Below are 57671 nucleotides of genomic sequence, written 5' to 3'. Positions count from 1 at the left end.
ATCTAGATCCAGAAAAGTATGATATTGATATTCTTGAAATGGAGCACTTTGACAAGGGATATGAATCTGTTCCCAAGAATGTACGAATACTAAAATCCCTTCAGGATTACCGCCAAGCCAGATGGCTCCGAGCTTTTTTGTGGAGAATGAGAATTTATTTTCCAAGACTGACTCGGCGCTTGCTGGTGAAAGATGACTATGATGTTGAAGTTTCCTTTACCATTATGAATCCACCGCTTTTGTTCTCTAAAAGAAGAGAAGTCAAGAAGATATCTTGGATTCATGGAAGTATCGAAGAATTTCTTAAGGATAGCTCAAAAAGGAAATCACATAGACGCCAGTTGGATGCCGCGGATACTATTGTAGGGATTTCAAAAAAGACTAGTCATTCTATCAAGGAAGTCTATCCAGATTATGCTTCGAAATTACGGACGGTCTACAATGGATATGATTTTAAGACTATTTTAGAAAAATCTCAAGAGAAGATCGATATCGAGATTGCTCCTCAAAGTATCTGTACCATTGGACGGATTGAGGAAAATAAGGGTTCTGACCGTGTGGTGGAAGTGATACGACTATTACACCAAGAAGGAAAAAATTACCACCTTTACTTTATAGGTGCTGGTGATATGGAAGAGGAACTGAAAAAACGGGTCCAAGAGTATGGGCTTGAAGACTATGTGTATTTCCTTGGTTATCAAAAAAATCCTTATCAGTATTTGTCTCAGATGAAAGTTCTCTTGTCTATGTCTAAACAAGAAGGTTTTCCTGGGGTGTATGTGGAGGCCTTGAGTCTGGGTCTTCCTTTTGTCTCTACGGATGTTGGAGGGGCTGAGGAATTATCCCAAGAAGGACGATTTGGACAAATCATTGAGAGCAACCAAGAGGCAGCTCAGGCAATTACGAACTACATGACTTTTGCATCAAACTTCGATGTCAATGAGGCTAGTCAATTCATTCAGCAATTTACAATTGCCAAACAAATCGAACAAGTAGAAAAACTATTAGAGGAGTAGCATGGAAACTGCATTAATTAGTGTCATTGTGCCAGTCTATAATGTGGCGCAGTACCTAGAAAAATCGATAGCTTCCATTCAGAAGCAGACTTATCAAAATCTGGAAATCATTCTTGTTGATGATGGTGCAACAGATGAGAGTGGTCGCTTGTGTGATTCAATCGCTGAACAAGATGACAGGGTGTCAGTACTTCATAAAAAGAACGAAGGATTGTCGCAAGCGCGAAATGATGGAATGAAGCAGGCTCACGGGGATTATCTGATTTTTATTGACTCAGATGATTATATCCATCCAGAAATGATTCAGAGCTTATATGAGCAATTAGTTCAAGAAGATGCGGATGTTTCAAGCTGTGGTGTCATGAATGTCTATGCTAATGATGAAAGCCCACAGTCAGCTAATCAGGATGACTATTTTGTTTGTGATTCTCAAACATTTCTAAAGGAATACCTCATAGGTGAAAAAATACCTGGAACGATCTGCAATAAGCTAATCAAGAGAGAGATTGCAACTGCCCTATCCTTTCCTAAGGGGTTGATTTACGAAGATGCCTATTACCATTTTGATTTGATTAAGTTGGCTAAGAAGTACGTGGTTAATACCAAACCCTATTATTACTATTTCCATAGAGGGGATAGTATTACAACTAAACCCTATGCAAAGAAGGATTTAGCCTATATTGATATCTATCAAAAGTTTTATAATGAAGTTGTGAAAAACTATCCTGACTTGAAAGAGGTTGCTTTTTTCAGATTGGCCTATGCCCATTTCTTTATTCTGGATAAGATGTTGCTAGATGATCAGTATAAACAGTTTGAAGCCTATTCTCAGATTCATCGTTTTTTAAAAGTCCATGCCTTTGCTATTGCTAGGAATCCAATTTTCCGTAAGGGGAGAAGAATTAGTGCTTTGGCCCTATTCATAAATATTTCCTTATACCGATTCTTATTACTGAAAAATATTGAAAAATCTAAAAAATTACATTAGAACGGGGGTGAGCAAGTGATTGATGGAAAACGATTATTATTTAGTTTGACCATAGTCAGCTATGCTTTGACACTAGTAAGTGGAATTGTGTATCTGTTTAATAATAACAATGTTAGCTTGCTTTCTACTTTATTGTTCTTACTGGTTAGTAGCTTAATTGCTTGTTGGAATGATATCAAGTATTACTTAATCCATTTTATTTTCTTTTTAACTATTTTTGTATTTCTGGTATCAAGGCCGACCATTGATTATTTTAGAGATGGCGCTTTGGATACCTATCATCCCATAGCCTATCGCTTTGCCTTTATAGTCGTCATGGTTTCTATTCTGGGCTTGACCACAGGAGGCGTCCTGGCTCGTTACTTCATAGCTAGGAAGAAAATAAAAGTAGCAAATATAGGAAATTCTCTAAAAGAGGTTTATACCAAGCGGTTACGCTTTGTTTCGCTAGGAGTTTTTCTTCTCACCTATCCTTTCTATTTCATTCGGTTATTCGAACGGCTCCTGTATCGCTTGCAGACTTCCTACTATGCCTACTATGCAAATTTTGAAAGTAAACTGCCTTATTTTACCTACATTTTGTCTACCTTTACGGTCTACGCAATGTGTATGTATCTGGCAACCAAGCCAAAGAAATTGCAGGCCACAGCAGTGCTTGTCTCCTTTATTGCAGCCAATACCATTCATTTGGCAATCGGGACACGAAATCCCTTTATTTTAAGTATTTTATTTGCTTTTGTTTATTACTTTATGCGGGAGCAAACTGAAAAAGGAAAATGGATTGGGTTTAAAGAAAAGTTAGCGATTTTTGTGGGTTCTCCTATTCTCATGTTAGCGATGGGAGTGCTCAATTATGTACGGGATAATGTCCAAGTTTCCCATACAGGTTTCTGGGATATCTTACTTGACTTTATCTATAAACAAGGAACTAGTTTTGGTGTTCTGGCTCGAGGTTTTCTATTTAACAGTAGCCTCCCTTACCGAGATTTCCGTAATTTTACTTTTGGTCCTGTTCTTGATTATTTTGCAAGGGGAAGCTTGGGGGCCATTTTCGGAGGAAAAGCCTTTGAACATACAACCAATAGTGTGGAGCTAGCTATCGATAGTAATAGTTATGCCCACAATTTGTCCTATCTTGTTTTGAACAAGGAATACTTGAAAGGACATGGTATCGGAAGTAGTTATATCATGGAGTTGTATACAGACTATGGTATGATAGGGGTCTTTCTACTTAGTCTCTTACTCGGTATGCTATTCATAGCCATGCTGCAAGTAGCCTATCGTTCAAGAACAATCCTATTTGCCTTGTCCCTACTCATCTTGAATAATCTATTCTTTATGCCAAGAAGTAGCTTTTCAGAAAGTTTCTTCAATCTATTTACAATGCAATTCTGGGGAATTGTTCTTGTGATTATATTTGTAGCAAAAATGCTTACAAAAGAGAACCAGTATCTACTCAACAAAGGAGAAAAAAATCATGTTTGAACATTATTCAGTAGCTGATTTGTTTGCAAATCTTTATAAAAAACGAAAAGCAAATATTTTAGCTCTCATCGCTTTATTTGCTCTTATTGCTGTACCATTTACAATTAAAGCAGTTAAGAATAAAAATACTGTCAAAGACACAACAAGTTATTCAACTTATATCAGCTATAAAATCACCCCTCCAGAAGATTCAGCTAAAACGATTTTGAATCATCAAATTGGTGGTTATAGTGATTTCTACGGGAAATTGATTGATGGGAATTTGAATGGAGCTTATCTTTTCAATGATGTAGAACCGAGTGAACTGAAAAAAATTGCCAGTGAATTAGACACGACAGAAACAACCTTGAAAAATTCAACGAATGACTATTGGTGGAAAAAATTGACCGTCTACTATATGATTGACGATGCAGGGGTCGGTGTGAAAATTTTGACACCAAGTAAAGATGTCAATGACTTGTTAGAGCGAAAAATTGATGGATTGATTGAGAAATTTAAACATGTCTATGCAAATGTAAAAATTGAAAAATTGGAAACCATCAACTCTAAAGAATTGAATGCAAATGGTGAAACAGCGCTTGGCTTAAATGTGAAAAACTTGATTCTCCGTTTAGCTATTATTGGAGTAGTCTGTGTGATTTTGGTTGTGATGGGAAATGTATTGGTTTATCTCTTTAATCCAACAATCAATAGAGCAGGTGATTTTTCTCAATATCAAATTGATTTTGTAACAGAGATCACAACAATTGCCAACCTAGCAGATGTTTTGTCATACAAAAATGCTGGACAGGAATTGACTATCGTTAGCTCAAACAAAGCTATCCTAGATAAATTGAAACAAAATCAAGAGTCTTTAAAAGGAATGCATTTTGTCGATTTACAAGATGTGCCATCGCTTTTAGAAAGAGATACAGTCCTTCTTGTTGAAGAGTATGGAGTGACTCGTTATAAGAAATTTGAGCAAAGTCTTCAAATTCTCAGAAACTTAAATCGTTCTATCCTCGGTGTAGCAACCTTTAAATTATAAGCATTCTGATGCATCAGGTCTTCAAAGTTGGCTAAGAGCCGATTTGGAAGGCTTTTTCTATTTGTCTGCAGAAATTTTCTTTTAGAGTCTTCTACAGAAGTTACCCTAGGGGAAATCTATCCGTATAGAGGAGCCTTCTTTTGATAAAATCGTAAAAATCTAGTATAATAGATAGAACTGAAAGTATGAGGTTACTAGCAATGAAAATGAAACAAATTAGTGATACAACTTTGAAAATCACGATGTCTTTAGAGGATTTGATGGATCGTGGCATGGAGATTGCTGACTTTCTCGTTCCTCAAGAAAAAACAGAAGAGTTCTTTTATGCTATCTTGGATGAGTTAGAGATGCCTGAGAGCTTTCTGGATACAGGCATGTTGAGCTTCCGTGTGACTCCAAAACCTGATAAGGTAGATGTCTTTGTAACTAAATCAAAGATTGACCAAAATCTAGATTTTGAAGACTTATCGGATTTGCCAGATATGGAAGAATTGGCTCAAATGTCTCCAGATGAATTTATCAAAACCCTGGAAAAAAGCATCGCAGACAAAACCAAGGATGATATCGAAGCCATTCAATCTCTTGAGCAAGTCGAAGCCAAGGAAGAAGAGCAGGAGCAGGAACAACAAGAAGTTGAAAGCAAGAAAGAGCCTTACATCTATTACATCCTTTCTTTTGCTAAGTTGGCTGACTTGGTGGCTTTTGCCCAGACAGTGACTTTTGAGATGGAAACTTCTGAACTCTACAAGATGAATGAGCGCTATTATTTGACCATTTTAGTGGATATTGAAAATCATCCAAGTCCATATCCAGCTTGGCTGTTGGCCCGTATGCGCGAGTTTGCGGATGATAGTGACATCAGTCGTTCAGTCTTGCAAGAGTATGGTCAAGTCTTGATGAATCACGATGCAGTACTTAATCTGCAAAAGATTGGTTCATAATTTTTAAAATCAATTTTCATCTATCAAGAAAGACGAATCATGGGATTCGTTTTTCTTTTTATACTGAAATAGTGATTTACTATAATAGGAATTTTCACAAAATTCTGTTATAATGGCTATATTAGAAAATTTCGAGGAGACAAACATGACAGTTAAAATTGCTTTACTAGGATTTGGTACCGTTGCAAGTGGCGTGCCTTTCCTCCTAAAGGAAAATGGAGAAAAAATCAATCAATCAGCACATTCAGAGATTGAAGTTGCTAAGGTATTGGTCAAGGATGAAGATGAAAAGAATCGCTTGCTTGCAGCAGGGAATGACTTTAACTTTGTAACCAATGTGGATGATATTTTGTCAGACCAAGACATTACCATCGTAGTGGAATTGATGGGGCGTATCGAACCAGCTAAAACTTTTATCACTCGTGCCTTGGAAGCTGGAAAACACGTTGTTACTGCTAACAAGGACCTTTTGGCTGTCCATGGCGCAGAATTGTTAGAAATCGCTAAAGAGCATAATGTAGCACTTTACTACGAAGCAGCAGTAGCTGGTGGGATTCCAATTCTTCGTACTTTAGCAAATTCCTTGGCTTCTGATAAAATCACGCGCGTGCTTGGAGTAGTCAACGGAACTTCCAACTTCATGATGACCAAGATGGTGGAAGAAGGCTGGTCTTACGATGATGCTCTAGCGGAAGCGCAAAGACTTGGTTTTGCAGAAAGCGACCCGACGAATGACGTAGATGGGATTGATGCAGCCTACAAGATGGTGATTTTGAGCCAATTTGCCTTTGGTATGAAGGTTTCCTTTGATGATGTAGCCCACAAGGGAATTCGAAACATCACACCAGAAGACGTAGCTGTAGCTCAAGACTTGGGTTATGTAGTGAAATTGGTTGGTTCAATCGAGGAAACTCCTTCAGGTATTGCTGCAGAAGTGACTCCAACCTTCCTTCCTGAAGCACACCCACTTGCTAGTGTGAATGGCGTCATGAACGCTGTCTTTGTAGAATCTATCGGTATTGGTGAGTCTATGTACTACGGACCAGGTGCTGGTCAAAAACCAACTGCAACAAGTGTTGTAGCTGATATTGTTCGTATCGTTCGTCGCCTGAATGATAGAACCATCGGTAAAGACTTCAACGAATATAGCCGTGATTTGGTCTTGGCAAATCCTGAGGATGTCAAAGCAAACTACTACTTCTCAATCTTGGCACCAGACTCAAAAGGTCAGGTCTTGAAGTTGGCTGAAATTTTTAATGCTCAAGACATTTCCTTCAAGCAAATCCTCCAAGACGGAAAAGAGGGTGACAAGGCGCGTGTTGTGATCATTACACACAAGATTGATAAAGCCCAGCTTGAAAATGTCTCAGCTGAATTGAAGAAGGTTTCAGAATTCGACCTATTGAATACCTTCAAGGTGCTAGGAGAATAAGATGAAGATTATTGTACCTGCAACCAGTGCCAATATCGGGCCGGGTTTTGACTCGGTCGGTGTAGCTGTAACCAAGTACCTTCAAATCGAGGTCTGCGAAGAAAGAGATGAGTGGTTGATCGAGCACCAGATTGGCAAATGGATTCCCCATGACGAGCGCAATCTTTTGCTCAAAATCGCTTTGCAAATTGTACCAGACTTGCAACCTAGACGTTTGAAAATGACTAGTAATGTTCCCTTGGCGCGTGGTTTGGGTTCTTCTAGCTCGGTTATTGTTGCTGGGATTGAACTAGCCAACCAACTGGGGAATCTCAACTTATCTGACCATGAAAAATTGCAGTTAGCGACCAAGATTGAAGGACATCCTGACAATGTAGCTCCGGCCATTTATGGTAATCTCGTTATTGCAAGCTCCGTTGATGGGCAAGTTTCTGCTATCGTAGCAGATTTCCCAGAGTGTGACTTCCTAGCCTACATTCCAAACTATGAATTGCGTACTCGAGACAGCCGTGGCGTCTTACCTAAGAAATTGTCTTACAAGGAAGCTGTTGCAGCTAGTTCTATCGCCAATGTTGCGGTTGCGGCCTTGTTGGCAGGAGACATGGTGACAGCTGGTCAAGCAATCGAGGGAGACCTCTTCCACGAACGCTATCGTCAGGACTTGGTGAGAGAATTTGCGACGATTAAGCAAGTAGCCAAAGAAAATGGTGCCTATGCAACCTACCTCTCTGGTGCTGGGCCTACAGTTATGATTTTGGCTTCTCATGACAAGATGCCAACGATTAAGGCAGAATTGGAAAAGCAACCCTTCAAAGGCAAACTGCATGACTTGAAGGTTGATACCCAAGGTGTCCGTGTAGAAGCAAAATAAAGAATAGAAGATAGGATGGGGAAACCACTTGACCAGAGGGCTTCCTATCCTTTTTTTGAAAAGAGGTTTATACTCAATGAAAATCAAAGAGCAAACTAGGAAGTTAGCCGCAGGCTGCTCAAAACAGTGTTTTGAGGTTGTGAATAGAACTGACGAAGTTAGCTCAAAATACTGTTTTGAGGTTGCAGATGTAAGCTGACGTGGTTTGAAGAGATTTTCGAAGAGTATTAGTTAAAAACTTGATAAAGGAGAAATAAAGATGGCAGAAATTTATCTAGCAGGTGGTTGTTTTTGGGGCCTAGAGGAATATTTTTCACGCATTTCTGGAGTGCTAGCAACCAGTGTTGGCTACGCTAATGGGCAAGTCGAAATAACCAATTACCAGCTGCTCAAGGAAACAGACCATGCAGAAACAGTTCAAGTGATTTACGATGAGAAGGCAGTGTCACTCAGAGAAATTTTGCTTTATTATTTCCGTGTCATCGACCCTTTATCCATCAATCAACAAGGGAATGACCGTGGTCGCCAATATCGAACTGGGATTTATTACCAGGATGAAGCTGATTTGCCAGCTATCTACACAGTGGTGCAGGAGCAGGAGCGCATGCTTGGGCGAAAGATTGCAGTAGAGGTGGAGAAACTACGTCATTACATTCTGGCTGAAGACTACCATCAAGACTATCTTAAGAAAAATCCTTCAGGTTACTGTCATATCGATGTGACCGATGCTGAGAAGCCATTGATTGACGCAGCAAATTATGAAAAACCTAGTCAAGAGGTGTTAAAAGAAAGCTTAACCGAAGAGTCCTATCGTGTTACCCAAGAAGCTGCTACAGAGGCTCCATTTACCAATGCCTATGACCAAACCTTTGAAGAAGGGATTTATGTTGACATCACGACGGGTGAGCCACTCTTTTTTGCCAAGGATAAGTTTGCCTCAGGATGTGGTTGGCCAAGTTTTAGCCGTCCGATTTCTAAGGAATTGATTCATTATTACAAGGATCTCAGTCATGGAATGGAGCGAATTGAAGTTCGTTCTCGGTCAGGCAATGCTCACTTGGGTCATGTTTTCACAGATGGCCCTCGGGAGTTAGGTGGCCTCCGTTACTGTATCAATTCTGCTTCCTTGCGCTTTGTGGCCAAGGATGAGATGGAAGAAGCAGGATATGGCTATCTACTACCTTACTTAAACAAATAAATCAGAGATGGTGGGTGCTTCCCACTTTCTTCATTTCTAGAAAACGAATAGAAGGGATTTATGAAACACTTACTATCTTACTTTAAACCCTACATCAGAGAATCGATTTTAGCACCTTTGTTCAAGCTACTTGAAGCTGTGTTTGAGCTCTTGGTTCCCATGGTGATTGCTGGGATTGTTGACCAATCCTTGCCCCAAAGAAATCAAGGTCATCTCTGGATGCAGATTGGCCTGCTCCTTATCTTTGCAGTAATTGGTGTTGTAGTGGCCTTAATAGCCCAGTTCTACTCAGCTAAGGCTGCGGTAGGTTTTGCCAAGGAATTGACAAACGATCTTTATCGTCATATTTTGTCTTTACCTAAGGACAGCAGAGACCGTTTGACAACTTCTAGCTTGGTGACTCGCTTGATTTCGGACACTTACCAGATTCAGATTGGTATCAATCAATTCCTACGTCTCTTTTTGCGAGCGCCCATTATCGTTTTTGGGGCCATTTTTATGGCCTATCGCATCTCGGCTGAGCTGACTCTCTGGTTCTTAGTCATGGTTGTCATTTTGACAGTCGTCATTGTAGGCCTTTCTCGGTTAGTCAATCCTCTCTACAGCAGTCTCAGAAAGAAAACGGACCAACTAGTTCAGGAAACACGCCAGCAATTACAAGGGATGCGAGTTATTCGTGCTTTTGGACAAGAAAAACGAGAGTTACAGATTTTTCAAACCCTTAACCAAGTCTATGCTAGATTACAAGAAAAGACAGGTTTCTGGTCCAGTTTATTAACACCCCTGACCTATCTGATTGTCAATGGAACTCTCCTTATTATTATCTGGCAGGGCTATATTTCTATTCAAGGAGGCTTGCTCAGTCAAGGTGCTCTCATTGCCCTCATCAACTATCTCTTACAGATCTTGGTGGAATTGGTCAAGCTAGCCATGCTGATAAATTCTCTCAACCAGTCCTACATCTCTGCGAAGCGAATCGAGGAAGTCTTTGCTGAGTCTCCAGAAGATATTCATTCAGAATTAGAGCAAAAGCAAGCTATCAGTAATCGGGTTTTACAAGTCCAAGAACTGACCTTTACCTATCCTGATGCGGCTCAGCCTTCTATGAGAAACATTTCCTTTGATATGACTCAAGGACAAATCCTTGGTATCATTGGAGGAACTGGTTCTGGTAAATCAAGCTTGGTGCAAGTCTTACTTGGTCTTTATCCAGCAGACAAGGGGAGCATAGACCTTTATCGAAATGGACGTAGTCCTCGTAATCTTGAGGAGTGGCGGTCTTGGATTGCCTATGTATCTCAAAAAGTCGAACTCTTTAAAGGGACTATTCGTTCCAACCTGACTCTAGGTTTACATCAAGAAGTAACTGACCAAGAAATTTGGCAGGCCTTAGAAATTGCGCAAGCTAAGGATTTTGTAAGTGAAAAGGAAGGACTCTTGGATGCCCTAGTTGAGGCAGGAGGACGAAATTTCTCAGGCGGACAAAAACAAAGGCTGTCGGTCGCTCGAGCAGTATTGCGCCAAGCTCCGTTTCTCATCCTAGATGATGCGACTTCGGCCCTCGACACCATTACCGAGTCCAAGCTCTTGAAATCTATTCGAAAAAATCTGCCAAATACGAGCTTAATTTTGATCTCTCAACGAACCTCGACTTTACAGATGGCTGACCAGATTCTACTCTTAGAAAAAGGAGAGCTCCTAGCTATCGGCAAGCACGAGGACTTGATGAAATCTAGTCAAGTTTATCGAGAAATCAATGCCTCCCAACATGGTAAGGAGGACTAGCATGAGACGACAAACTGCAAACCAGACGCTCAAACGTTTGGCAAAAGATTTAGCAAGCAATCCTTTCCTCCTTTTCCTAGCCTTTCTAGGAACTATTACCCAGGTTGGCTTATCAATCTACCTACCTATTCTGATTGGGCAGGTCATCGACCAAGTCTTAGTGGCTGGTTCTTCACCAGTTTTTTGGCAGATTTTCCTCCAGATGATCTTGGTGGTAATAGGAAATACTCTGGTGCAGTGGGGCAATCCTCTCCTCTATAATCACCTAATCTTCTCTTATACCAGAGACTTGCGAGAGCGAATCATCTATAAGCTCCATCGTTTACCGATTGCTTTTGTGGAGCGGCAAGGAAGTGGAGAGATGGTCAGTCGTGTAACCACAGACATAGAACAGTTGGCAGCTGGCTTTACCATGATTTTTAACCAATTTTTCATTGGTGTTTTGATGATTTTGGTTAGTATTCTAGCCATGCTCCAAATTCATCTCCTCATGACTCTCTTAGTCTTGCTGTTGACGCCACTGTCCATGGTGATTTCACGCTTTATTGCCAAGAAATCCTATCATCTCTTCCAGAAGCAAACAGAGACGAGGGGAATTCAGACTCAGTTGATTGAAGAATCGCTTAGCCAGCAGACTATAATCCAGTCCTTTAATGCTCAAACAGAGTTTATCCAAAGACTGCACGATGCCAATGACAACTACGCAGGCTATTCTCAGTCAGCCATCTTTTATTCATCAACGGTCAATCCTTCGACTCGCTTTGTAAATGCGCTCATTTACGCACTTTTAGCTGGAGTAGGAGCTTATCGTATTATGATAGGGTCCACCTTGACCATCGGGCGTTTAGTGACTTTTTTGAACTATGTCCAACAGTATACCAAGCCCTTTAACGATATTTCTTCAGTGCTAGCCGAGTTGCAAAGTGCTCTTGCTTGCGCAGAGCGTGTCTATTCTGTCTTAGAAAGTCCTGAGGTGGCTGAAAAAGGTAAGGAAGAGTTGACTAGTGACCAAGTTAAGGGAGCTATTTCCTTTAAACATGTCTCTTTTGGCTACAATCCTGAAAAGATTTTGATTAAGGACTTGTCTATCGCTATTCCAGCTGGTAGTAAGGTAGCCATCGTTGGTCCGACAGGTGCTGGAAAATCAACTCTTATCAATCTCCTCATGCGTTTTTATCCCATTAACTCAGGAGATATCTTGCTGGATGGGAAATCCATTTATGACTATAGTCGTGCCACTTTACGCCAGCAGTTTGGCATGGTTCTCCAAGAAACCTGGCTCAAGCAAGGGACTATTCATGACAATATTGCCTTTGGAAATCCTAAAGCCAGTAGGGAGCAGGTGATTACTGCTGCCAAAGCAGCCAATGCAGACTTTTTCATCCAACAGTTGCCGCAGGGTTACGATACCAAGTTGGAAAATGCTGGAGAATCTCTCTCTGTTGGTCAGGCCCAGCTCTTAACCATTGCCCGGGTCTTTCTGGCTATTTCCAAGATTCTTATCTTAGACGAAGCGACTTCTTCCATCGATACACGGACAGAAGTGCTAGTACAGGATGCCTTTGCCAAACTCATGAAGGGGCGCACAAGTTTTATCATCGCTCACCGCTTGTCTACCATTCAGGATGCGGATTTGATTCTTGTCTTGGTGGATGGCGACATTGTTGAGTATGGCAATCATCAAGAACTCATGGTTCGAAAGGGCAAGTATTACCAAATGCAGCAAGCTGCAGCTTTTAGCTCTGAATAAGCCTTTCTATTTTAAAATCTTATGAACGAAAAAAGTTGCCTTCGGGTGACTTTTTTGTTACAATAGCTAGAAAAATTGTTCACTGTAATACTTAATGAAAATCAAAGATTAAACTAGGAAGCTAGCCGCAGGTTGCTCAAAGCACTACCTTGAGGTTGTAGATAAGACTGACGAAGTCAGCTCAAAGCACTGTTTTGAGGTTGTAGATAAGACTGACGAAGTCAGCTCAAAGCACTGTTTTGAGGTTGTGGATAGAACTGACGAAGTCAGTAACATATATCTACTCCAAGGTGAAGCTGATGTGGTTTGAAGAGATTTTAGAAGAGTATAAATTGTCTTTTAGAAAAGGAGCCTATAATGAAAGTCTATCAGCATGTAAATATCGTGACTTGTGATCAGGATTTCCATGTGCATTTGGATGGTATCTTGGCTGTTAAGGATTCTCAAATCGTCTATGTCGGTCAAGATAAGTCAGAGATTTTAGAGCAAGCTGAGCAGATTATCGACTATCAGGGAGCCTGGATCATGCCTGGTTTGGTCAATTGCCACACCCATTCTGCTATGACAGGCTTGCGAGGAATTCGGGATGATAGCAATCTCCATGAATGGCTCAATGATTATATCTGGCCTGCAGAAGCAGGATTTACTCCCGACATGACTACAAGAGCGGTTAAAGAAGCTATGATAGAGATGCTCCAGTCAGGAACAACAACCTTTAATGATATGTATAATCCCAATGGTGTGGAGATTGAGCGGATTTATCAGGCAGTGAAAGATTCCAAGATGCGTTGTTATTTCTCACCGACCCTCTTTTCTTCAGATACAGAAACAACTGATGAGACCATAAGCAGAACACGAGCTATTATCGAGACAATCATAGGATATGAAAATCCAAATTTCAAGGTTATGGTAGCCCCACATTCTCCCTACAGCTGTAGTAGAGATTTGTTGGCAGAAAGCTTGGATATGGCAAAAGAGTTGGATATCCCCATCCATATCCATGTTGCGGAGACTAAGGAGGAGTCAGGCATTATCCTGAAACGATACGGCAAACGCCCCCTTGCTTTTCTTGAAGAACTGGGTTATTTAGAGCATCCGTCTGTTTTTGCTCACGGGGTTGAATTAAATGAGCGAGAAATTGAACGCTTAGCAACTTCTCACGTGGCTATCGCCCACAATCCTATCAGTAACCTCAAATTGGCATCAGGGATTGCTCCCATCATCCAACTGCAAAAAGCAGGAGTAGCAGTCGGAATTGCGACAGATTCAGTTGCTTCCAACAACAACCTTGATATGTTTGAGGAAGGACGAACAGCAGCCCTTCTTCAGAAGATGAAAAGTGGCGATGCCAGCCAATTTCCTATCGAAACAGCTCTCAAGGCACTGACAATCGAAGGGGCTAAGGTCCTAGGAATGGAAAATCAGATAGGAAGTCTGGAAGTAGGTAAGCAGGCAGATTTTCTGGTCATTCAACCACAAGGCAAAATTCATCTCCAACCTCAGGAAAATATGCTGTCCCACCTAGTTTATGCTGTCAAATCCAGTGATGTTGATGATGTTTATATCGCTGGAGAACAGGTTGTTAAGCAAGGTCAAGTTCTGACAGTAGAACTTTAGAAGAAAAATCACGAAAAATTTTAAAAAAAGTTTGCAAAAATCTTGCATTCTTTTTTTGACTATGCTATACTTATATACGGTTTGAAAAAACTGCCTAAGACAGTAGGGGAGCTCGACTCATAAGTATCCTACCGAGGACAAAACGTATCATGTAAAAAGAAGCGTATTGTACTTTCGTGTCTAGGTTTGGGCGCGTTTTTCTTTTGAAAAATTTCCCCAAGCAAAATAATTACGGAGGTGAACACACTAATGAGTGAAGCAATTATTGCTAAAAAAGCGGAACTAGTTGACGTAGTAGCTGAAAAAATGAAAGCTGCTGCATCTATCGTCGTTGTAGACGCTCGTGGTTTGACAGTTGAGCAAGATACAGTTCTTCGTCGTGAGCTTCGTGGAAGCGAAGTTGAGTACAAAGTCATTAAAAACTCAATCTTGCGTCGTGCAGCTGAAAAAGCTGGTCTTGAAGAACTTGCATCAGTATTTGTTGGACCATCTGCAGTAGCATTTTCTAATGAAGATGTTATCGCACCAGCGAAAATCTTGAACGATTTTGCTAAAGACGCTGAAGCACTTGAAATCAAAGGTGGTGCAATCGAAGGCGCTGTCGCATCTAAAGAAGAGATTCTTGCTCTTGCAACTCTTCCAAACCGCGAAGGACTTCTTTCTATGCTCCTTTCTGTACTTCAAGCGCCAGTGCGCAACGTTGCTCTTGCAGTCAAAGCGGTTGCAGACAACAAAGAAGACGCAGCTTAATCTTAAGCTACGCAGCGTAGCCTAGCTACGAAAAATCTATTATAAATTTAAAAACATATTTGGAGGAAATAACAATGGCATTGAACATTGAAAACATTATTGCTGAAATTAAAGAAGCTTCAATCCTTGAATTGAACGACCTTGTAAAAGCTATCGAAGAAGAATTTGGTGTAACTGCAGCTGCTCCTGTAGCTGTTGCTGCAGCTGGTGCTGCTGACGCTGGTGCTGCTAAAGATTCATTCGACGTTGAATTGACAGCTGCAGGCGACAAAAAAGTCGGCGTTATCAAAGTTGTACGTGAAATCACAGGTCTTGGTCTTAAAGAAGCTAAAGAACTTGTTGATGGTGCACCAGGTGTCATCAAAGAAGGTGTTGCAGCTGCAGAAGCTGAAGAAATTAAAGCTAAATTGGAAGAAGCTGGAGCTTCAGTTACTCTTAAATAAGAGGCATATACCAATTAGAAATCGGAATACTATAGTATCAGCCTTTTAGAATCGTGAACACATTTTAGAAACTGATAAATTAATTTAGTTTCCTACCAAAAACCCTACCAAAAATTAATTTGGCAGGGTTTTTCTTTTTAACAAATTTATCGTGGAGAACAATTGAATATTGTTCTCCTTTTTTTATTTTCAGGAGGGAAAATGACAAAAGAATTACAATCATCACGCTATATTGTCATTTAATTTTTAGTACGTGAAATGGGAATTGATATTGTTGAAGCCATCTCTCTTATGGCTGAATTAGAAAAAAGTGGCTTGGTTCGATTGGAATCAAGTGGAGATTTAATACTCAAAGAACTTGGAGGAGCGCTATGAAACGAATTACCGCAAATCAATACCAAACCTCAGAACGGTATTATAAATTACCTAAAATTCTTTTTGAGGATGAGAAATATATGGATATGAAATTAGAAGTAAAGGTGGCTTATTCAATTTTAAAAGATCGTTTAGAATTATCTCTTAGTCGTGGTTGGATAGATGAAGAAGGGGCGGTTTATTTAGTATTTTCTAATTCTAAACTGATGAGGCTGTTAGGTTGTTCGAAGTCAAAACTACTATCAATCAAAAAAACTCTTAAAGAATATGACTTAATTGATGAAGTTCAACAGTCTTCAAGTGAGAAAGGGAGACTAGCTAATAAGATTTATTTAGGGGAGTTGTCTACTACCCCAGTAGGTAATTCAAACAGGCCTAGTGTTAAAAAAAGACTAGGGCAGGTTGAAAATGAAACAGCCCCCGTCTTACATTCAGCCCCTAGTGAGACTGAAGTTAGTGAGACTAAATATAGTGAGACTGATTCTTTATTTATTGAGGATGAGGAGGATAGGAATACTCAACCTATCTTGAAAAGAAAAGTAGAAAAGGTCACAAAATATGATCGAGATTATATTTGGGGATTGGTACAAGATCAATTTAGACGAGAAGGTTTTTCTGAAACAGCCAGTGAAATTGCTATGACTGATTTTGAGAGAATCTATCAGTATGCTCTTGACAATGTTCGCTTTGTTAGACGAGCGGAAGTTTTGGCTGAATTTGTGTTTAATGGCTTGTATTCCGTTTGGAATAACCGTGTTAGAAAAGGAGGTGGTTAAATGTCGCCAATCGAGTGGATATTAGTTATGCTCATTGTCATTTCAAGTGGAGTGACAGTTCTGACAATGATAGTCGATAAGAAAGGGGTGATCAAGAAATGAGATTTATTGATTTATTTTCAGGTATCGGTGGCTTTCGACTTGGAATGGAAAGTGTCGGACACGAATGTATTGGATTTTGTGAGATTGATAAATTTGCTAGAGAATCTTATAAGTCCATTTTTCAAACGGAAGGAGAAATAGAATTTCATGATATACGAGATGTTTCAGATGACGAATTTAAAAAACTTAGAGGGAAAGTCGATGTCATCTGTGGGGGATTCCCTTGTCAAGCATTTTCAATCGCAGGAAGACGATTGGGATTTGAAGATACTAGAGGAACTTTGTTCTTTGAAATTGCTAGGGCGGCCAAACAAATCCAACCACGTTTTCTTTTTCTTGAAAATGTTAAAGGCCTACTCAATCACGATAAGGGACGGACGTTCACCACAATCCTTACCACGCTTGATGAATTGGGGTTTGATGTTGAGTGGCAGGTGCTTAACAGTAAGGATTTTGGCGTTCCCCAAAACAGAGAGAGGGTGTTTATTATCGGACATTCTAGAAAGAGAGGTACCAGACTCTTATTTCCTTTCAGACGAGAAGGTCAAGCAACTAACTCTGAGACTTTAAAAATATTAGGGAATTTGAATCCATCAAAAAGTGGAATGAGTGGTAAAGTCTATTATTCAGAAGGTCTTGCGCCAACCTTAGTTCGTGGAAAAGGAGAAGGATTTAAAGTTGCGATTCCTTGTATGACACCAGACAGATTAGAAAAAAGACAAAATGGTAGACGTTTCAAGGATAATCAAGAGCCAATGTTTACTTTAAATACTCAGGATCGCCATGGTATTGTCGTTGTTGGAGATTTACCAACTAGCTTTAAGGAAACTGGTCGCGTCTATGGAAGTGAGGGCTTATCTCCAACACTGACTACGATGCAAGGTGGAGATAAAATCCCCAAAATACTGATTCCAGAACCAATCCAATTTCTAAAAGTCCGAGAGGCAACGAAAAAAGGATATGCTCAAGCAGAAATAGGAGATTCCATCAATTTGGAAAGACCAAGTTCTCAGTATCGTCGAGGTAGAGTTGGAAAAGGTATAGCGAATACGTTAACAACTAGTGGACAAATGGGAGTAGTAGTTGCTAGCTATGAAGGAGAAGATAAACAAGTTTATCATGTAGCCGGTGTCTTAATAGATGGACAATTTTACCGTTTGAGAATACGACGAATCACTCCTAAAGAGTGTTTTCGCCTACAGGGATTTCCTGATTGGGCTTTTGAAGCTGCTAGAAAAGTCTCTAGTAATAGTCAGCTCTATAAACAAGCTGGTAATAGTGTAACCGTTCCTGTGATTGCCGCAATCGCAAAGAAATTAAAAGAAATAGAGGAAAAAGATGAAAGCTTTAAATAAAGAGTCAATACTAGATTGTGATGAATTAGAAACACAATTACATGATGCAGAAATCAAACAGCTGGATGAACAAATATTTTTGATGCCCAATTATCCATGTGAGTTTGAAGTGACATTTTTAGATGATTACCATAAAAAACACAACTACCCCCTATTTTACGAATCCTACCTTCAAAATGTTATGGAATTCCTTGAAAGTCAGGATATAAAGAATGGAGCTGATGCCTTTGTAGATGATCATCAAAATCTTGTTTTTGTTTTATATGGACAAGGCTATCGAGCCGAGGGAAAAGAGGGAATACTTACAACCCAAGTAACTGTAAAAGCTTATGATGAAGACAAGCAACCGATTAACTTCGCAAATTTATTAGATTCCTTAATCGTATCAGAATATCAAATGGAACCGAGTCTTTGGGAGGTCTCCCATGATTGATCTCTATCTAAGTAAAAATAACCATAGAAATCAACTTCTTTTAGATTTCTTTCAAAACTACGGAATAGAGGTATCTTGTCATTCGATTTCTGAAATGACAAAGGATAAATTAATTGAGATGATGAGTTATTCTTCAGATTGTTTTGAGTTTTTATCTCCCAATTTATTACGATTTAAGAACCGTGACAATCTAAGATTAACGGATTTTGTTGAGATGATCTTAAAAAATCCTGAACTAACCATCAGACTTCCTCTTGCGGTTTCAAATAAGCGAGTTTATCCAAATCTGAATCTGGAGGAGGCTAGAGCTTTATTGCCAAGAGATACGAAACAATTGATTTACATGGCACAAACACATTATTTATCTAACTAAAGGAGAAGAAATATGGCTGAACGATTTTGGGAGAACTTGTCCATTATTTTGGCTGAAAGAAATATCAGCTGGATTGAGTTAACCAGAAAAATGTTTGCGGGAGAGTTTCACTATCCAAGTGAATTGAATCGTTTGTATCAAAAGATTCGTCACTACAAGATGGAACAACGAATGCCTCAAAGTCCATGGGTAGAAAGGATTGTGCAGGTATTAGATTTAGATTATGAAGATTTATTTCGGAGGTAACTATGAAAAGAATAATTCCAGTTTATATATTCCAACAAGTAAATGTCCTATTGGTATCCCTATACTTACTGAAATTGCTTTGTATCGGTGAGTTAACTATACTACAGATTCTCTATTGTGGGTCGCTCATTTCTTTTTTATGGATGTATGATCAACGCAAACAAGCTCATAAGGTCAATATGAAAACTAGGATGAAATGGCTTGGTGTTGGATTTGTTAGCCTACTGATTATAAGTCTATGTTTTAGCCTGATTCATGCTCAAGGAACTACGAATCAAGAAAACTTAATTGGCCTTCAACATCAAGTTCCTTGGTTTTCATTTTTATTGTTCTTAATCAATGCGAGTATGGTTGAAGAATTTCTGTATCGAGAAATTATATGGAATTTGGTCAGAAAATTAGATATTCGAGTTGCTTTGACAAGTATTTTATTTGCCTTAGCTCATCATCCAGGAACCATTCTAGCTTGGTGTTTATATGTTTCACTTGGGATGTTTTTAGGGATGGTGCGCTATAAATCGGACTTATGGGGAAGTATGGGTCTACATTTGGTGTGGAACCTACTAGTTTATAGTTTACTGCTTTTTTAAAATAGGTGACCTGATTTATCTCATAAATCAGTAGTTTTTATAGGATTATTTTTAATTCGGAAACAAAAATGTATTAACAGCATAAAATAAAGAAACTAGGAACATTTTTTCTATTTTTTTAGAAATAAAATGTTGTATAGAAATTCCGAAAGAAATAATAAAATCAAAATAAAAATTAATAAAATAGGTATCTATGAACATATTGACATCGACAAATGTTCTCGCAAGACATAAAATACAAATAAAAAGAATAAAAATTGTTATATTTTTATATTTGTTGTTCTGTTATAAAATGAAAGAAATTGGAAACTAGTTTCTAAATCATGAAAAATATTGAAAAAAAAAAAATAAGTGTTAAAATAAAGAATGTAAACGTTTACTTTAACAAAGGAGCTCATATGTTACTGCAAAAAGAACTAATTCCAATGATAGAAGCTAACTTACCAAATATGGCATATGCTGAAAAAGACATTGCTAAATTCTTCTTAAAACAGCAACCTCTGACTAATTATTCATCTGAGGCATTGTGCGAATGCCTTAATGTATCCAAAGCAACATTGACTCGATTTGCGAAAAAATGTGGTTTTAAAGGTTTTAGACAATTCATTTTCAAATACCAAGAGATGATTCGTGAGAAAGAAAAGTTAGCATTGTATACAGAGGCTACAGAAAAAGTTTTATCCGACTATGAAGAAATGTTGAGAAAAACTTACACGGTTCTTGATGAAGTTCAACTTGAGCGTATTGCTGAGATGATAGAAACTGCTGAGCGTGTATATCTTTATGGTAAAGGAAGTTCTGTTCTTGCTTTACAAGAAATGAAGATGAGATTTATGCGTCTCGGAGTCATTGGTGAAGTATTATCAGACGAGGATATGATTTTGTGGAATAACTTATTACTTAATGAAAATTGCCTTGTCATTGGAGCATCCGTTTCAGGTCAAACTGATATTGTACTAGAAGGTCTTCAAAAAGCTGCGGATAAAGGCGCTAAAACAGTTTTAATGACTACAAGAAAATTTGACGAAGAAGATTGTTTCTTTGATGAACTATTGTTATTAGCTTCGACCAATCATCTCTCGTATGGCAATCGCATATCACCTCAGTTTCCAATACTTTTAATTACAGACTGCTTATTCTCTCATTATCTGGAAAGTCCAGAGAGACAATATTATTACAATCAAACTATTATCCATAAGGAGGAATAATAAAATGAGCCAAATTTGGACTAAAGAAAAATTTATAAGTCAAGTCCATGGTGGAGTCATTGTTTCTTGTCAAGCTTTACCCGGTGAACCCCTTTATAATGAAGAATTTAGCTTGATGCCTTTTATGGCTAAAGCAGCTTTAGAGGCAGGAGCAGTGGGCATTCGCGCAAATTCTGTGCGTGATATTAAAGCAATTCAGAAAGTAGTAGATTTACCAATAATCGGAATTATCAAAAGAGATTATCCACCTCAAGAACCATATATTACTGCTACGATGAAAGAAGTAGATGAACTTGTAGGATGCGGAACAACAGTCATTGCATTTGATGCAACTTTAAGACCAAGATATGATGGCTTAGTTGTCAGTGAATTTATCAAAAAAATAAAAGAAAAATATCCTAATCAATTGTTGATGGCGGATGTAAGTAATTTTGATGAAGGTCTATATGCATTTAAATCAGGCGTTGATTTTGTTGGTACAACATTATCAGGGTACACAAGTACAAGTGTACAATCAGATGAGCCTGATTTTGAACTAATGAAAAAATTAGCTGATTTTAATATTCCGGTAATTGCCGAAGGAAAAATTCATTATCCAGAACAATTAAAAAAAGCTTATAGTTTAGGTGTTACCAGTGTTGTCATTGGTGGAGCGATTACACGTCCAAAAGAAATTGCTCAGCGATTTATTAATGTCATCAAATAAAAAACAATATAAAGGAGAAATCTGATGAAAGATTTAACTAAATACAAAGGCGTTATTCCTGCATTTTATGCTTGCTATGATGAAAATGGTGAAATTAGCCAAGAACGTGTAAAATCTCTGGTGCAATATTTCATTGACAAAGGTGTAAAAGGTATCTATGTAAATGGTTCTTCAGGCGAATGTATTTACCAAAGTGTAGAAGATCGTAAACAAATTATTGAAGCTGTTATGGAAGTTGCTAAAGGTAAATTAACAGTTATCAACCATGTTGCATGTAATAACACGAAAGATAGTATTGAATTGGCAAAACATTCAGAAAGTGTTGGAGTCGATGCTATTGCTGCTATCCCACCAATTTACTTCAAATTGCCAGAATATTCAATCGCAGCATATTGGAATGCAATGAGTGAAGCTGCGCCAAATACAGATTTTATCATTTATAATATTCCACAATTGGCAGGGGTTGCGTTGACTGGTAGTTTGTATGCAACAATGCGTCAAAATCCTCGTGTGATTGGAGTTAAAAATTCTTCTATGCCTGTACAAGATATTCAAATGTTTGTAGCTGCAGGTGGAGAAGATTACATTGTATTCAATGGTCCAGATGAACAATATCTTGGTGGTCGCTTGATGGGAGCAGAAGCTGGTATTGGTGGTACTTATGGCGTTATGCCAGATTTGTTCTTGAAATTGGAAAGTTTGATTCAAGAACGAGATTTAGATACTGCTAAAAAACTTCAATATGCTATCAATGAAGTTATCTATAAGATGGTATCAGGTAAGGCAAATATGTATGCTGTAGCAAAAGAGGTTTTGCGTCTAAATGAAAAACTTGATTTAGGTTCTGTTCGTCAACCCTTAGAAGCATTGGCAGAAGGTGACTTGGAAGTTGCAAAACAAGCAGCAGAACTTATTCAACAAGCACGAAAAGAATTTTTATAATAAATAAAATCAATATGGAGATATGTTATGGGCACAACAGGATTTACAATAATTGACTTAATTATCTTGATTGTTTATTTACTTGCGGTGTTGGTTGCAGGTATCTATTTCTCTAAAAAAGAAATGAAAGGAAAAGAGTTCTTTAAAGGAGATGGTTCTGTTCCTTGGTATGTTACTTCGGTATCCATTTTTGCCACAATGCTCAGTCCGATTTCCTTCTTGGGACTCGCTGGTAACTCTTATGCAGGTAGCTGGATTTTATGGTTTGCTCAATTAGGGATGGTTGTAGCTATTCCACTGACAATTCGTTTTATCTTACCTATCTTTGCACGGATAGACATCGATACGGCATATGATTACTTGGATAAACGTTTTAATTCTAAAGCACTTCGTATTATTTCAGCACTCTTGTTTATTATTTATCAATTGGGACGTATGTCTATCATTATGTACCTCCCATCAGCTGGTTTATCAGTATTGACAGGAATTGACATCAATATTTTGATTATTTTGATGGGTGCAATTGCAATTGTTTATTCTTATACTGGTGGTCTAAAATCCGTATTATGGACAGACTTTATTCAAGGTGTGGTTCTGATTAGTGGTGTCGTTGTAGCTTTATTTGTACTGATGGCTAATATTAAAGGTGGCTTTGGTGCAGTAGCAGAAACATTAGCAAACGGGAAATTCCTTGCTGCAAATGAAAAACTTTTCGATCCTAACTTGCTTTCAAACTCCATCTTCTTAATTGTGATGGGTTCAGGCTTTACAATCTTGTCTTCCTATGCTTCATCTCAAGATTTGGTTCAACGTTTTACTACAACACAAAATATTAAGAAACTTAATAAAATGTTGTTCACAAATGGAGTCTTGTCACTTGCAACTGCAACAGTCTTTTACTTGATCGGTACAGGCTTGTACGTATTCTATCAAGTACAAAATGCAGGTAGTGCAGCTAGCAATATCCCTCAAGACCAAATCTTTATGTACTTTATTGCATACCAGTTACCAGTAGGTGTCACAGGTTTGATCTTGGCAGCGATTTATGCAGCAGCTCAATCAACTATTTCAACAGGTTTGAACTCTGTTGCAACTTCATGGACATTGGATATTCAAGATGTCATTTCTAAAAATATGTCAGACGATCGTCGTACGAAAATTGCACAATTCGTATCTCTAGCAGTAGGTTTATTCTCAATTGTTGTTTCCATTATCATGGCTCATTCAGATATTAAATCTGCATACGAATGGTTCAATAGTTTCATGGGACTTGTACTTGGTCTACTTGGTGGTGTATTCATTCTTGGTTTTGTTTCTAAAAAAGCAAATAAACAAGGTGCTTATGCAGCGCTGATTGTATCAACCATCGTTATGGTATTTATTAAATACTTCCTTCCTCCAACAGCTGTTAGCTACTGGGCATATTCATTGATTTCAATTTCTGTATCAGTAGTGTCAGGTTATATTGTATCTGTTCTTACTGAAAATAAAGTATCTGCACCTAAATATACAACGATTCATGATATTTCAGAAATTAAAGCGGATTCAAGTTGGGAAGTTCGTCACTAGTCACTAATAGAAAAGAGAAAATAATATGATTATTTCTGAACAATCTGATTTTAGACGATATGCTTCTGTCAATAAACATTTTTCAAAAGTCTGTGATTTTTTAGAAAATACAAATTTGACAGATTTAGTTGATGGAAAAATTGATATTGATGGGGAAAATGTTTTTGCAAATTGTATGACTTATCTAGCTGATGGAGTTCCAGGAGATATTTTTGAAACTCATAAGAAATATTTAGATATTCATATTGTTGTTGAAAATACAGAAAAAATGGCAGTAACTTCCCCAGTTCGTGCTCAGTCACGTGTACCTTTTAGCGAAGAGAAGGATATTGCTTTTTACGATAGCAAAGACTATCAAATTGTTGAATTGCTTCCAGGGAATATGTTGGTGACTTTTGAAGAAGATCTTCACCAACCAAAGATTTATTGCAATGATGAAACTGTTAAAAAACTTGTTATCAAAGTTTTAAACGAGGAAAAATAAAATGAAAAAAAATATTAAACAATATGTAACCTTAGGTACTGTAGTGGTATTATCAGCATTTGTTGCTAACTCAGTTGCAGCTCAGGAGACTGAAACTTCTGAAGTATCAACACCAGAGTTGGTGCAACCTGTTGCACCAACGACTTCGATTTCGGAAGTACAACATAAATCGGGCAACTCTTCGGAAGTTACTGTACAACCTCGAACAGTTGAAACTACTGTTAAGGATCCATCTTCTACAGCGGATGCGATTTCGGGAGTACAACCTAAATCGGATAATTCTTCGGAAGTTACTGTACAACCTCGAACAGTCGAAACTACTGTTAAGGATCCATCTTCTACAGCGGAAGAAACTCCTGTCTTAGAAAAAAATAATGTTACTTTAACAGGGGGTGGAGAAAATGTTACTAATGAGTTAAAGGATAAATTTACTAGCGGTGACTTTACTGCAGTGATTAAGTACAATCAGTCTAGTGAGAAAGGTTTACAAGCTCTGTTTGGAATATCTAATTCTAAACCCGGTCAACAAAATAGTTATGTAGATGTGTTCCTTAAAGACAATGGTGAATTGGGAATGGAAGCGCGTGATACTTCTTCCAATAAAAATCACCTAGTATCCAGACCTGCTTCAGTTTGGGGTAAGTACAAACAAGAGGCTGTGACTAACACTGTTGCAGTAGTAGCAGATTCAGTCAAAAAAACATATTCTTTATATGCAAATGGTACAAAAGTAGTAGAAAAGAAAGTGGATAACTTCCTAAACATCAAGGATATTAAAGGTATTGATTACTATATGCTTGGGGGAGTGAAACGTGCAGGAAAAACGGCGTTTGGTTTTAACGGAACACTAGAAAATATCAAATTCTTTAATAGTGCATTGGATGAAGAAACTGTTAAAAAGATGACAACAAACGCTGTTACTGGACATTTAATTTATACGGCTAATGATACAACAGGTTCTAACTATTTCCGTATTCCAGTTCTGTATACTTTTAGCAATGGTCGGGTTTTTTCAAGCATTGACGCTCGTTACGGTGGAACTCATGATTTCTTGAATAAAATTAATATTGCTACAAGTTATAGTGATGATAATGGTAAGACATGGACTAAACCAAAATTAACATTGGCATTCGATGATTTTGCGCCAGTACCATTAGAATGGCCTCGTGATGTTGGTGGACGTGACTTACAAATCAGCGGTGGTGCAACCTATATTGACTCTGTTATTGTTGAAAAAAATAATAAACAAGTACTCATGTTTGCTGATGTTATGCCTGCTGGAGTAAGTTTTAGAGAAGCTACTAGAAAAGATTCTGGTTATAAACAAATTGATGGTAATTATTACCTTAAATTAAAGAAACAAGGTGATACTGATTATAATTATACTATTCGTGAGAATGGTACTGTATACGACGATCGTACCAACAGACCAACTGAATTTTCAGTAGATAAAAATTTCGGTATTAAACAAAATGGTAATTATTTGACGGTAGAGCAATATTCGGTTTCATTTGAAAATAATAAAAAGACTGAATATCGTAATGGGACTAAAGTCCATATGAATATCTTCTACAAAGATGCATTATTCAAAGTAGTGCCAACGAACTATATTGCATATATTTCTAGCAATGATCATGGCGAATCTTGGTCTGCACCAACTTTATTACCTCCTATAATGGGACTTAATCGGAATGCGCCTTATTTGGGTCCTGGACGTGGAATCATTGAAAGCTCAACTGGACGTATTCTTATTCCGTCTTACACTGGTAAAGAGTCTGCATTCATTTATAGTGACGATAACGGAGCGTCTTGGAAAGTTAAAGTTGTGCCACTTCCTTCTAGTTGGTCAGCAGAAGCACAATTTGTAGAATTGAGTCCAGGAGTAATTCAAGCATACATGCGTACAAATAATGGTAAAATTGCATATTTAACAAGTAAAGACGCAGGTACTACTTGGAGTGCGCCGGAATATTTGAATTTTGTTTCAAATCCAAGTTATGGAACACAATTATCAATCATCAATTATAGTCAATTGATTGATGGTAAAAAGGCTGTCATTTTAAGTACTCCAAACTCCACAAATGGTCGTAAACACGGACAAATTTCGATTGGTCTAATTAATGATGATAATACAATTGATTGGCGTTATCATCACGATGTTGATTATAGTAACTATGGATACTCATATTCAACATTGACAGAGTTACCAAATCATGAAATTGGATTGATGTTTGAAAAATTTGATTCATGGTCTCGTAATGAACTTCATATGAAAAATGTTGTACCATATGTAACATTTAAGATTGAAGATTTGAAAAAGAATTAAAGCTGAAATTTAAATATATTGAAAGAGGATAAAAATTATGGTAAATTACGGTATTGTTGGAGCTGGATATTTTGGAGCTGATTTGGCTCGCTCAATGAACAAAATTGAAGATGCAAAAGTGGTTGCGGTATTTGACCCAAATCATGGAGAAGAAGTTGCTCAAGAGTTGGGATCAGATGTTTGTGCAAGTTTAGATGAACTTGTAGCACGTGAAGATATTGATTGTGTGATCGTAGCTTCACCTAGCTACCTTCACCGTGAACCTGTTGTGAAAGCTGCTCAACATGGCAAACACGTATTTTGTGAAAAGCCAATTGCATTGTCTTATGAAGATTGTAAAGCCATGGTTGACGCATGTAAAGAAAATAATGTTATCTTTATGGCTGGTCACATCATGAACTTCTTTAATGGTGTACACCATGCTAAAGAATTGATTACTCAAGGTAAAATCGGTAAAGTTCTTTATTGCCATGCCGCTCGTACAGGTTGGGAAGAACAACAACCAACTGTATCATGGAAGAAACTTCGTTCTCAATCTGGAGGACATTTGTACCACCATATTCATGAATTAGATTGCATTCAGTTCATCATGGGAGGACTTCCTGAAAAAGCGACAATGGTAGGAGGTAATGTATATCATAAAGGTGAAAACTTTGGTGATGAAGATGATATGCTCATTGTAAACCTAGAATACTCTGATGATCGTTATGCTGTTTTGGAATATGGTAATGCTTTCCGTTGGGGTGAACACTACGTCTTGATTCAAGGAACTGAAGGAGCTATCAAACTTGACTTGTTCAATACTGGAGGTACTCTTCGTGTTAAAGGTGAAGGAGAATCACACTTCTTGGTACATGAAACTCAAGAGGAAGATGATGACCGTACAGCTATCTATACCGGTCGTGGTATGGATGGAGCAATTGCGTACGGTAAACCAGGAGTACGTTGCCCATTATGGTTACAAACATGTATTGATAAAGAAATGGAATATCTACATGACATCATTAAAGGTGGAGAAATTACAGAAGAATATGAAAAACTTCTCAATGGTGTAGCTGCTTTAGAATCAATCGCTACCGCTGATGCATGTACTTTATCAGTTAAAGAAGATCGAAAAGTAAGTCTTTCAGAAATCACAAATGCTTAACTATTGTAAAACAGAATAGTAAATTCTTGTCATTATATAATTTCTAAAGTTCTGTGATACAACTCATTGAATAAAGAAATAGAGATGGGACTGGGATAATGCCCAGTCCCATTTTTTATCAAAAAGTAATGAGATCAAAAATGTGGGAGTGATGAAATGAAGATTATAGGGATCGATATTGGCGGAACAACAATTAAGGCAGATTTATACGATGATTTTGGAACGAGTTTAAATCAGTTCAAAGAGATAGAAACAATTATTGACTATGATTTGGGAACGAACCAGATATTAAATCAGGTCTGTGATTTAATTGGTGAGTATATTTTAAATTATTCAATTGATGGTGTTGGGATTTCCACTGCTGGAGTTGTTAATGCTAATACAGGAGAAATCATCTATGCAGGCTATACAATACCAGGCTATATCGGAGTAAACTTTACTTCCGAAATAGAAAAACGTTTTGGGTTGTCTACTTTTGTTGAAAATGATGTTAATTGTGCTGCATTAGGTGAATTGTGGAAGGGACAAGCCAAAGATAAGAAAAATGTAGTAATGGTTACTATTGGAACAGGTATAGGAGGCAGTATTATTGTCAATGGACAAATTGTTAACGGATTTAACTATACTGCTGGTGAAGTAGGCTATATTCCTGTAGGTAATTCGGATTGGCAAAGCAAAGCCTCAACAACCGCATTGATTCATTTATATCAAAAGAAGAGCTTGAAAACTAATCAAACTGGACGCACTTTCTTTACTGATTTAAGTTCTGGAGATAAAATCGCTAAAGAAACTTTTGAAATTTTTGTAGAAAATCTAACAAAAGGTTTATTAACTATTTCTTATCTACTTAATCCAGAAATTCTCATATTAGGAGGTGGGATTCTGGCTAAAAAGGATATTTTGTTACCTGAAATTCAAAGTTCTTTAGCTAAAAATGTAATGGATAATAGGTTTTTGCCTAAAAATGTTGTAGCAGCTACATTAGGAAATGAAGCTGGTCGTATAGGTGCTGTAAAAAATTTCTTAGATAGAATTTCTAATAAATAGTGTGAAAGATAAGGAGGTGTCACAATGACTAACTCTGTATTTTCGACAATGCAAGATATTGAGAATGTTGCAACCGATATTATAAAATCATATGATAATGAGATTTATACGTATAAAGCTGTCTCCCAAAAAGAATTGGAAAAACTAGAAAAAAGTTATGATGAAAAAAGTCACGAAGAATTAATTTCAATAGAAAGCAATTTAGAAATGAAACAACAGAACCTCATTGATGAGGTTAATAAAACAATCAAGGAAAATGATGCAAAGATTCAGTATATTTCATCAAGTAGGAGAGGAGAATTTGTAGAAAAAATTATTGGTAGGGTGGTAGAAAAATATGGCTATTAGTCAGATGAAAAGAATTTCTCTACTATTTACTAAGAGTAGTCTTGATGATGTTTTAAAAACTATTCAAGAACTAGAGTCAGTGCAGTTCCGTGATTTAAAGGTTCAGGATAACTGGTCAGAAGCTCTAGAAAAAGATGAGGTTGTATTTCCAACTATTCAAATTTCTCATACTTCTAATTCCAATCATGGGGTTATTGAAGGAAATGATGCCTTGACTTATTTGTTGAATAAACAACAACATTTGGAAGCAACTGTAGAGAAATTACAAGAATACCTACCGAAAGAAAACACGTTTAAGTTATTACAGCAACCTCCGATAACAACCTCTTATGAAGAATTAGAAAAATTTGGTAAAGCTAATGTTGCTGAAGGTGTTCTTAAAAAAGTGAATGATCAAATAAACAGAGTTCATGAATTAGAAAGAAACATTCAAAGTAATAATGAGGAAATAGAGAGATTAATAAAGTGGGAAAAATTAGAAATTGTTCCTGCGCATTTAGAACAATTTTCTTTCTGTAGAGGAAAAGTCGGAACAATTCCAAGGACTGTAGATAATCGCTTATACAATAATTTTTTAGAAAACAATATCGAAGTTCAAGAAATATTTTCTAATGATAGAGAGTACGGTGTTGTTGTTTTCTATCAGTCCAGTTGCTCTATTGATTTTGATGACTACTTATTTGAACCATTTGATTATTCTAGAAAAGAATTACCGAAGCAGCGAGTAGTAGATTTGGATCAAGAAAACATGCAGTTAATAACTGAAAAAGAGAATATTATCGCATCGTTGCAAGATTCAAAGAAAAATTTGATAGATTTACAATGGCAAATTGACTATATTTTATCTATCTATGCTCGTCAAATCTCTAAGAATAACCTTTTGAGCACTCCGCATCTAGTTGCATTAGAAGGATGGATAGAAGAAACTCGTATTTTATATTTTATAAAAGTTATGGATGAGCGTTTTGGACATTCTATTTATATTTATGAATCGGAAACATTGTCGGATAATCAAGATGAAATACCTATCAAATTAACGAATCACTCTTTAATTGAACCATTTGAATTATTGACAGAAATGTATGCTCTGCCCAAATATTATGAGAAAGATCCTACACCTGTATTAGCACCATTTTACTTTACATTTTTTGGAATGATGGTTGCTGATTTAGGCTATGGTTTACTATTGTTTTTAGGAACAATGTTAGCATTAAAAATTTTTCATCTACCTTCAGTAACTAAGAGATTTTTAAAATTCTTTAATATATTAGGGGTAGCCGTTGCAATTTGGGGTGGAATCTATGGCTCATTTTTTGGATATGAGTTGCCATTTCATCTGATATCTACAACCTCGGATGTCATGACTATATTAGTAGTGTCAGTTGTGTTTGGATTTATTACAGTATTTGTAGGTTTGTTAGCTTCAGGACTACAAAAAGTAAGAATGAAGAAATATGCAGAAGCATATAATTCAGGATTTGCGTGGTGTGTTATTCTGCTTGGCTTGTTATTTATTGCTGTCGGAATGTTGATGCCTGATATTAGACCGTTATTTGTATTAGGGAAATGGGTATCTATTTTTAATGCTGTGGGGATTTTGATTGTTTCTATTATTCAAGCCAAAAGCTTGTCAGGTATTGGATCAGGATTGTTTAATCTATATAATATTTCATCTTATATAGGTGATTTAGTTAGTTTCACTCGATTGATGGCATTAGGATTATCTGGAGCAAGTATAGCATCAGCTTTCAATTTAATTGTTGGTTTGTTTCCGGGGACATTGGCTAAACTGACAATTGGATTAGTATTATTCATTCTTTTACATGCGATCAATATTTTTCTATCGTTACTATCAGGATATGTTCATGGAGCACGTCTGATATTTGTTGAATTTTTTGGTAAGTTTTATGAGGGTGGAGGAAAACCATTTCAACCTTTGAAGGCTTCTGAGAAATATATTAAGGTTATTACAAAGAATTAATGGAGGATATATATAATGGAACATTTAGCAACTTATTTTTCAACCTATGGAGGAGCTTTCTTCGCTGCATTGGGAATTGTATTGGCGGTTGGATTAAGCGGTATGGGGTCTGCTTATGGAGTTGGTAAGGCTGGGCAATCTGCCGCAGCTTTACTGAAAGAACAGCCAGAAAAATTTGCCTCAGCTTTGATATTGCAACTACTGCCCGGAACACAAGGATTATATGGTTTTGTTATTGGAATTTTAATTTGGTTGCAATTAACTCCAGAACTTCCTTTGGAAAAAGGCGTTGCTTATTTCTTTGTAGCTCTTCCAATTGCTATTGTAGGATACTTTTCGGCTAAGCATCAAGGAAATGTAGCAGTAGCGGGAATGCAAATCTTGGCTAAAAGACCAAAAGAATTCATGAAGGGAGCAATTTTGGCTGCCATGGTAGAAACCTATGCAATTCTTGCCTTTGTCGTATCATTCATTTTGACCCTTCGTGTATAAGAAATTAATTTGCTATTCAAAGGAGGTGTCTAAATGAGCAATTTAGAAAACTTACGAGAATCTGTTATTGAACAAGCTCATGAAAAAGGGCGTATGAAATTATTGGATTCCAAAAAGAAGATTGATGATGAATTTGAAATGCAAAAGTCGATCATTGTAAAGAAAAAAGAAGCTGAACATGAACGAAAGTTAAAAGATTTACAGCAGAAATATCAAATAATTTTTCAACAATTAAAAAATAAGGAACGCCAATCAACGTTAGTATCAAAACAGAAAATATTAAAAGAACTTTTTCAATCTGCTTTAATAGAAATGGAATCTTGGAATGCAGATAAAGAAATGGAGTTCATCTATCGAATTCTGGAACGATATTCACAACAAGAGGTCATAGTAACTTTTGGGGAGCGGACTTTAGCTAAATTCAATTTGGAACAATTAGAGAAATTGAAATTCTCTTTTCCAAATCATTTATTTAGTGAACAGCCTGTCTCAAATGAATCAGGCTTACTTATTTCAATAGGTAAAATTGATGATAACTATTTGTATAAAACATTAATTGGTTCGATTTCTAAGGAAGAAAGTTCAAGTATCGCAAATCAAATTTTTATCAATTAAGGATGAAATTGGTTAATCCTTCTTAGAAATTTGGAGTATTCCAATAAAATTAGAAAGGTATTTTATGGATACTAATCTTTTTTCAAAAATAAATACGACGATTTCGGTAAAAGAAAACGATTTTATTACAGAAGAAAAATTTCAAAAAATTATACAATCCAAAGATACGGAGACATTGGCATTTATCTTAGAAGCAACTCCCTATCATTTATCTATTGACGTTTTAGAAAATCCTAGTCAGACAGAGATTTCGCTAATGACAAAATTAGTCAATGATTATAGATGGGCCTATGCTGAAAGTCCGTCTGATAAAATTGTGACTTTATTTGCTTTACGATATGTTTATCATAATATCAAAGTTTTATTAAAATCTAAGGCGGCAATTAAGAAAGATTTTTCTAAATTATTAATTCCAATAGGGATTTTTGATATAGAAAGTTTAAAACATTTAGTTTCTTCCTTACATTCAGATACACTTCCTGATTTTATGGTTCATGAAGTAGAATCAATTTGGAATGAGTATGAAACTTTTAATAATATTCGTGTACTTGATGTCGGAGCTGATCTAGCATATTTTAAACATCTGAAACTTTTATCTAATGAGTTAGGTGGGGTGCTGTCTCAGGTTATTGTTGCAATGATTGACTTTTATAATATTATTACTGTAAAACGTGGTTTATCTCAAAATAAGAGTCATGGGGATATTTTACAATTACTTTCAGATGAAGGAAGTATTTCTGCTAAAGAATTTATATACATTGTAGAAAATCAAGAAATATTTGTGTGGTTCAATAAAATAAATCTAAGCTTAGATTCAATCTTTTCAACTTACGAATTGAAGATGCAGGACGCAACAATTTCATCTTCTGAGTTAGAATTTTTATGTGATTTACTATTGTATAAAACTTTAGATCAAGGAAGGTATAATGTAGATGGGCCGTTAGTTCTTGCTAGATATTTATTGGGATGTGAGTTTGAAGTAAAGAATCTTAGAATGATCATATCAGCTCTTCAAAATACAATTCCTTTTGAATCAATAAAAGAAAGGATACGCCCGCATTATGGAAGCTAATAAGTATAAAATTGGCATAATTGGTAGCTATGATATTATTTTACCCTTTAGCATGATTGGGTTTGATATATTTCCTGCCTATCAAGAACAAGAAGCTACAAATACTCTAAGAAAATTAGCTCAATCTGATTATGGTGTCATTTATATCACTGAAGACATTGCTTCAATGATATTAGATACAATTCGCCATTATGATTCTCAAGTTGTGCCTGCTATTATTTTATTACCGACTCATAAACAAGGTTTAAATTTAGGATTAAAACGTATAGAGGATAATGTAGAGAAAGCAGTAGGACACAATATTTTATAATAATGTACAAAATTGTCTGTAATATTATTCTATAATTTTTGGACTTAGTAAGGAGAATAACTTTGACTCAAGGGAAGATTATAAAAGTATCGGGACCTCTAGTTATTGCATCAGGTATGCAGGAGGCTAATATTCAAGATATTTGCCGTGTAGGTAAGCTAGGGTTAATCGGTGAAATTATTGAAATGAGAAGAGATCAGGCATCTATCCAAGTCTATGAAGAAACATCTGGTCTTGGTCCGGGAGAACCTGTTGTTACAACTGGAGAACCTCTCTCGGTTGAATTAGGGCCAGGATTGATTTCTCAAATGTTTGATGGCATACAACGCCCATTAGATCGATTTAAATTGGCTACTCATAATGATTTTCTAGTTCGTGGGGTAGAAGTTCCAAGTTTGGATAGAGATATTAAGTGGCATTTTGATTCCACTATAGCAATTGGTCAAAAAGTGAGTACGGGTGATATTCTTGGAACTGTCAAGGAAACCGAGGTAGTTAATCATAAAATTATGGTTCCTTATGGAGTATCTGGAGAAGTCGTTTCTATCTCATCTGGCGATTTTACAATTGATGAAGTTGTATATGAAATAAAAAAATTGGACGGTAGTTTCTATAAAGGAACGCTTATGCAAAAATGGCCTGTCCGCAAGGCGCGTCCTGTTTCTAAACGTTTAATTCCAGAAGAACCATTAATCACAGGTCAACGAGTTATTGATACATTCTTTCCAGTAACCAAAGGGGGAGCTGCAGCAGTTCCTGGACCGTTTGGAGCAGGAAAGACAGTTGTACAACACCAAGTAGCTAAATTTGCCAATGTTGATATTGTTATTTATGTTGGTTGTGGAGAACGTGGAAATGAAATGACGGATGTACTGAATGAGTTTCCTGAGTTGATTGACCCTAATACCGGACAATCAATTATGCAACGGACAGTTCTGATTGCTAATACTTCAAATATGCCTGTTGCTGCTCGTGAGGCTTCAATTTATACAGGAATTACCATGGCTGAGTATTTTCGTGATATGGGCTACTCTGTCGCCATTATGGCTGATTCAACTTCACGTTGGGCAGAAGCGCTACGTGAAATGTCAGGACGTCTAGAAGAAATGCCTGGTGATGAGGGTTATCCTGCTTATCTGGGAAGTCGTATCTCTGAATATTATGAAAGAGCAGGACGTTCTCAGGTTCTAGGGCTTCCAGAACGTGAAGGAACGATTACTGCTATTGGAGCTGTATCGCCACCTGGTGGAGATATTTCAGAACCAGTTACTCAAAACACTTTACGGATTGTGAAAGTTTTTTGGGGGCTTGATGCTCCGTTGGCACAGCGACGTCATTTTCCTGCAATTAACTGGCTTACATCTTATTCACTATATAAAGACAGTGTGGGCACTTATATAGATGGTAAAGAGAAGACAGATTGGAATAGTAAAATAACTCGTGCGATGAACTACTTACAACGGGAATCTAGTTTAGAGGAAATTGTTCGTCTTGTTGGGATTGATTCTCTGTCTGATAATGAACGACTAACGATGGAAATTGCTAAACAAATTCGAGAAGATTATTTGCAACAGAACGCTTTTGATTCGGTAGATACATTCACTTCGTTTGCAAAACAAGAAGCAATGCTAAGTAATATCCTAACTTTTGCTGATCAGGCAAATCATGCTTTAGAGTTGGGTTCTTACTTTACAGAGATTATGGAAGGTACCGTGGCAGTTCGAGACCGTATGGCGAGAAGTAAATATGTTTCAGAAGATAGATTAGATGAAATCAAAATTATATCAAATGAGATTACACATCAAATTCATTTGATATTAGAAACAGGAGGTCTATAAATGAGTGTTATAAAAGAATACAGAACTGCTAGTGAAGTTGTTGGGCCTCTTATGATTGTTGAACAAGTAAATAATGTGTCTTACAATGAGTTAGTTGAAATTCAACTTCATAATGGAGAAATTCGTCGTGGACAAGTTTTAGAAATCCACGAAGATAAAGCAATGGTTCAGCTTTTTGAAGGATCTAGTGGAATAAATTTAGAAAAGTCTAAAATTCGTTTTGCTGGTCATGCATTAGAATTGGCTGTATCTGAGGATATGGTTGGTCGTATTTTTAATGGGATGGGAAAACCAATTGATGGTGGACCAGATTTAATTCCAGAGAAATATTTAGATATTGATGGTCAAGCTATTAATCCTGTATCTAGAGATTATCCAGATGAATTTATTCAGACAGGGATCTCCTCTATTGATCATTTGAATACTCTTGTACGTGGTCAAAAATTACCAGTATTTTCAGGTTCGGGCTTACCTCATAATGAATTAGCTGCTCAGATAGCAAGACAAGCGACTGTTTTAAATTCTGATGAAAATTTTGCGGTTGTATTTGCAGCAATGGGTATTACTTTTGAAGAAGCTGAGTTTTTTATGGAAGAACTCAGAAAAACAGGAGCAATCGATCGTTCGGTTTTATTTATGAACTTGGCAAATGATCCTGCAATTGAGCGTATTGCAACTCCCCGCATTGCTTTAACTGCGGCAGAGTATCTAGCTTTTGAAAAAGATATGCACGTTCTAGTTATCATGACGGATATGACTAACTATTGTGAAGCGTTACGTGAAGTCTCGGCAGCTCGCCGTGAAGTTCCAGGGAGACGAGGCTATCCGGGATATTTATATACAAATTTATCAACTCTATACGAAAGGGCTGGTCGCTTAGTTGGTAAAAAAGGTTCGGTGACACAGATTCCTATTTTAACAATGCCAGAAGATGACATAACACATCCAATTCCTGATTTAACTGGATACATTACTGAAGGGCAAATTATTTTGTCGCATGAGTTGTATAATCAAGGTTATCGTCCACCAATCAATGTTTTACCTTCTCTCTCTCGATTAAAAGATAAGGGATCTGGAGAAGGTAAAACTCGTGGAGATCATGCTCCAACTATGAATCAACTGTTTGCAGCCTATGCCCAAGGGAAAAAGGTTGAAGAGTTAGCAGTAGTATTAGGAGAATCGGCTTTATCTGATGTAGATAAATTGTATGTGAGGTTTACAAAGCGTTTTGAAGAAGAGTACATAAACCAAGGATTTTATAAAAATCGAAATATAGAAGATACGTTGAATCTTGGGTGGGAATTACTATCAATTCTTCCTAGAACAGAGTTAAAACGTATCAAAGATGATTTGCTTGATAAATACTTACCTTTGGTAGAAGTTTAATCCGGAAATGGAGTGATTATCGATGGTACGTTTGAATGTAAAACCAACTCGTATGGAATTGAATAACTTAAAGGAACGTTTGAAAACAGCTGAACGTGGACATAAGTTATTAAAGGATAAAAGAGATGAATTGATGAGGCGATTTATTTCTTTGATTCGTGAGAATAATCAACTTCGGAAAGAAGTAGAAAGTTATCTAATTGATAATCTAAAATCCTTTGCAGTTGCTAAATCATTAAAGAATTCTCAAATGGTGGAGGAATTATTTTCAATTCCATCGAAAGAAATTGAATTATTTGTTGAGAAAGAAAATATCATGAGTGTAACAGTTCCTAGAATGCATATGAATATTACTTCTCAAAATGAGAACAGTGAATACAGCTATTTATCTTCTAATAGTGAAATGGATGATGTATTTGCTACAATGAATAGTTTAATTGATAAATTACTAAGACTGGCAGAAGTTGAAAAAACGTGTCAGTTAATGGCTGATGAAATAGAAAAAACACGTAGACGTGTAAATGGTTTAGAATACTCGATTATTCCAAACTTGTCGGAAACTATTCATTATATAGAATTGAAACTAGAGGAGGCAGAAAGAGCCAATTTAGTTCGTATTATGAAAGTGAAGTAGATCCTTTATTTAGATTATTAATTAGATGAACAAATATCAGCTTGGATAAGGCTTTAAGCCTTTCTAAGCTTTTTTATTGACAGTATCAGGATATCTTTTTCAAAATTTTGGTTTGTTAGATAATGAAAATGTTTCTACTAATCTAGATTTAGGATTAGTAAATCTTAAATGTAATTATATAGAAAAAGATAAGTTAAAAAAAGATGTATTAGCAAGAGTTGGTCTAACTCATATTCATCTGGAACAAAAGATATATGAATTGTCTGGCGGTGAAGCACAACGTGTTGCTTTAGCGAAAATCATTCTTAAAAATCCACCATTAATACTTGCGGATGAGTTGACTGCATCGCTCGATCCTACGACTTCACAAGGAATTATGAAATTATTATTAGATTTGAAAAATGAAAATCGTCTAATCATCATTGCAACTCATAATCCCGATATTTGGAATCAAGCAGATGAAGTTATAAATTTAAATCAATTATAGTTACAGTCAATAGATATCTTCTATATTTTAAAGTTATTTTATCTGAATCCGTAAAAGCAGTTCAATCTTGTACTGCTTTTTTCTTTTACGACTTACGCTGTTTGGTTTCATGAGCAAGCCCCTCAAAGTGAACTAATAACAAATCATGAGAAGTGATAGTGATGAAATTTCTGTAACGGATGTAGAGCGAATTGCTGAACCATTAAATGAGTATCTCTCGAAGTAGATGCGTCTATTTTGACTTCTAGTCTGATAGAATGGTAGTTTGAAAATGTAAATGATAGCTACTGTTCATAAAACATAGAAGGTATGTAGGGTGTTGTGAGAGGAGCTAGAAATTAGTACTTACCTGATTATTCCAACAACTCCAAAGATGTGATAAAAATTTCAACTACTCTTATCTATAATAAAGATACCTGTTCTTTGAAAATTGAATCCACTCCGTCTTGATTAGCGTGCCTGTGTAAGTAGGGACTGAGAGTATTTCCCTGTGAAGGGCAACTGGCACAAGACGTGTGTGAGAATTTTCTAACAGACACGGAGTTTATCGTTACCAGACTTAAACGATGCGACAAACTAGATAAAGGAGTTAATCATGAAAGTAGTAAACTTGTATGATTTGAAACAAATGGGAAATAAAGGTGGTTGTACCATCCAATTGATTCATCACTTTCCCTTTGGTATGGGCTTAGGACATCTCAAAAAAGACTACATTGAATTTAAACGCGTTGGTATCGTTGATGGGAAAGCAGTAGAAGTTACTCTTCGAGAACCTTATTCGAGAGATCTACTGCAGATTGTCAAGTCGATTAAGCAACGTCAGAAATTGATAGCTTATCGTTATAAAGAAGGAAAGCTGCTATTTGTTAAGAAGGAGGCATCAGATGTCCTCTGAACAACAGGAACGAATGGCAGTTCAATATGCAGAGCGTAGTCTTTTATTTACTGTAAGAAGTCTTTTAAAGATTCTAGAATGGTCTAGACGTCAGGCTTTAGCACAGGATTCCGCCTATAAGATAGGAGTGCAGAAATTAGAAGAATTGCTACAATCTCCTTATTCGATTGATACGATTAATCTGAAAAAAGATTTTTTAGACAAACCAATTGATATAGAGAAATTTAAGTCTTTTTTAGAAAAAGAAGAGATTCCTTTAGCCCTCGCTTGGCAAGGGGATTCTCTACATTTCTACACGAAAGACCGTTCGATTCTAGACAATCATTTAGACCATCTGTTAGAAAAAATGGTTAATGATCCGGAGAAATTAGCTGATTTTACCATGGATCAGTCATTAGACGATGCTATTGATGAAGCTAAATCCCAAATTACCTTTAGACAAGAAGGAGCCGTCAAACAGAAAGAGATGGTGAGATGATGTACAGTGGAAAGAAATTCCTACTATTCTCACTGTTAGGCATCTTACTAGGCTATCTTTTTCATCGTTTGACGCTTTTGTATGATTCCTATACTGGAAATAGCTTAGATAAATGGACTCATCTCCTGATGGAAGGTCAAGATGAAGTTATTCAGTCGCCATGGAATGTTTCCTTTACTGGAAAATCAAGTGCTTTTTTTCTACTAGGTTTTGTGATGATGTTACTAGTTTATCTCTATCTAGAGACTGGTAAAAAACAATACCGAGAAGGAGTAGAATACGGGAGCGCCCGTTTTGGAACTCTAAAAGAAAAGAAGCTCTTTTACGGTAAGGAATTTTCTCATGATACGATCTTAGCACAAGATGTTCGTCTGACATTATTAGATAAAAAACCACCCCAATATGATAGAAATAAGAATATTGCGGTAATAGGAGGTTCAGGAAGTGGGAAGACATTTCGCTTTGTGAAACCCAATCTGATTCAGATGAATAGTTCAAATATTGTCGTGGATCCTAAAGATCACTTGGCCGAGAAAACAGGCAAACTCTTTTTAGAACATGGCTACCAAGTAAAGGTGTTAGATTTAGTCAATATGAAGAACTCAGATGGCTTCAATCCTTTTCGCTATATAGAGACAGAAAATGATTTGAATCGCATGCTGACGGTTTATTTCAATAACACCAAAGGCTCTGGCTCCCGTAGTGATCCATTTTGGGATGAAGCTTCTATGACTTTGGTACGAGCTTTAGCCTCCTACTTGGTCGATTTCTATAATCCACCCAAAACAAGAGAACAGCTCATTGAAGAGAGTCGTTTGAGTCAAACAGAATACCAAAACTTGTTGAAACGTCAAAAAAAAGAAGTGGAAGAGCGAAAAAAACGAGGGCGTTATCCAAGTTTTGCTGAAATCTCAAAACTCATTAAACACTTATCCAAGGGTGAAAACCAAGATAAAAGTGTCTTAGAAATTCTATTTGAAAATTATGCTAAAAAGTATGGAACTGAAAATTTTACCATGCGAAATTGGGCAGACTTTCAAAATTATAAGGATAAGACTCTGGATTCTGTTATAGCTGTAACCACTGCTAAATTTGCCCTCTTCAATATTCAAAGTGTCATGGATTTGACCAAAAAAGATACCCTTGATATGAAGACATGGGGCCAGGAAAAATCAATGGTTTACCTAGTTATCCCAGATAACGATAGTACCTTTCGCTTTCTTTCAGCCCTCTTTTTTTCAACCGTATTTCAAACCCTAACAAGACAAGCAGATATTGATTTTAAGGGTCAATTGCCTCTTCATGTGAGAGTCTACTTAGATGAGTTCGCAAATATCGGAGAAATTCCAGATTTTGCTGAACAAACCTCAACAGTTCGTTCTCGTAATATGAGTCTCGTTCCCATTCTTCAAAATATTGCCCAACTTCAAGGGCTCTATAAAGAAAAAGAAGCTTGGAAAACCATTTTGGGGAACTGTGATAGTTTAGTCTACTTAGGTGGTAATGATGAAGATACATTTAAATTTATGAGTGGGTTACTCGGTAAACAAACCATTGATGTTCGAAATACTAGTCGTTCCTTTGGCCAGGCAGGTTCAGGATCCCTTTCTCATCAAAAGATTGCTCGTGATTTAATGACACCCGATGAGGTTGGAAATATGAAACGGCATGAATGCCTGGTTCGAATTGCCAATATGCCTGTCTTTAAAAGCAAAAAATACAATTCAACCAAGCATCCAAACTGGAAGTACCTAGCTAATCAAGAAAGCGATGAACGGTGGTGGAACTATCAAATCAATCCTTTGAATCAAAGACAAGAAAATCATCTTGATGGCCTTAGAATTCGTGATTTAACTTTTGAATCTAGTTTAAAATAAAAATAGAAAAGAGGAAATAGATGATTACGCATTTTAAAGGTTTTGTTTATGGAGTAGACGCAAGTGCTATGTTTGCACAAGCTATGTCTTTGTTGCAGAAGGGATTGATTGCGGTTGGTGCCTTTCTCGTTGTTGTGGGGATTGTTAACCTTGCAACCAACATTAAAGATGGTGGCCCAGGTGTTCGGAATGCCATTCTTGAAATTGTCGGTGGTGTTATGGTAGGGGCTGCTGGAGCCTTTGTAACTCAAATTTCAATTTAGGAGGATAAACAATGACATGAATCTTAGTTTAGTCTCACCCTTTGTTTACCTTGCATCTGAAAAAATATCAGCTGAAAATTTATTTGAAGGATTTAATGTAGATTTACAATCTACGGTAGATCTGATTAAATCTCTATCTAGCTACAATCCAACAGTATGGACGTACATGTCTAGTATTACTAAAAGTGTCATGCAACCTCTTGGAGTTGCGATTTTATCAGTTGTTCTCATCCTAGAATTTTCGAAGATGGCAAAGAAGATTGCTAACTCAGGTGGAGCGATGACCTTTGAAGCATTAGCCCCGATGTTGATTAGTTATATCATGGTCGCAGTGGTAATTACCAACACTACCGTTATTGTAGAAGCTATCATCGGGATTGCGAGTCACGCCATTGAACAAGTGGCCTCGATTGTGGCTCACGGTGGCGCAAAGTATGATACCATCTCTGGATTAAAAGGGTCAGGATTTATTGGCCGGATGATTGTGGGCTTTTTCGCCCTCCTCATTTGGCTTGTTCGGATAGTAAGTGCAGCCATGGTCAATCTTTTGGTATCTATTCGATTTATTCAACTCTACCTTATGATTCCATTTGCCCCTCTTACGATTCCAACATTTTTAAGTGATGAATGGAAGTCTATTGGTATTGGCTATTTAAAAAATATTATGGTCTATGCGGTACAAGGGGTTCTCATTTTTCTGATTGTTTCTCTTGTTCCTTTATTTGAATCTGCTGGGAAAATAGCTGTTTCAAATGGTGCAGGAGTCCTGCAATCTCTTGCGATTATGTTTGGTAGTTTAATACAAGCTATCTTACTGATTATTGCCCTCGTTGGTTCTCAACGTACGGCTCGCTCAATCTTAGGTATGTAATTAGATAAAGGCTAGGAAGTGATTGCTTCTTAGCCTTTTTAGAAAGGAAAGTCATGAATACACGTGTCTTTAAAGACATTTCAAAATACCAACACAGGGCTTGGTTAGGTTTCACCACAAGACAAATCATCTTTGTTTTACCAGCCTTTATTGTCACAATTATTGTTTTGGGCTTGAATCTCTTTTTCTGGCAATTTGGAGATTGGTTTGTTTACGGTTTTGTATTTGCTTTTACCATCCCCCTCATGCTTTTTGGAGTCTATAAACCCAATGATTTATATTTTGAACATTATTTGAAATACCGTCTTCATTTTGAATTAACGGTTCCCCTACGCACAATTACAGGAAAGAAAGGACCTGAACATGAAAAGAAAATCAAATACATTAAAGAAACAAAAAGCTTCAATGACTAATAAAAAGGAAGAAGTTAAAGGAAAAAAAGAGGAAGTGTTACCATCAACGGCTAATACTCTTTCCTATCAAGCCCTGTATCAAAATGGTCTGATGCAGGTAAAAGAAGATTATTTCTCACAAAGCTATTTACTTGGTGATGTCAATTACCAGACCGTTGGTTTAGAAGATAAAGGCGCAATCATTGAGAAGTATTCTGATTTGATTAACTCTTTAGACGACCAAACCAACTTCCAATTGACTATCTTTAATAAAAGATTGAATTTAGAAAAGTTTAGACAAAGTGTTTTGTATGAGGAAAAAGAAGATGGATATGATACCTATCGTAAAGAATTGAATCGGATGATGAATCAGAATTTAGACAGTGGTGAAAATAATTTTTCAGCTGTGAAACTGATTAGTTTTGGTAGAAAGGATTCTAATCCAAAACAAGCCTATCGTTCCTTGTCTCAAATTGGCGAATATTTCAAGAGTGGTTTCTCAGAAATTGATGCTCGCTTTGAATCCTTGGCTGGAGAAGACCGTGTCAACTTGTTGGCAGATATGCTTAGAGGAGAACACCATCTTCCTTTTTCTTACCGTGATTTAACGAGATCCGGTCAGACAACTCGTCACTTCATAGCGCCTAATCTCTTGGATTTTAAAAACAAGAATTACCTACAAATCAATGACCGATTATTGCAGATTGTCTATGTGAGAGACTACGGCATGGAATTAGGGGATCAGTTTATTCGAGATCTCATGCAAGGAGATTTGGAATTGATTGTGAGCCTCCATGCTCAAAGTTCGACCAAGGCAGATGCCATGAAGAAACTACGAACAAAGAAGACCTTAATGGAATCCCAAAAGATTGGGGAACAACAAAAACTAGCTCGTACAGGTATCTATTTGGAAAAAGTAGGTCATGTATTAGAAAGCAATATCGATGAAGCTGAGGAACTCTTAAAAACCATGACAGAGACAGGAGATAAACTATTTCAAACGGTCTTCTTGATTGGTGTTTTTGGTCAGGATGAAGAAGAACTTAAACAAGCTCTAGATACGATTCAACAAGTGGCCGGCTCAAATGACCTAATGATTGATAAACTTCCATATATGCAAGAAGCAGCCTTTAATAGTTTGCTGCCATTTGGTTGTGATTTTTTAGAGGGAGTATCACGGAGTTTATTAACGTCCAATGTAGCAGTGAACTCACCTTGGACTTCAGTAGACTTACAAGACCGTAGTGGGAAATATTACGGTATCAATCAAATCTCAAGCAATATTATTACCATTGATCGAAGCCTATTAAATACACCGTCTGGTCTGATTTTAGGAACATCTGGAGCTGGGAAAGGGATGGCAACCAAGCATGAGATTATCACGACCAAAATCAAGGAATCTGGTGAAAATACTGAAATTATCATTGTGGATCCAGAAGCAGAGTACAGTGTCATTGGACGGGCTTTTGGTGGAGAAATGATTGATATTGCGCCAGATTCCCAAACCTATCTCAATGTCCTTGACTTGTCTGAAGAAAATATGGATGAAGATCCTGTAAAGGTAAAATCAGAATTTCTTTTATCCTTTATTGGCAAGTTATTGGATAGAAAAATGGATGGAAGAGAAAAATCGATTATCGACCGAGTTACCAGACTCACCTATCAGTCATTTAAAGAGCCCTCTTTGGAAGAATGGGTCTTTGTCTTGAGTCAACAGCCAGAAGAAGAAGCGCAGAATTTGGCACTTGATATGGAACTGTATGTCGAAGGTTCTCTTGATATTTTTTCTCATAAGACCAATATTCAGACAGGATCTAATTTCTTGATTTATAACGTTAAGAAGTTAGGAGATGAGCTGAAACAAATCGCCCTTATGGTTGTTTTTGATCAGATATGGAATCGTGTCGTTCGGAATCAAAAATTAGGGAAGAAGACCTGGATTTATTTTGATGAAATGCAGCTTCTCTTATTAGATAAATATGCCAGTGATTTCTTCTTTAAATTGTGGAGTCGTGTCAGAAAATATGGAGCTAGTCCGACTGGGATAACCCAAAATGTCGAAACCTTATTGTTAGATCCAAACGGTAGACGGATTATTGCCAATAGTGAGTTTATGATTCTCCTCAAGCAAGCAAAAAATGACCGAGAAGAACTAGTTCAACTCTTAGGCTTGTCAAAAGAACTCGAAAAATACCTTGTCAATCCAGAAAAAGGGGCAGGACTGATAAAAGCTGGTTCAGTTGTCGTACCCTTTAAAAATAAGATTCCTCAAGGTACTCAATTGTTTGATATCATGAGTACGGATCCTGATAAAATGGCTTCTAATTAAGGGGAAGGTAAATGAAGGATAAAAAAGAAATCATACGTGCCCGAAAGGCATTTAGAAGAAGCCTAAAAGATGAGAAAAAATTCTTGAAAAAAGGAAAGAAGGAGGTGAGGAAACAGAAAAAAGATTCCGCTGTACTGGATGATAAAGCATGGAAAAAAGAGATAAAGCAAAAGCTAGAGGAGATGAGAGAAGCTTCAAAGGAGAGAGTAAAACAAGCAAATGAAGACTACAATCATATTCTTCAAAATAGTCCTCCATCTCTTTTGACTCGTAAAGAATTAAGAGACAGACGATTGCCTCATGCTAGGAAACGATTGAAAATAGCCAAGAAGCAATTTAGAGAAGCCAAGGTAGAAGCAAAAGAAGAAAGAAAAGAGAGTCGTAAAGAAAGAAAAACCAATCAAAAATTTCTCTACGGTCAGGAATCGAAAGCAAAATCTAATTTTTTCTTTCAAGGGAAGAGTTTAGAAGAATTAAAAGCTAAGAAAGAAGTCAAGGCCGCAAAAGAGAATCTAAAATCTACTAAACAAGCCTATAAGTCCAAAAAAGTAAGTAGGAAAGCCAAAACTTTTCTTTATGTCCTTGGACGTGAAGGAGGAGAGTTAGCTTCAGAAAATGAAGATTTAGAAGGCTATCGCACACTTCAAGAGACCATTAGAAAAGGGAAACGCTACAGTCGGCTTTCTTATAACCTTGGAAAAGCTAGTGTCAAAACAGGACAAGCAACAGGTCGTTTTACCAAGAAAAGACTGAGCAACACAAAAGAGCGATACCATCATTTTAAAGATGGAAAAGGATGGAAACTAGCGAAAGATAACCCAAGTTCCTTTAAAAATCGGTTTCGAAAATTAAAGAAACAAGGTCTTACAAGTGTCCGAAATATCTATCAAAAACTAAAAGTAGCCTTTTCCTTCTTTACATTTGCGGCTGGAAATCCTGTAACCTGGATAGTTGGAGGAATAGTCTTTCTTCTCTTATTTATGATGAGCTTCTTTTTAGGATTTTCATCTGCTAGTTTGATTCAACAAGATGAATTTGAATTAACAAAAGCTTATACCCACCTAACTTGGGAAGATGCAGAACATACTCGCACAAATGACAAAGGAATTACTTATTACACAAAAGTTGATGATGTGATGGGGTATATGAACTTTAAATTCCATGACTATGAGTTACACAAACCAGTTCACTTATTTAGTTCAGAAACTTACAAGGATTATCTGTCTACTTTGTGGCATGATTTAAACGATGGGGAAGATTTGAAATCCATGCAAGACCTCTATGAAACTCCTAAGTATAAACTATCGAAAGACGATCAAGAGGAAATAAAGGAACTAAAAGAAGAGGGTGTGTATGCTTCCATGCAGGAATTAGACAATCCATTTGAGGGGAAAAGCAACGAAGATAGTCTAACCATGACTTATCGTTATGGATACTATGATTTAGACGGAAAACCTACTCTTCAAGAGTACATTCTACTAGAAGCGAAGGCTCACCAAACAATTGTCGCACCAATGGATGGAGTTGTATCTCTTGACGGAGATGATGTTATCCTTACTAACGGAAAAGGAGAGAATGAGAGTCGATTGACCTTGTATTCTATTCATAATGGCCGTGCGATTGAGGGAACAAGGGTCTTAACTGGTGATGTTATTGGTGAGACACCAGACGATACAGGTTTGAAAGTTTCCTATCAAAAGTATAAGAACAAGAAAGAAAAATTGGTGTATGTCAATCCGCAATTTTATTTTCCAAAAGTCATTCAACTTCAGACAACTATCTTACCTGCCATTGGTCAGTTTGGTGGGGATGAGTTTGAACGAGCAAAACATATTTATGAGTTTTTGAAATCTCAAGGGGCAAGTCCCCAAGCCATTGCGGCTATTTTAGGAAATTGGTCGGTAGAATCTTCTATCAATCCTAAACGAGCTGAAGGGGATTATTTATCTCCTCCAGTTGGCGCTACCGATTCCTCATGGGATGATGAAAGCTGGTTAGCGATTGGAGGTCCAGCCATTTATAGTGGTGCTTATCCTAATATCCTTCATAGAGGTTTGGGGTTAGGTCAATGGACGGATACCGCAGATGGGTCAACACGTCATACAGCTTTGTTAAATTATGCACGCACCCAAAATAAGAAATGGTATGATTTAGACCTCCAACTTGATTTTATGCTTCATGGGGATAGTCCTTACTATCAAAGTTGGTTAAAGGATTTCTTTAAAAATACGGGTAGTGCAGCCAATCTCGCCCAACTCTTCCTTACCTATTGGGAGGGAAATTCTGGTGACAAACTACTGGAAAGACAAACTAGAGCAACGGAATGGTATTATCAAATTGAAAAAGGCTTTAGTCAAACAAATGGAGGACAGGCAAAAAGTGACCCACAATCCCTTGAAGGGGTTCGTGGGGACTTGTATGATCATTCTGTTCCTGGTGGTGGAGATGGTATGGCCTATGCCTATGGACAATGTACATGGGGTGTTGCGGCTCGTATGAACCAGTTAGGATTAAAGCTAAAAGGTAGAAACGGAGAGAAGATTTCAATCATTAATACCATGGGAAATGGTCAGGACTGGGTTACGACAGCTTCAAGTCTTGGTGGGGAAACTGGCTCTACACCAAGAGCAGGTGCCATTGTTTCTTTTGTGGGAGGTACACATGGCACACCAGCCATCTACGGTCATGTGGCTTTTGTAGAGAAGGTATATGATGATGGTTCTTTCCTCGTGTCCGAAACCAACTATGGTGGCAACCCTAACTATACCTTTAGAAAAATCTCTCAAGCAGATAGTGCCATTAGTTTTGCTTATACTACGAAATAGAAGAGTTTACACTTGAAATTTTAACCATTTTCAGGTAGAATAAATAGTGTAGATGAGTAGTCGGCTCATGGTCAATCTGATAGTAATCTTGGACATAAGGGCCAAGCGGTGGCGGACACCAGAACGAAATCCGATAGCAATCTTGGACGTAAGGGCCAAGCGGTGGCAGACACCAGAATAAACCGACTGACTAGGTGGCTTACAGACTCTGTAAACCACCTTTTTTGTGAGGAAAATATGGCAAATTCTAGAGATTATCGTAATCCAAATTACACCGAAAAAATAAAACTTCAGCGTTTTTTTACTCAGTTACAAATCGCGGCTTCTTTTTTTAAAGAACACTTCGTTGGCAAAATCATGTATTATGAAACAGAAATAGAAAGTGTTGAACTTCATTTTTCACCTACTAATTTCATGCACCTATGTGGTGTTGATTACCGAAAAGGTGCAGGCAGTTTCTTTGACGATTGTTTAAATAGGCATGTCATAATTGATGAGTTGAAAATAAAAAAAGATGGAACCACAATGCAAAAGTTACAGGTTTTAGGATCCATTGAGGAGTTATTGGGAACGCATGTTCATTTAACTGGTTCAGGACGTTATTTGTATTTAGAGTTTGATTATGCTCTACGTACAAGAAAACAGATACTAGCATTAACATTGAAAGAGACATCAAGGAAAATTGTTCCTCAATCTTTATTAGATTTGAAGAGAAAGACAGTATTTCCAAAAGGTCAAAAAGTAATTTCAATTTACTCAAAACATTTACAAACGTCGGAACTTTTTTATTATTTAAAAGATTAGTTTAGATATCTTTTGTGGCATAAAATATATTTTTATCATTTTAAGGAGAACGTAGTTTTGGCTCGTTCTCTTTTTTGTTGTGATACTTCTTTCAAGGAATATTTGGTAGGATTGGAGTGAAAAAAGATTAACTAAGAAAGAAGGAAGTATATGGAAGCCATTTATCAACGTGATTCGGATCAAGATGGACTGACTGACGCTCAAGAATTTGCGCTAGGAACCAATCCTCTTAGCGCAGATTCTGATGGTGATGGTCGTTCAGATTTAGTGGAAATAGAAGAAGGAACCAATCCCTTAGAAAAGGATTTACAAGACATAGACCAAACAAGTATCACTGAACCGTCCTCAGTATTTATGGAAATGAAACAAAAGATTTCAGATATGATGGAGAGTCACTACAAGGAATTTATACAGGCTCTGATTAGTATTGAAACAGGGATTGAAAACCAACAAGACCTAGAAGACTTATATACTTACTACATGAGAACGGATGCCGTTTCTCTTTTATCTATTGATTTAGAAATCAGTCCTCAAAAGGTTGAAATGGAGATAGAGTTGTAGGGGAATCATGCGATTCTCCTATTTTCGTATAGATGAAAGGAGCGAGTATGGAAGTAATACAATTATTGGCTATGTTTCGTGGAACAATTCCAAAAGATAGGGAGAAAATGGACTTATTTCTTCGTTATCAAGCGCAACATTTTGATGAGAAATGGCAGAATTTGGTAGAGAGTTTTTTGACTGAAGAGGGCAAGATAGAGGAGATACCTCATGTCTATTCGTTTCATCAAGATATTATCTCTTTCCTAGAGGCCAGTTCTGAAAATAATGACCAAGATTTAGAAAGTTACACAAGAAATTTTGGACAAGCAGGTCTAAGTAAATTATCTCAATTAAGTAATTTTGAGAAAAACTTGGTGCTAGAAGTCGCAACCTATAATCTTTTCACTCGATTTTACATCCAATCTGAGAAAGAGAAGCTAACACCATTAAGTGAGCTTGTATTTCATCAGAATCAGGATGTCAATTTAGTCAATGTCTATCGGGTTGCGAATAATCTATCTGACCGCATTAGTAGAGATATAGAGGAGTTTCTTCTAATGGTTGATTCCAAAGAACTAAAAAAAGAAGTTCTTGAGATTCATTTTGAAGAAAAAGAAGGAGATGTTCTAGCCTATTTGGGTTCAGAATTGATGGCTACTTTAGATATCGTTACGGATCTTGTCCATCATGAAGAAAACTACACACAACTCCCACTGACACAAAAGCTGAAAATTATTACTTATTTTGATGAAGTAAAGGCTATAAGAGAAAAGTCTAAGCAAGTAACGGAAGCGGTCTTACCTTTAGATAATATTGACCAGGTAGAAGAAAATGTGGAAGTTCATTCCCTATCTAAAGTAGATAAAATTGTAGAAGAAGCTTTGAGGGAATATCCAATCGGTTCACAAGTAAGTTATAAAGGACAAGTATTTCAGTTGGTTTCGATTGAAAATGCACACTTAAATGACTTAGTTCGCCTAGAGCTATTCAATGATTCCAACCAGTTATTTGAAGAAAATCCTATCTTATACTTGGACAGTTTAGAAGAGATTGAACAAGTATTGTCTCTCGTAGAACTTGAAAAAGAAGATTCAGAGATTGAGATTGATTCATCAAGTGAAAGTCAGGAAATAGATTTGTTTTCCTATCTGGAAGAAGAAAATGAAAATGAAAAGGAAAAAGATAAGGAAACAGAAACGCTTATTTCAGATATAGAAGAGACGGATGTCTCTGTTCAAGATTTTGTTTTTCCAGATGATTTAGAGGACTTTTATCCTAATACAAATCGAGAAAAAATTGAAACGAATATCGCCGCAATTGAACTTGTTAAAAGATTAGAAAAAGAGGGACGACAAGCGACCCCAGAAGAACAAGAGCTACTAGCCAAGTATGTCGGCTGGGGCGGTCTTGCCAATGAATTTTTCGATGAACTCAACCCAAAGTATGAAACAGAACGTTTAACTCTTAAGAGCTTAGTAGGTAAATCAGAATACTCCACTATGAAACAAAGTTCTCTCACAGCCTATTATACAGACCCAATGATTATTCGCCAGATTTGGCAAAAGTTACTGGATGATGGTTTTGAGGGAGGAAGGATATTAGATCCTTCTATGGGGACTGGGAACTTCTTTGCGGCTATGCCTAGAAGTATACGAGAGAAATCAGAACTCTATGGAGTTGAATTAGACAGCGTGACAGGCGCAATCGCAAAACAACTCCACCCCAATACCCATATTGAAGTGAGAGGATTTGAAGAAGTTCCCTATCAAAATAATAGTTTTGATTTAGTCTTAACGAATGTTCCGTTTGGAAATTTTCGGATTGCAGATAAAAACTATGATAAACCTTATATGATTCATGATTACTTTGTCAAACACTCACTTGATTTAGTAAGAGATGGAGGACAAGTGTCGATTATCTCATCTATCGGGACAATGGATAAGCGGACAGATAATGTCTTACAAGAAATTAAATCCAACACTCATTTTTTAGGGGGAGTTCGGTTGCCAGATACGGCTTTTAAAAAGATTGCAGGTACTCGAGTGACCACAGACCTCCTCTTCTTTCAAAAGGATCAAGCAAAGAATCTTAATGAAGATGAGCTTGTCTTTAGTGGCTCTATTCCCTTTGAAGAGGATAAACGTGTCTGGATTAATCCATATTTTGATGGGAAATACAATACACAAGTTTTGGGTCAATATGAGGTACGTAATTTTAATGGAGGAACTCTCAATGTTAAGGGGGTATCAGAAACATTAACTACTGACATTATGGAAGCGTTAGAGAATGTGGAAGAACCTAAACCAATTGACAATTCTTTGAAAGCACCTGTTTTTATCCAAGAAGAAGTGGATAATTCTATTCCAAGTCGTATACGTGAGGACTTAGCGCTCTATTCTTTTGGATATGAGGGAAATCAAATTTATTACCGAGATACGCATGGCATTCGGAAAAGTTCAAAAGTAGACGAAATTAGTTATTATGTAGATGAGAAGGGAGATTTTAGAGCTTGGGACAGTTCTTTGTCTGAACATAAAATAGACCGATTCGTGCAACTTCATTTGACAGATGAGGAAGCACTAGATGTTTACAAGTCAGAAGAAGCGAGTAAAAGAGGGAAATATAAGGGCTTGTTCAAAAAAACTGTCTTTTATGAAAGTCCCTTATCGGATAAGGATATTAGTCGTATTAAGGGCATGGTTGATTTGAGAGAGACCTATCAAGCCTTAATTGAAATTCAACGTCATCAAGATTATAGTCGGACAGAATTTCAGGTGTTACTTAGTAAACTCAATCATAACTATGACCGCTTTGTAAGTCAATTTGGATACTTGAATTCCTCAGTCAATCGGAACTTATTTGATAGTGACGATAAGTATTCTTTACTAGCAAGTTTAGAAGATGAATACATCGATTCTAAAGACCAGAAAGTAAAATATAAAAAATCTTTAGCCTTTGAGAAAGCATTGGTTAGACCAGAGAGAGAGATTACAAGAGTATCAACGGCTTTAGATGCCTTAAACTCCAGTTTATCGGATGGTAGAGGAGTTGATTTAGACTATATGGTATCAATTTATCCCGAACATAGCCAAGCTGCTATTTTAGATGAGTTAGGTGACCAGGTTTTAATGGATCCAGAAAGTTATTTAAGAGGGGAAAGAAAATATCTTTCTAAGAACCAGTTTTTGTCAGGAGATATTCTCAATAAGATAGAAGTAGTTCAACTATTAGTAGATGAAAACAACCAAGAATTTGACTGGTCTCATGCTTTAGATTTGTTAGAATCTGTTCGCCCTCCACGGATTCATCTGGCAGATATTGAGTTCAAAATAGGGTCACGTTGGATTCCTCAATCCGTTTATGGTAAATTTGCCTTTGAATGTTTTACCAATCGTGAATTTGAATTGTCTTCGCCAGATGTTGAACAAGTCATTGAAGTGAATCCTGTCGATGGCCAGGTTCATTTAAGGACATCATTTGTTTATCGCTATCCAAGTGCCAAAGATAGTAGTCTTGGAGTTAGTGGGTCACGTTATGATACAGGAAGAAAGATTTTTGAGAATTTACTTAATTCGAACCAACCGACGATTACCATGACTGTTACGGAAGGGGAAAAGAAAAAGACTATCACAGATTTGGAAAAAACCTCTGTTCTAAGAGCAAAAGAGCAGCATTTACAAGAGCTCTTTCAAGAATTTGTCTCACGGTATCCAGAAGTCCAACAGGTCATTGAGGAAAGCTATAATCGTCTTTATAATCGAACAGTTAGTCGAGAGTATGATGGTAGCCATCTAGTCATTGATGGCTTGGCACAAAACATCAGTCTTCGTCCTCATCAAGAGAATGCTATTCAAAGAATCGTAGAAGAAAAAAGAGCTTTATTAGCTCATGAGGTAGGTTCAGGAAAGACCTTGACCATGCTTGGTGCTGGGTTTAAATTAAAGGAGTTGGGGATGGTTCATAAGCCCTTGTATGTGGTGCCCTCTAGTTTGTCTGCTCAGTTTGGCCAAGAAATCATGAAATTTTTCCCTACTAAAAAAGTCTTTGTGACCACTAAGAAAGATTTTGTGAAGGCGAGAAGAAAACAATTTGTGTCACGTATCATTACAGGAGATTACGATGCCATTGTCATTGGGGATTCTCAATTTGAAAAAATCCCTGTCAGTAAGGAAAGACAGATGAATTATATCGAGGACAAACTCAATGAACTACGAGAGATTAAAACACATTCTGAAAATAAGTACACCGTTAAAGAAGCAGAGCAATCAATAAGTGGTCTTGAGAGACAATTGGAAGAACTCCAACGCTTTAATCGTGATAGTTTTATTGATTTTGAGAACTTAGGAATTGATTTTCTCTTTGTGGATGAAGCACATCACTTTAAAAATATACGTCCAATTACTGGACTTGGAAATGTAGCAGGGATTACCAATACAACGTCTAAGAAGAATGTGGATATGGAAATGAAGGTTCGACAGATTCAGGAAGAACATGATTTTAAAAACATTGTCTTTGCGACAGGAACACCTGTTTCCAATTCTATTAGTGAGTTATATACTATGATGAACTACATTCAACCAGATATCTTAAAACGCTATCAAGTTGATTATTTTGACTCTTGGGTAGGTGCTTTTGGAGAAATTCAAAACTCTATGGAATTAGCTCCTACAGGGGATAAGTACCAACCTAAGAAACGATTTAAAAAGTTTGTCAATCTACCTGAGTTGATGAAAATCTATAAAGAAACAGCCGACATTCAAACACAAGATATGTTGGATTTACCTGTTCCAGAAGCTCATATTATCCCTATTGAGAGTGAGTTAACTGAAAACCAGAAACTCTATTTAGAAGAATTAGTTATGAGGTCAGATATGGTCAAATGTGGAACAGTTGATCCGAGCCAGGATAACATGTTGAAGATTACGGGTGAGGCGCGGAAACTAGCTATTGATATGCGTTTATTGGACTCTAGTTATAGTCTAGCAGACAATCATAAACTGCTTCAGGTAGTGGATAATGTTGAAAGAATTTATCGTGAGGGAATGGAAAATAAGGCTACTCAGATGATTTTTTCAGATATTGGCACACCTAAGAAAAAAGATAATGGCTTTGATGTTTATTCTGAGATTAAGGCTTTATTAGTTGATAGAGGAATCCCTAGTATGGAAATTGCCTTTGTACATGATGCCAATAGTGATGAAAAGAAGAATAGCTTGTCTCGAAAGGTTAATGCAGGAGAGGTTCGGGTTCTTCTTGCCTCAACTGAAAAAGGAGGAACAGGTTTAAATGTTCAGAGCAAGATGAAAGCAGTTCACCATCTGGATGTACCGTGGAGACCAAGTGACATTCAGCAACGTAATGGACGTATTATCCGACAGGGAAATGAAAACAAGGAAGTGGATATTTACCACTATATTACCAAAGGTTCGTTTGATAATTATCTATGGGCAACTCAGGAGAACAAACTCCGTTATATTAAGCAGATTATGACTTCTAAGGAGCCGATTCGTGCTGCGGAAGATATTGATGAACAGACTATGACAGCTTCTGATTTTAAGGCACTAGCAACAGGTAATCCTTATCTCAAATATAAGATGGAACTAGAGAATGATCTAACTCTATTAGAAAATCAAAGACGCGCCTTTCAACGCAGCAAGGATCACTATCGTCATACAATCTCTTACTGTGAAGAAAATATGCCCATTCTTGAGAAACGATTAAGCAAGTATGAAGGCGACATTCAACAGTCTGAAATGTCGAAAGACCAATCATTTTCTATGACGATAGGTAAACAAGTTTTTGAGCAACGAGCTGAAGCAGGTGAATCCCTACACCGTCTTATCCGTCATAATCAATCTGACAGCAAAGAATTTCGAACCCTAGCAAGTTATCGAGGATTTGACATTAAAATGCTTAGTCTACCAACGAATCAGCCTCTTCCTGAAACCTTCTCTGTTAAGATTGTAGGAGAAAATCAGTATTCTGTCAGTTTGGATTTGTATTCTCCTTTGGGGACAATTCAAAGGCTTCAGCATACGATAGACCACATTAAAGATGACCAAGTGAAAACTCAGAACTTATTGGATGAATTAAAGGATAAATGGACTACTGCTAAGGTAGAAATTGAGAAAAATTTTCCAAAGGAAGAGGATTATCAAACTAAAAAGGCCGAATACGATGTACTCGCGCCATTGATTGAAACAGAAACGGATTTAGATATTATTGATCAGGCCTTACGACAATTCCACGAAAAAGGAAAAGAAAAGCAAGAACAACTTTCTTTTGAATTAGATTAAAAAATAGATATAAATAGCGGACAAGAAAAGAAAAGCGCGGTAGAATAAAGATAGAAAGAAACGAGGTAACGATTATGATGGAAGATACCTATTATCAATTAGAAGAGGCTTTGGTACAGGGATTTCAAACACCTGAAGAATACCAAGCCTACAAGGAGTTAAAGGAACATTATGAGGAAGTGACAGGGGATTACAGTTTTTCTAAACGAGAGCTCACTAGTCAATTGGAAATCGCTCTTCAGAATCATCAAGGTGTGGACTTTGAAGAACATGAAAAAGAAGAGTATTTGGACTTAGTTCAAAAATTAGAAGAGTTTGATTCCTCTCTTGCCACCCATTATCGTCAGTTGATTGATTAGAAAGGAGAAAGTCATGAATGATTTACTCCTTATCCCAGTAATTTTTTTAGCAGTAGGAGGAATTCTCATTCTTTTATGGAGACTCTTTCTTATTGCCAGTGGACTTTTCCTTATTGGTTTTATCAGTTTTCTTATTTTCGTGGAGGTCTATGGAATTTATCTGTTCTTTACTGAACCTAGTTTATATTTTGATGATATCAGACAACATGGTTTAACTAGTTTTACGGCTGTGTACTTTTTCATCAATCTGATGTTGGTTCTAGGATTTAGTTGGCGCTTCATTAACTCCATAAATAAGCATAAAATGTGAACTTTTTAGATAGTTAAAAGACTTTATTCAAAGGTAGGTTTGAATAGAGTTTTTTGTTGATGTGCTTATAATCCAGTCTCAATACTCTGTATTAGAAACAAAAAGAGATGAATTAAAATTAAAGTGTACAGAATGCTTTAGAGTTTCTATTTTTCTTATAATATATAGTAATTTCGGTACAAATTAACTTGTATATTCTATCTGGTTTAGTGTGATATATTCATTGTTAAATAAAAATATGAGTTCTCCTCTTATTTTAAAAAATAATTATTTTATAATTTTTTTTTATATTTAGTGTAAACTATTCATTGCGTCCCCAATACGGGAAGTTTGTTTCTGATTTTCATATTTGGATTATAATATTCTCATCAGAGTTACTTAAGGAGTAAGATATGAACCAGATTATGAAACAATATAAATTACTATATTTCTTGATTATTTTATTAAGTTTGACAAGTGCTCTTTTAATGACATTCTTCTCTCTGCAATTAGGAAGAATACTTGATAGTATATCTAATTCAAATAGTGGATTACTCTTTCATATCACTATTTCTGTAGGTTCGATTTTACTGTGGTTCTTGATTTCTTCTTCCTATTCCTATCTTAAAAACGAATATGTAAAAAAAGTTATTTTAGATCTAAAAAGGCGTCTCTTATTACATTATTTATCGCGTGAATTTAACCAAACTGACAACCGTAACCATTCAGATTTCTTAAATAATATCACCAAAAACAGTGACCTTATTCAAGAAAATTTATTAATCCCTAAAATCTCTCTAATTGCAAATTTAGGGAGCCTTATCATGAGTGTGGTTGCTATTATTTATATAGAATGGCGATTAGCATTAGTCTTCCTTTTATTGTCGAGTATAACGGTTTTCCTATCACAAATTCCTGGAAAGTTAATGACTAAATCAACAAATAATTATTCTCTACAAAATAATCACTATTTGTCAAAAATGACAAACTTTATTAATGGTTTTGAACAAATTAAGTTATTAAATATTCAAAGCTGGACCCAAGAAAAAATTCAGGGAATCAGTTTAGAATTTGAAGAGTCCAGAAAAACATATCAATTCTTAAAAGACTTAGCTTCAACTACTGGAATTTTACTAAGTTTTGGCTCTCAACTATCCTGTATGGTCGCTGGTATCTTTTTTGTAAGAAATAACTTACTGACTATTGGATTACTAGTAGCAAGTATTCAATTATTAAACGGTGTTTTTGCTCCATTACAATCTATTCTTTACAATAAAAATTTAATCAGCAGTAGCAAGTCCATTA

At 36.7% G+C, this 57671-nt stretch carries 52 protein-coding genes, 1 pseudogene and 1 other annotated feature (1 of these 54 cut by a window edge); of the genes and pseudogenes, 52 read left to right on the top strand and 1 reads right to left on the bottom strand.

The features are described 5' to 3' along the window. The 46 genes and pseudogenes from SMIDD28_RS05705 to SMIDD28_RS05485 form a co-directional block, all read left to right on the top strand. A protein-coding gene (locus SMIDD28_RS05705) for a glycosyltransferase (RefSeq protein ID WP_081103224.1) crosses the window boundary here: on the top strand, window positions 1–1016 show its 3' portion. The gene continues 88 nt to the left of window position 1, outside the view; 1016 of the gene's 1104 nt are visible here — the last part of the coding sequence; its start codon lies off the left edge, out of view; it ends in the stop codon at window positions 1014–1016. A 1-nt stretch (window position 1017) separates the two neighbouring features. Then, complete coding sequence (locus SMIDD28_RS05700) at window positions 1018–2004, top strand: glycosyltransferase family 2 protein (RefSeq protein ID WP_061425213.1); 987 nt, start codon at window positions 1018–1020, stop codon at window positions 2002–2004. A gap of 15 nt (window positions 2005–2019) precedes the next feature. Beyond that, window positions 2020–3489: an O-antigen polysaccharide polymerase Wzy family protein gene (locus tag SMIDD28_RS05695; RefSeq protein ID WP_061425212.1), complete on the top strand. Its 1470-nt coding sequence runs from the start codon at window positions 2020–2022 to the stop codon at window positions 3487–3489. After that, complete coding sequence (locus SMIDD28_RS05690) at window positions 3482–4516, top strand: teichoic acid biosynthesis protein TarQ (protein WP_061425211.1); 1035 nt, start codon at window positions 3482–3484, stop codon at window positions 4514–4516. The genes SMIDD28_RS05695 and SMIDD28_RS05690 overlap by 8 nt, the downstream gene beginning before the upstream one ends. Window positions 4517–4716: 200 nt before the next feature. Continuing rightward, a complete protein-coding gene (mecA, locus tag SMIDD28_RS05685; protein ID WP_061425210.1) occupies window positions 4717–5457 on the top strand; it encodes an adaptor protein MecA in 741 nt (246 codons plus the stop codon). A gap of 145 nt (window positions 5458–5602) precedes the next feature. Beyond that, a complete protein-coding gene (locus SMIDD28_RS05680; RefSeq protein WP_061425209.1) occupies window positions 5603–6889 on the top strand; it encodes a homoserine dehydrogenase in 1287 nt (428 codons plus the stop codon). Window position 6890: 1 nt separating this feature from the next. After that, the gene (gene thrB, locus SMIDD28_RS05675; RefSeq protein ID WP_061425208.1) at window positions 6891–7760 is read left to right on the top strand and encodes a homoserine kinase; all 870 of its coding nucleotides are present in this window, start codon (window positions 6891–6893) and stop codon (window positions 7758–7760) included. Window positions 7761–7836: 76 nt separating this feature from the next. Beyond that, window positions 7837–7959, top strand: coding sequence for a hypothetical protein (locus tag SMIDD28_RS12405; protein WP_269139747.1), 123 nt, complete (start codon window positions 7837–7839; stop codon window positions 7957–7959). Between the two features lie 60 nt (window positions 7960–8019). Next, a complete protein-coding gene (gene msrB / locus SMIDD28_RS05670; protein ID WP_061425207.1) occupies window positions 8020–8958 on the top strand; it encodes a peptide-methionine (R)-S-oxide reductase MsrB in 939 nt (312 codons plus the stop codon). A 60-nt stretch (window positions 8959–9018) separates the two neighbouring features. After that, window positions 9019–10743 carry an ABC transporter ATP-binding protein gene (locus tag SMIDD28_RS05665; RefSeq protein WP_061425206.1) on the top strand — a complete coding sequence of 575 codons (1725 nt, stop codon included), beginning with the start codon at window positions 9019–9021 and terminating at the stop codon, window positions 10741–10743. A 1-nt stretch (window position 10744) separates the two neighbouring features. Continuing rightward, window positions 10745–12493, top strand: coding sequence for an ABC transporter ATP-binding protein (locus SMIDD28_RS05660; protein WP_061425205.1), 1749 nt, complete (start codon window positions 10745–10747; stop codon window positions 12491–12493). A 357-nt stretch (window positions 12494–12850) separates the two neighbouring features. Next, window positions 12851–14110 carry a TRZ/ATZ family protein gene (locus tag SMIDD28_RS05655; RefSeq protein ID WP_061425204.1) on the top strand — a complete coding sequence of 420 codons (1260 nt, stop codon included), beginning with the start codon at window positions 12851–12853 and terminating at the stop codon, window positions 14108–14110. Window positions 14111–14185: 75 nt separating this feature from the next. Further along, window positions 14186–14321: a sequence feature (ribosomal protein L10 leader region), on the top strand. A gap of 38 nt (window positions 14322–14359) precedes the next feature. Beyond that, window positions 14360–14860, top strand: coding sequence for a 50S ribosomal protein L10 (rplJ, locus tag SMIDD28_RS05650; protein ID WP_001287281.1), 501 nt, complete (start codon window positions 14360–14362; stop codon window positions 14858–14860). Window positions 14861–14934: 74 nt separating this feature from the next. Further along, window positions 14935–15303 (top strand): 50S ribosomal protein L7/L12, encoded by a 369-nt coding sequence (rplL, locus tag SMIDD28_RS05645; RefSeq protein ID WP_061425203.1) that lies wholly within the window; start codon window positions 14935–14937, stop codon window positions 15301–15303. Window positions 15304–15674: 371 nt separating this feature from the next. Further along, a complete protein-coding gene (locus SMIDD28_RS05640) occupies window positions 15675–16454 on the top strand; it encodes a replication initiator protein A (RefSeq protein WP_061425202.1) in 780 nt (259 codons plus the stop codon). 98 nt (window positions 16455–16552) lie between these two features. Beyond that, complete coding sequence (gene dcm / locus SMIDD28_RS05635) at window positions 16553–17911, top strand: DNA (cytosine-5-)-methyltransferase (RefSeq protein WP_061425201.1); 1359 nt, start codon at window positions 16553–16555, stop codon at window positions 17909–17911. Next, entirely contained in the window at window positions 17895–18344 is a 450-nt protein-coding gene (locus tag SMIDD28_RS05630; RefSeq protein WP_061425200.1) for a hypothetical protein, read from the top strand. The genes dcm and SMIDD28_RS05630 overlap by 17 nt, the downstream gene beginning before the upstream one ends. Then, window positions 18337–18717, top strand: a complete 381-nt coding sequence (locus tag SMIDD28_RS05625) for a thioredoxin domain-containing protein (RefSeq protein ID WP_061425199.1) — start codon at window positions 18337–18339, stop codon at window positions 18715–18717. Before SMIDD28_RS05630 ends, SMIDD28_RS05625 begins: the two co-directional genes overlap by 8 nt. Window positions 18718–18729: 12 nt before the next feature. After that, window positions 18730–18963, top strand: coding sequence for a hypothetical protein (locus tag SMIDD28_RS05620; RefSeq protein WP_000840776.1), 234 nt, complete (start codon window positions 18730–18732; stop codon window positions 18961–18963). Window positions 18964–18965: 2 nt separating this feature from the next. Then, on the top strand, window positions 18966–19553 hold the full coding sequence (locus SMIDD28_RS05615) for a CPBP family intramembrane glutamic endopeptidase (RefSeq protein WP_061425198.1): 588 nt from the start codon (window positions 18966–18968) through the stop codon (window positions 19551–19553). Between the two features lie 398 nt (window positions 19554–19951). Continuing rightward, window positions 19952–20761 carry a MurR/RpiR family transcriptional regulator gene (locus tag SMIDD28_RS05610; protein ID WP_012972486.1) on the top strand — a complete coding sequence of 270 codons (810 nt, stop codon included), beginning with the start codon at window positions 19952–19954 and terminating at the stop codon, window positions 20759–20761. A gap of 4 nt (window positions 20762–20765) precedes the next feature. Further along, complete coding sequence (locus tag SMIDD28_RS05605; RefSeq protein WP_000078474.1) at window positions 20766–21467, top strand: N-acetylmannosamine-6-phosphate 2-epimerase; 702 nt, start codon at window positions 20766–20768, stop codon at window positions 21465–21467. A gap of 24 nt (window positions 21468–21491) precedes the next feature. Then, on the top strand, window positions 21492–22409 hold the full coding sequence (locus tag SMIDD28_RS05600; protein WP_045611612.1) for an N-acetylneuraminate lyase: 918 nt from the start codon (window positions 21492–21494) through the stop codon (window positions 22407–22409). A 27-nt stretch (window positions 22410–22436) separates the two neighbouring features. Continuing rightward, on the top strand, window positions 22437–23978 hold the full coding sequence (locus SMIDD28_RS05595; protein ID WP_045611610.1) for a sodium:solute symporter family protein: 1542 nt from the start codon (window positions 22437–22439) through the stop codon (window positions 23976–23978). A 25-nt stretch (window positions 23979–24003) separates the two neighbouring features. After that, entirely contained in the window at window positions 24004–24462 is a 459-nt protein-coding gene (locus SMIDD28_RS05590) for a NanQ anomerase/TabA/YiaL family protein (protein WP_000587141.1), read from the top strand. A gap of 1 nt (window position 24463) precedes the next feature. Next, window positions 24464–26788 carry a sialidase family protein gene (locus tag SMIDD28_RS05585; RefSeq protein WP_061425197.1) on the top strand — a complete coding sequence of 775 codons (2325 nt, stop codon included), beginning with the start codon at window positions 24464–24466 and terminating at the stop codon, window positions 26786–26788. A 37-nt stretch (window positions 26789–26825) separates the two neighbouring features. Further along, window positions 26826–27935, top strand: a complete 1110-nt coding sequence (locus SMIDD28_RS05580) for a Gfo/Idh/MocA family protein (RefSeq protein ID WP_000248712.1) — start codon at window positions 26826–26828, stop codon at window positions 27933–27935. A gap of 156 nt (window positions 27936–28091) precedes the next feature. Further along, window positions 28092–28982, top strand: a complete 891-nt coding sequence (locus SMIDD28_RS05575) for an ROK family protein (protein ID WP_045611605.1) — start codon at window positions 28092–28094, stop codon at window positions 28980–28982. A gap of 24 nt (window positions 28983–29006) precedes the next feature. Beyond that, window positions 29007–29330 carry a hypothetical protein gene (locus SMIDD28_RS05570; RefSeq protein ID WP_000185368.1) on the top strand — a complete coding sequence of 108 codons (324 nt, stop codon included), beginning with the start codon at window positions 29007–29009 and terminating at the stop codon, window positions 29328–29330. Continuing rightward, window positions 29320–31311, top strand: a complete 1992-nt coding sequence (locus tag SMIDD28_RS05565) for a V-type ATP synthase subunit I (RefSeq protein WP_045611603.1) — start codon at window positions 29320–29322, stop codon at window positions 31309–31311. The genes SMIDD28_RS05570 and SMIDD28_RS05565 overlap by 11 nt, the downstream gene beginning before the upstream one ends. A 15-nt stretch (window positions 31312–31326) precedes the next feature. Beyond that, window positions 31327–31803 carry a V-type ATP synthase subunit K gene (locus tag SMIDD28_RS11640; protein ID WP_000400484.1) on the top strand — a complete coding sequence of 159 codons (477 nt, stop codon included), beginning with the start codon at window positions 31327–31329 and terminating at the stop codon, window positions 31801–31803. Between the two features lie 33 nt (window positions 31804–31836). Continuing rightward, the gene (locus SMIDD28_RS05555) at window positions 31837–32418 is read left to right on the top strand and encodes a hypothetical protein (protein ID WP_045611601.1); all 582 of its coding nucleotides are present in this window, start codon (window positions 31837–31839) and stop codon (window positions 32416–32418) included. A gap of 64 nt (window positions 32419–32482) precedes the next feature. After that, window positions 32483–33490, top strand: a complete 1008-nt coding sequence (locus SMIDD28_RS05550; RefSeq protein WP_045611600.1) for a V-type ATPase subunit — start codon at window positions 32483–32485, stop codon at window positions 33488–33490. Then, window positions 33480–33800, top strand: coding sequence for a V-type ATP synthase subunit F (locus tag SMIDD28_RS05545; protein WP_045611598.1), 321 nt, complete (start codon window positions 33480–33482; stop codon window positions 33798–33800). Before SMIDD28_RS05550 ends, SMIDD28_RS05545 begins: the two co-directional genes overlap by 11 nt. Before the next feature lie 62 nt (window positions 33801–33862). Then, on the top strand, window positions 33863–35638 hold the full coding sequence (locus tag SMIDD28_RS05540; RefSeq protein ID WP_045611596.1) for a V-type ATP synthase subunit A: 1776 nt from the start codon (window positions 33863–33865) through the stop codon (window positions 35636–35638). Continuing rightward, window positions 35639–37024 (top strand): V-type ATP synthase subunit B, encoded by a 1386-nt coding sequence (locus SMIDD28_RS05535; protein ID WP_000111248.1) that lies wholly within the window; start codon window positions 35639–35641, stop codon window positions 37022–37024. Between the two features lie 22 nt (window positions 37025–37046). Then, the gene (locus SMIDD28_RS05530) at window positions 37047–37658 is read left to right on the top strand and encodes a V-type ATP synthase subunit D (RefSeq protein WP_000251932.1); all 612 of its coding nucleotides are present in this window, start codon (window positions 37047–37049) and stop codon (window positions 37656–37658) included. An 88-nt stretch (window positions 37659–37746) separates the two neighbouring features. Beyond that, a pseudogene (locus tag SMIDD28_RS05525) lies at window positions 37747–38145 on the top strand (ATP-binding cassette domain-containing protein); the annotation flags it as partial. A 595-nt stretch (window positions 38146–38740) separates the two neighbouring features. Continuing rightward, window positions 38741–39040, top strand: coding sequence for a hypothetical protein (locus tag SMIDD28_RS05520; protein WP_061425196.1), 300 nt, complete (start codon window positions 38741–38743; stop codon window positions 39038–39040). Then, a complete protein-coding gene (locus tag SMIDD28_RS05515) occupies window positions 39030–39518 on the top strand; it encodes a hypothetical protein (RefSeq protein WP_061425195.1) in 489 nt (162 codons plus the stop codon). Before SMIDD28_RS05520 ends, SMIDD28_RS05515 begins: the two co-directional genes overlap by 11 nt. Next, window positions 39518–41395: a VirD4-like conjugal transfer protein, CD1115 family gene (locus SMIDD28_RS05510; RefSeq protein WP_061425285.1), complete on the top strand. Its 1878-nt coding sequence runs from the start codon at window positions 39518–39520 to the stop codon at window positions 41393–41395. The genes SMIDD28_RS05515 and SMIDD28_RS05510 overlap by 1 nt, the downstream gene beginning before the upstream one ends. 20 nt (window positions 41396–41415) lie before the next feature. Continuing rightward, a complete protein-coding gene (locus SMIDD28_RS05505) occupies window positions 41416–41658 on the top strand; it encodes a hypothetical protein (protein WP_000627865.1) in 243 nt (80 codons plus the stop codon). Between the two features lie 16 nt (window positions 41659–41674). Further along, the gene (locus tag SMIDD28_RS05500) at window positions 41675–42529 is read left to right on the top strand and encodes a VirB6/TrbL-like conjugal transfer protein, CD1112 family (RefSeq protein WP_001054256.1); all 855 of its coding nucleotides are present in this window, start codon (window positions 41675–41677) and stop codon (window positions 42527–42529) included. Window positions 42530–42582: 53 nt separating this feature from the next. After that, the gene (locus tag SMIDD28_RS05495) at window positions 42583–42942 is read left to right on the top strand and encodes a PrgI family protein (RefSeq protein WP_014713383.1); all 360 of its coding nucleotides are present in this window, start codon (window positions 42583–42585) and stop codon (window positions 42940–42942) included. After that, window positions 42893–45250, top strand: coding sequence for a VirB4-like conjugal transfer ATPase, CD1110 family (locus SMIDD28_RS05490; protein ID WP_196756362.1), 2358 nt, complete (start codon window positions 42893–42895; stop codon window positions 45248–45250). Before SMIDD28_RS05495 ends, SMIDD28_RS05490 begins: the two co-directional genes overlap by 50 nt. Before the next feature lie 11 nt (window positions 45251–45261). Continuing rightward, window positions 45262–48075 (top strand): phage tail tip lysozyme, encoded by a 2814-nt coding sequence (locus SMIDD28_RS05485; RefSeq protein WP_061425194.1) that lies wholly within the window; start codon window positions 45262–45264, stop codon window positions 48073–48075. Between the two features lie 30 nt (window positions 48076–48105). On the opposite strand, the gene SMIDD28_RS11880 is transcribed toward SMIDD28_RS05485, so the two are convergent. Beyond that, complete coding sequence (locus SMIDD28_RS11880) at window positions 48106–48294, bottom strand: hypothetical protein (protein WP_001860875.1); 189 nt, start codon at window positions 48292–48294, stop codon at window positions 48106–48108. Window positions 48295–48312: 18 nt separating this feature from the next. Here SMIDD28_RS11880 and SMIDD28_RS05480 point away from each other — a divergent pair, with 18 nt between their 5' ends. The 6 genes from SMIDD28_RS05480 to SMIDD28_RS05455 form a co-directional block, all read left to right on the top strand. Further along, window positions 48313–48879, top strand: a complete 567-nt coding sequence (locus SMIDD28_RS05480) for a PBECR4 domain-containing protein (protein ID WP_061425283.1) — start codon at window positions 48313–48315, stop codon at window positions 48877–48879. A gap of 150 nt (window positions 48880–49029) precedes the next feature. Beyond that, entirely contained in the window at window positions 49030–49440 is a 411-nt protein-coding gene (locus tag SMIDD28_RS05475; RefSeq protein ID WP_061425193.1) for a thrombospondin type 3 repeat-containing protein, read from the top strand. Window positions 49441–49487: 47 nt separating this feature from the next. Next, complete coding sequence (locus tag SMIDD28_RS05470; protein WP_196756361.1) at window positions 49488–55718, top strand: DEAD/DEAH box helicase family protein; 6231 nt, start codon at window positions 49488–49490, stop codon at window positions 55716–55718. Between the two features lie 74 nt (window positions 55719–55792). Next, a complete protein-coding gene (locus SMIDD28_RS05465) occupies window positions 55793–56077 on the top strand; it encodes a DUF5962 family protein (protein WP_000969637.1) in 285 nt (94 codons plus the stop codon). Between the two features lie 13 nt (window positions 56078–56090). After that, window positions 56091–56387: a DUF5966 family protein gene (locus SMIDD28_RS05460; protein ID WP_000998890.1), complete on the top strand. Its 297-nt coding sequence runs from the start codon at window positions 56091–56093 to the stop codon at window positions 56385–56387. Window positions 56388–56779: 392 nt separating this feature from the next. Continuing rightward, window positions 56780–57671 (top strand): ABC transporter ATP-binding protein (locus SMIDD28_RS05455; protein WP_196756360.1); only part of this gene is annotated, 892 nt, incomplete at its 3' end.

Origin of the sequence: Streptococcus mitis (genome assembly GCF_001579045.1) — a bacterium.
GTDB classification, from domain to species: domain Bacteria; phylum Bacillota; class Bacilli; order Lactobacillales; family Streptococcaceae; genus Streptococcus; species Streptococcus mitis_D.
The sequence above is the reverse complement of the archived record's forward strand: the minus strand, read 5'-3'. Positions and strand labels throughout refer to the sequence as shown.

Bases quoted from the DNA above. Each gene is read 5' to 3' on its own strand.
- SMIDD28_RS05680 (WP_061425209.1), top strand. From the start codon at position 5,603: ATGACAGTTAAAATTGCTTTACTAGGATTTGGTACCGTTGCAAGTGGC.
- SMIDD28_RS05590 (WP_000587141.1), top strand. From the start codon at position 24,004: ATGATTATTTCTGAACAATCTGATTTTAGACGATATGCTTCTGTCAAT.
- SMIDD28_RS05565 (WP_045611603.1), top strand. From the start codon at position 29,320: ATGGCTATTAGTCAGATGAAAAGAATTTCTCTACTATTTACTAAGAGT.
- rplJ (WP_001287281.1), top strand. From the start codon at position 14,360: ATGAGTGAAGCAATTATTGCTAAAAAAGCGGAACTAGTTGACGTAGTA.
- mecA (WP_061425210.1), top strand. From the start codon at position 4,717: ATGAAAATGAAACAAATTAGTGATACAACTTTGAAAATCACGATGTCT.
- SMIDD28_RS05535 (WP_000111248.1), top strand. From the start codon at position 35,639: ATGAGTGTTATAAAAGAATACAGAACTGCTAGTGAAGTTGTTGGGCCT.
- SMIDD28_RS05495 (WP_014713383.1), top strand. From the start codon at position 42,583: ATGAATACACGTGTCTTTAAAGACATTTCAAAATACCAACACAGGGCT.
- SMIDD28_RS05700 (WP_061425213.1), top strand. From the start codon at position 1,018: ATGGAAACTGCATTAATTAGTGTCATTGTGCCAGTCTATAATGTGGCG.
- dcm (WP_061425201.1), top strand. From the start codon at position 16,553: ATGAGATTTATTGATTTATTTTCAGGTATCGGTGGCTTTCGACTTGGA.
- SMIDD28_RS05630 (WP_061425200.1), top strand. From the start codon at position 17,895: ATGAAAGCTTTAAATAAAGAGTCAATACTAGATTGTGATGAATTAGAA.
- SMIDD28_RS05655 (WP_061425204.1), top strand. From the start codon at position 12,851: ATGAAAGTCTATCAGCATGTAAATATCGTGACTTGTGATCAGGATTTC.
- rplL (WP_061425203.1), top strand. From the start codon at position 14,935: ATGGCATTGAACATTGAAAACATTATTGCTGAAATTAAAGAAGCTTCA.
- SMIDD28_RS05600 (WP_045611612.1), top strand. From the start codon at position 21,492: ATGAAAGATTTAACTAAATACAAAGGCGTTATTCCTGCATTTTATGCT.
- SMIDD28_RS05575 (WP_045611605.1), top strand. From the start codon at position 28,092: ATGAAGATTATAGGGATCGATATTGGCGGAACAACAATTAAGGCAGAT.
- SMIDD28_RS05515 (WP_061425195.1), top strand. From the start codon at position 39,030: ATGTCCTCTGAACAACAGGAACGAATGGCAGTTCAATATGCAGAGCGT.
- thrB (WP_061425208.1), top strand. From the start codon at position 6,891: ATGAAGATTATTGTACCTGCAACCAGTGCCAATATCGGGCCGGGTTTT.
- SMIDD28_RS05605 (WP_000078474.1), top strand. From the start codon at position 20,766: ATGAGCCAAATTTGGACTAAAGAAAAATTTATAAGTCAAGTCCATGGT.
- SMIDD28_RS05555 (WP_045611601.1), top strand. From the start codon at position 31,837: ATGAGCAATTTAGAAAACTTACGAGAATCTGTTATTGAACAAGCTCAT.
- SMIDD28_RS05610 (WP_012972486.1), top strand. From the start codon at position 19,952: ATGTTACTGCAAAAAGAACTAATTCCAATGATAGAAGCTAACTTACCA.
- SMIDD28_RS05580 (WP_000248712.1), top strand. From the start codon at position 26,826: ATGGTAAATTACGGTATTGTTGGAGCTGGATATTTTGGAGCTGATTTG.
- SMIDD28_RS05625 (WP_061425199.1), top strand. From the start codon at position 18,337: ATGATTGATCTCTATCTAAGTAAAAATAACCATAGAAATCAACTTCTT.
- SMIDD28_RS05505 (WP_000627865.1), top strand. From the start codon at position 41,416: ATGATTACGCATTTTAAAGGTTTTGTTTATGGAGTAGACGCAAGTGCT.
- SMIDD28_RS11640 (WP_000400484.1), top strand. From the start codon at position 31,327: ATGGAACATTTAGCAACTTATTTTTCAACCTATGGAGGAGCTTTCTTC.
- SMIDD28_RS05500 (WP_001054256.1), top strand. From the start codon at position 41,675: ATGAATCTTAGTTTAGTCTCACCCTTTGTTTACCTTGCATCTGAAAAA.
- SMIDD28_RS05620 (WP_000840776.1), top strand. From the start codon at position 18,730: ATGGCTGAACGATTTTGGGAGAACTTGTCCATTATTTTGGCTGAAAGA.
- SMIDD28_RS05470 (WP_196756361.1), top strand. From the start codon at position 49,488: ATGGAAGTAATACAATTATTGGCTATGTTTCGTGGAACAATTCCAAAA.
- SMIDD28_RS05585 (WP_061425197.1), top strand. From the start codon at position 24,464: ATGAAAAAAAATATTAAACAATATGTAACCTTAGGTACTGTAGTGGTA.
- SMIDD28_RS05545 (WP_045611598.1), top strand. From the start codon at position 33,480: ATGGAAGCTAATAAGTATAAAATTGGCATAATTGGTAGCTATGATATT.
- SMIDD28_RS05475 (WP_061425193.1), top strand. From the start codon at position 49,030: ATGGAAGCCATTTATCAACGTGATTCGGATCAAGATGGACTGACTGAC.
- SMIDD28_RS12405 (WP_269139747.1), top strand. From the start codon at position 7,837: ATGAAAATCAAAGAGCAAACTAGGAAGTTAGCCGCAGGCTGCTCAAAA.
- SMIDD28_RS05480 (WP_061425283.1), top strand. From the start codon at position 48,313: ATGGCAAATTCTAGAGATTATCGTAATCCAAATTACACCGAAAAAATA.
- SMIDD28_RS05640 (WP_061425202.1), top strand. From the start codon at position 15,675: ATGAAACGAATTACCGCAAATCAATACCAAACCTCAGAACGGTATTAT.
- SMIDD28_RS05690 (WP_061425211.1), top strand. From the start codon at position 3,482: ATGTTTGAACATTATTCAGTAGCTGATTTGTTTGCAAATCTTTATAAA.
- SMIDD28_RS05595 (WP_045611610.1), top strand. From the start codon at position 22,437: ATGGGCACAACAGGATTTACAATAATTGACTTAATTATCTTGATTGTT.
- SMIDD28_RS05490 (WP_196756362.1), top strand. From the start codon at position 42,893: ATGAAAAGAAAATCAAATACATTAAAGAAACAAAAAGCTTCAATGACT.
- SMIDD28_RS05660 (WP_061425205.1), top strand. From the start codon at position 10,745: ATGAGACGACAAACTGCAAACCAGACGCTCAAACGTTTGGCAAAAGAT.
- SMIDD28_RS05665 (WP_061425206.1), top strand. From the start codon at position 9,019: ATGAAACACTTACTATCTTACTTTAAACCCTACATCAGAGAATCGATT.
- SMIDD28_RS05570 (WP_000185368.1), top strand. From the start codon at position 29,007: ATGACTAACTCTGTATTTTCGACAATGCAAGATATTGAGAATGTTGCA.
- SMIDD28_RS05465 (WP_000969637.1), top strand. From the start codon at position 55,793: ATGATGGAAGATACCTATTATCAATTAGAAGAGGCTTTGGTACAGGGA.
- SMIDD28_RS05530 (WP_000251932.1), top strand. From the start codon at position 37,047: ATGGTACGTTTGAATGTAAAACCAACTCGTATGGAATTGAATAACTTA.
- SMIDD28_RS05485 (WP_061425194.1), top strand. From the start codon at position 45,262: ATGAAGGATAAAAAAGAAATCATACGTGCCCGAAAGGCATTTAGAAGA.
- SMIDD28_RS05615 (WP_061425198.1), top strand. From the start codon at position 18,966: ATGAAAAGAATAATTCCAGTTTATATATTCCAACAAGTAAATGTCCTA.
- msrB (WP_061425207.1), top strand. From the start codon at position 8,020: ATGGCAGAAATTTATCTAGCAGGTGGTTGTTTTTGGGGCCTAGAGGAA.
- SMIDD28_RS05550 (WP_045611600.1), top strand. From the start codon at position 32,483: ATGGATACTAATCTTTTTTCAAAAATAAATACGACGATTTCGGTAAAA.
- SMIDD28_RS05460 (WP_000998890.1), top strand. From the start codon at position 56,091: ATGAATGATTTACTCCTTATCCCAGTAATTTTTTTAGCAGTAGGAGGA.
- SMIDD28_RS05510 (WP_061425285.1), top strand. From the start codon at position 39,518: ATGTACAGTGGAAAGAAATTCCTACTATTCTCACTGTTAGGCATCTTA.
- SMIDD28_RS05520 (WP_061425196.1), top strand. From the start codon at position 38,741: ATGAAAGTAGTAAACTTGTATGATTTGAAACAAATGGGAAATAAAGGT.